General features: G+C 60.6%; 53 protein-coding genes and 3 pseudogenes. 34 read left to right on the top strand and 22 right to left on the bottom strand.

The features are described from left to right. Both NKI64_RS31205 and ligD (NKI64_RS31200) read left to right on the top strand, forming a co-directional pair. On the top strand, nucleotides 1-245 hold a 245-nt coding region (locus NKI64_RS31205; RefSeq protein WP_352671941.1), incomplete at its 5' end, for a DUF4112 domain-containing protein. 96 nt (nucleotides 246-341) lie between these two features. Beyond that, nucleotides 342-2,111, top strand: a complete 1,770-nt coding sequence (gene ligD / locus NKI64_RS31200) for a DNA ligase D (protein ID WP_352671939.1) — start codon at nucleotides 342-344, stop codon at nucleotides 2,109-2,111. 81 nt (nucleotides 2,112-2,192) lie between these two features. Here ligD (NKI64_RS31200) and NKI64_RS31195 read toward each other — a convergent pair whose 3' ends face one another. The 5 genes from NKI64_RS31195 to NKI64_RS31175 all read right to left on the bottom strand — a co-directional run bounded on the left by NKI64_RS31195 (nucleotide 2,193) and on the right by NKI64_RS31175 (nucleotide 6,833). After that, nucleotides 2,193-2,315 carry a DUF3606 domain-containing protein gene (locus NKI64_RS31195; RefSeq protein ID WP_348529184.1) on the bottom strand — a complete coding sequence of 41 codons (123 nt, stop codon included), beginning with the start codon at nucleotides 2,313-2,315 and terminating at the stop codon, nucleotides 2,193-2,195. 577 nt (nucleotides 2,316-2,892) lie between these two features. Beyond that, on the bottom strand, nucleotides 2,893-3,930 hold the full coding sequence (locus tag NKI64_RS31190; RefSeq protein WP_031199112.1) for a sensor histidine kinase: 1,038 nt from the start codon (nucleotides 3,928-3,930) through the stop codon (nucleotides 2,893-2,895). Further along, nucleotides 3,930-5,417 carry an ATPase domain-containing protein gene (locus NKI64_RS31185; protein WP_352671936.1) on the bottom strand — a complete coding sequence of 496 codons (1,488 nt, stop codon included), beginning with the start codon at nucleotides 5,415-5,417 and terminating at the stop codon, nucleotides 3,930-3,932. The genes NKI64_RS31190 and NKI64_RS31185 overlap by 1 nt, the downstream gene beginning before the upstream one ends. Nucleotides 5,418-5,591: 174 nt before the next feature. Continuing rightward, nucleotides 5,592-5,795: a CsbD family protein gene (locus NKI64_RS31180; RefSeq protein ID WP_023669466.1), complete on the bottom strand. Its 204-nt coding sequence runs from the start codon at nucleotides 5,793-5,795 to the stop codon at nucleotides 5,592-5,594. A gap of 273 nt (nucleotides 5,796-6,068) precedes the next feature. Continuing rightward, complete coding sequence (locus NKI64_RS31175; RefSeq protein WP_155929636.1) at nucleotides 6,069-6,833, bottom strand: CGNR zinc finger domain-containing protein; 765 nt, start codon at nucleotides 6,831-6,833, stop codon at nucleotides 6,069-6,071. Here NKI64_RS31175 and NKI64_RS31170 point away from each other — a divergent pair. After that, complete coding sequence (locus tag NKI64_RS31170; RefSeq protein ID WP_352671934.1) at nucleotides 6,820-7,791, top strand: DMT family transporter; 972 nt, start codon at nucleotides 6,820-6,822, stop codon at nucleotides 7,789-7,791. The genes NKI64_RS31175 and NKI64_RS31170 overlap by 14 nt on opposite strands. Nucleotides 7,792-8,067: 276 nt before the next feature. Here the strand turns inward: NKI64_RS31170 and NKI64_RS31165 are convergent, their stop codons facing one another. The 3 genes from NKI64_RS31165 to NKI64_RS31155 form a co-directional block, all read right to left on the bottom strand. Next, nucleotides 8,068-8,328: a hypothetical protein gene (locus tag NKI64_RS31165; RefSeq protein WP_245260004.1), complete on the bottom strand. Its 261-nt coding sequence runs from the start codon at nucleotides 8,326-8,328 to the stop codon at nucleotides 8,068-8,070. A 1,032-nt stretch (nucleotides 8,329-9,360) separates the two neighbouring features. Next, complete coding sequence (locus NKI64_RS31160; RefSeq protein WP_352671932.1) at nucleotides 9,361-10,251, bottom strand: adenylate/guanylate cyclase domain-containing protein; 891 nt, start codon at nucleotides 10,249-10,251, stop codon at nucleotides 9,361-9,363. Between the two features lie 416 nt (nucleotides 10,252-10,667). Then, nucleotides 10,668-11,696 carry a LacI family DNA-binding transcriptional regulator gene (locus NKI64_RS31155; protein WP_352671930.1) on the bottom strand — a complete coding sequence of 343 codons (1,029 nt, stop codon included), beginning with the start codon at nucleotides 11,694-11,696 and terminating at the stop codon, nucleotides 10,668-10,670. Nucleotides 11,697-12,051: 355 nt separating this feature from the next. On the opposite strand from NKI64_RS31155, the gene NKI64_RS31150 reads away from it, so the two are divergent. The 14 genes and pseudogenes from NKI64_RS31150 to NKI64_RS31085 all read left to right on the top strand — a co-directional run bounded on the left by NKI64_RS31150 (nucleotide 12,052) and on the right by NKI64_RS31085 (nucleotide 26,111). Continuing rightward, the gene (locus tag NKI64_RS31150; RefSeq protein ID WP_352671928.1) at nucleotides 12,052-13,665 is read left to right on the top strand and encodes an extracellular solute-binding protein; all 1,614 of its coding nucleotides are present in this window, start codon (nucleotides 12,052-12,054) and stop codon (nucleotides 13,663-13,665) included. A gap of 81 nt (nucleotides 13,666-13,746) precedes the next feature. Next, the gene (locus NKI64_RS31145) at nucleotides 13,747-14,607 is read left to right on the top strand and encodes a carbohydrate ABC transporter permease (RefSeq protein WP_023669474.1); all 861 of its coding nucleotides are present in this window, start codon (nucleotides 13,747-13,749) and stop codon (nucleotides 14,605-14,607) included. After that, the gene (locus NKI64_RS31140; protein ID WP_023815631.1) at nucleotides 14,604-15,560 is read left to right on the top strand and encodes a carbohydrate ABC transporter permease; all 957 of its coding nucleotides are present in this window, start codon (nucleotides 14,604-14,606) and stop codon (nucleotides 15,558-15,560) included. Before NKI64_RS31145 ends, NKI64_RS31140 begins: the two co-directional genes overlap by 4 nt. Further along, the gene (locus tag NKI64_RS31135; protein ID WP_023669476.1) at nucleotides 15,557-16,648 is read left to right on the top strand and encodes an ABC transporter ATP-binding protein; all 1,092 of its coding nucleotides are present in this window, start codon (nucleotides 15,557-15,559) and stop codon (nucleotides 16,646-16,648) included. Before NKI64_RS31140 ends, NKI64_RS31135 begins: the two co-directional genes overlap by 4 nt. Nucleotide 16,649: 1 nt before the next feature. After that, nucleotides 16,650-17,711 carry an ABC transporter ATP-binding protein gene (locus NKI64_RS31130; RefSeq protein WP_352671926.1) on the top strand — a complete coding sequence of 354 codons (1,062 nt, stop codon included), beginning with the start codon at nucleotides 16,650-16,652 and terminating at the stop codon, nucleotides 17,709-17,711. Between the two features lie 35 nt (nucleotides 17,712-17,746). After that, nucleotides 17,747-18,844 (top strand): Gfo/Idh/MocA family protein, encoded by a 1,098-nt coding sequence (locus NKI64_RS31125; protein WP_352671924.1) that lies wholly within the window; start codon nucleotides 17,747-17,749, stop codon nucleotides 18,842-18,844. Between the two features lie 26 nt (nucleotides 18,845-18,870). After that, nucleotides 18,871-19,785, top strand: a complete 915-nt coding sequence (locus NKI64_RS31120) for a sugar phosphate isomerase/epimerase family protein (RefSeq protein WP_023673174.1) — start codon at nucleotides 18,871-18,873, stop codon at nucleotides 19,783-19,785. Nucleotides 19,786-19,840: 55 nt separating this feature from the next. Continuing rightward, complete coding sequence (locus tag NKI64_RS31115) at nucleotides 19,841-20,782, top strand: sugar ABC transporter substrate-binding protein (protein WP_023673173.1); 942 nt, start codon at nucleotides 19,841-19,843, stop codon at nucleotides 20,780-20,782. Between the two features lie 61 nt (nucleotides 20,783-20,843). Continuing rightward, the gene (locus NKI64_RS31110; protein ID WP_050586906.1) at nucleotides 20,844-21,848 is read left to right on the top strand and encodes an ABC transporter permease; all 1,005 of its coding nucleotides are present in this window, start codon (nucleotides 20,844-20,846) and stop codon (nucleotides 21,846-21,848) included. After that, nucleotides 21,845-22,642, top strand: a complete 798-nt coding sequence (locus tag NKI64_RS31105) for an ATP-binding cassette domain-containing protein (RefSeq protein ID WP_023689425.1) — start codon at nucleotides 21,845-21,847, stop codon at nucleotides 22,640-22,642. Before NKI64_RS31110 ends, NKI64_RS31105 begins: the two co-directional genes overlap by 4 nt. After that, complete coding sequence (locus NKI64_RS31100) at nucleotides 22,636-23,811, top strand: aldose 1-epimerase family protein (RefSeq protein WP_023673170.1); 1,176 nt, start codon at nucleotides 22,636-22,638, stop codon at nucleotides 23,809-23,811. The genes NKI64_RS31105 and NKI64_RS31100 overlap by 7 nt, the downstream gene beginning before the upstream one ends. A gap of 118 nt (nucleotides 23,812-23,929) precedes the next feature. Next, entirely contained in the window at nucleotides 23,930-25,024 is a 1,095-nt protein-coding gene (locus tag NKI64_RS31095; RefSeq protein ID WP_023685252.1) for a fatty acid desaturase family protein, read from the top strand. 27 nt (nucleotides 25,025-25,051) lie between these two features. After that, nucleotides 25,052-25,344: pseudogene (locus NKI64_RS31090) on the top strand (Rieske 2Fe-2S domain-containing protein). Nucleotides 25,345-25,943: 599 nt separating this feature from the next. Further along, entirely contained in the window at nucleotides 25,944-26,111 is a 168-nt protein-coding gene (locus tag NKI64_RS31085) for a hypothetical protein (RefSeq protein WP_155927361.1), read from the top strand. Nucleotides 26,112-26,364: 253 nt separating this feature from the next. On the opposite strand, the gene NKI64_RS31080 is transcribed toward NKI64_RS31085, so the two are convergent. From NKI64_RS31080 to NKI64_RS31045, 8 genes are all read right to left on the bottom strand, one after another. After that, nucleotides 26,365-26,538: a DUF3606 domain-containing protein gene (locus tag NKI64_RS31080; RefSeq protein ID WP_023700486.1), complete on the bottom strand. Its 174-nt coding sequence runs from the start codon at nucleotides 26,536-26,538 to the stop codon at nucleotides 26,365-26,367. Between the two features lie 316 nt (nucleotides 26,539-26,854). Beyond that, the gene (locus NKI64_RS31075) at nucleotides 26,855-27,061 is read right to left on the bottom strand and encodes a hypothetical protein (protein ID WP_023673164.1); all 207 of its coding nucleotides are present in this window, start codon (nucleotides 27,059-27,061) and stop codon (nucleotides 26,855-26,857) included. Nucleotides 27,062-27,264: 203 nt separating this feature from the next. Then, nucleotides 27,265-27,657 (bottom strand): hypothetical protein, encoded by a 393-nt coding sequence (locus NKI64_RS31070; RefSeq protein WP_352671921.1) that lies wholly within the window; start codon nucleotides 27,655-27,657, stop codon nucleotides 27,265-27,267. An 87-nt stretch (nucleotides 27,658-27,744) separates the two neighbouring features. Next, on the bottom strand, nucleotides 27,745-28,101 hold the full coding sequence (locus tag NKI64_RS31065; RefSeq protein ID WP_023685250.1) for a hypothetical protein: 357 nt from the start codon (nucleotides 28,099-28,101) through the stop codon (nucleotides 27,745-27,747). Between the two features lie 333 nt (nucleotides 28,102-28,434). Continuing rightward, nucleotides 28,435-28,809 carry a DUF4142 domain-containing protein gene (locus NKI64_RS31060; protein ID WP_352671919.1) on the bottom strand — a complete coding sequence of 125 codons (375 nt, stop codon included), beginning with the start codon at nucleotides 28,807-28,809 and terminating at the stop codon, nucleotides 28,435-28,437. Nucleotides 28,810-29,268: 459 nt separating this feature from the next. Then, on the bottom strand, nucleotides 29,269-29,496 hold the full coding sequence (locus NKI64_RS31055) for a KTSC domain-containing protein (RefSeq protein ID WP_023673160.1): 228 nt from the start codon (nucleotides 29,494-29,496) through the stop codon (nucleotides 29,269-29,271). A gap of 41 nt (nucleotides 29,497-29,537) precedes the next feature. Continuing rightward, on the bottom strand, nucleotides 29,538-29,732 hold the full coding sequence (locus NKI64_RS31050; protein ID WP_023673158.1) for a hypothetical protein: 195 nt from the start codon (nucleotides 29,730-29,732) through the stop codon (nucleotides 29,538-29,540). A gap of 193 nt (nucleotides 29,733-29,925) precedes the next feature. Continuing rightward, entirely contained in the window at nucleotides 29,926-30,111 is a 186-nt protein-coding gene (locus NKI64_RS31045; protein ID WP_023700484.1) for a DUF3606 domain-containing protein, read from the bottom strand. A 126-nt stretch (nucleotides 30,112-30,237) separates the two neighbouring features. Between NKI64_RS31045 and NKI64_RS31040 the strand changes: the two genes are divergently transcribed. The 4 genes from NKI64_RS31040 (at nucleotide 30,238) to NKI64_RS31025 (ending at nucleotide 32,679) form a co-directional block, all read left to right on the top strand. Then, complete coding sequence (locus NKI64_RS31040; RefSeq protein ID WP_352462975.1) at nucleotides 30,238-31,116, top strand: ATP-dependent DNA ligase; 879 nt, start codon at nucleotides 30,238-30,240, stop codon at nucleotides 31,114-31,116. A 71-nt stretch (nucleotides 31,117-31,187) separates the two neighbouring features. Further along, entirely contained in the window at nucleotides 31,188-31,337 is a 150-nt protein-coding gene (locus NKI64_RS31035; protein ID WP_023673151.1) for a hypothetical protein, read from the top strand. A gap of 239 nt (nucleotides 31,338-31,576) precedes the next feature. Then, the gene (locus tag NKI64_RS31030; protein WP_023673149.1) at nucleotides 31,577-31,807 is read left to right on the top strand and encodes a DUF768 domain-containing protein; all 231 of its coding nucleotides are present in this window, start codon (nucleotides 31,577-31,579) and stop codon (nucleotides 31,805-31,807) included. A 209-nt stretch (nucleotides 31,808-32,016) separates the two neighbouring features. Further along, nucleotides 32,017-32,679 carry an outer membrane protein gene (locus tag NKI64_RS31025; protein WP_023673148.1) on the top strand — a complete coding sequence of 221 codons (663 nt, stop codon included), beginning with the start codon at nucleotides 32,017-32,019 and terminating at the stop codon, nucleotides 32,677-32,679. 575 nt (nucleotides 32,680-33,254) lie between these two features. Here NKI64_RS31025 and NKI64_RS31020 read toward each other — a convergent pair. Both NKI64_RS31020 and NKI64_RS31015 read right to left on the bottom strand, forming a co-directional pair. Beyond that, on the bottom strand, nucleotides 33,255-33,446 hold the full coding sequence (locus NKI64_RS31020; protein ID WP_023673145.1) for a hypothetical protein: 192 nt from the start codon (nucleotides 33,444-33,446) through the stop codon (nucleotides 33,255-33,257). 220 nt (nucleotides 33,447-33,666) lie between these two features. Beyond that, the gene (locus tag NKI64_RS31015) at nucleotides 33,667-34,128 is read right to left on the bottom strand and encodes a Ros/MucR family transcriptional regulator (protein ID WP_352671917.1); all 462 of its coding nucleotides are present in this window, start codon (nucleotides 34,126-34,128) and stop codon (nucleotides 33,667-33,669) included. Between the two features lie 269 nt (nucleotides 34,129-34,397). Between NKI64_RS31015 and NKI64_RS31010 the strand changes: the two genes are divergently transcribed. The 6 genes and pseudogenes from NKI64_RS31010 to NKI64_RS30985 all read left to right on the top strand — a co-directional run. Next, entirely contained in the window at nucleotides 34,398-35,147 is a 750-nt protein-coding gene (locus NKI64_RS31010; protein WP_023686036.1) for a Crp/Fnr family transcriptional regulator, read from the top strand. 1,145 nt (nucleotides 35,148-36,292) lie between these two features. Continuing rightward, nucleotides 36,293-36,709, top strand: coding sequence for a non-homologous end-joining DNA ligase LigD (gene ligD / locus NKI64_RS31005; RefSeq protein WP_155927363.1), 417 nt, complete (start codon nucleotides 36,293-36,295; stop codon nucleotides 36,707-36,709). Continuing rightward, nucleotides 36,685-37,328: pseudogene (ligD, locus tag NKI64_RS31000) on the top strand (non-homologous end-joining DNA ligase LigD). Before ligD (NKI64_RS31005) ends, ligD (NKI64_RS31000) begins: the two are co-directional and overlap by 25 nt. A gap of 145 nt (nucleotides 37,329-37,473) precedes the next feature. After that, the gene (locus tag NKI64_RS30995) at nucleotides 37,474-38,442 is read left to right on the top strand and encodes an ArdC family protein (RefSeq protein WP_023829564.1); all 969 of its coding nucleotides are present in this window, start codon (nucleotides 37,474-37,476) and stop codon (nucleotides 38,440-38,442) included. A 69-nt stretch (nucleotides 38,443-38,511) separates the two neighbouring features. Further along, entirely contained in the window at nucleotides 38,512-38,832 is a 321-nt protein-coding gene (locus NKI64_RS32255; protein WP_460221719.1) for a DUF2958 domain-containing protein, read from the top strand. A 75-nt stretch (nucleotides 38,833-38,907) separates the two neighbouring features. Beyond that, nucleotides 38,908-39,579: pseudogene (locus tag NKI64_RS30985) on the top strand (ParB/RepB/Spo0J family partition protein); the annotation flags it as partial. Nucleotides 39,580-40,228: 649 nt separating this feature from the next. On the opposite strand, the gene NKI64_RS30980 reads toward NKI64_RS30985, so the two are convergent. The 3 genes from NKI64_RS30980 to NKI64_RS30970 all read right to left on the bottom strand — a co-directional run bounded on the left by NKI64_RS30980 (nucleotide 40,229) and on the right by NKI64_RS30970 (nucleotide 41,684). After that, nucleotides 40,229-40,417, bottom strand: coding sequence for a hypothetical protein (locus NKI64_RS30980; RefSeq protein ID WP_245261925.1), 189 nt, complete (start codon nucleotides 40,415-40,417; stop codon nucleotides 40,229-40,231). Beyond that, nucleotides 40,407-40,631 (bottom strand): hypothetical protein, encoded by a 225-nt coding sequence (locus NKI64_RS30975; protein WP_023690459.1) that lies wholly within the window; start codon nucleotides 40,629-40,631, stop codon nucleotides 40,407-40,409. Before NKI64_RS30975 ends, NKI64_RS30980 begins: the two co-directional genes overlap by 11 nt. A 585-nt stretch (nucleotides 40,632-41,216) precedes the next feature. Continuing rightward, nucleotides 41,217-41,684 carry a class I SAM-dependent methyltransferase gene (locus NKI64_RS30970; RefSeq protein WP_352671943.1) on the bottom strand — a complete coding sequence of 156 codons (468 nt, stop codon included), beginning with the start codon at nucleotides 41,682-41,684 and terminating at the stop codon, nucleotides 41,217-41,219. On the opposite strand from NKI64_RS30970, the gene NKI64_RS30965 reads away from it, so the two are divergent. The 5 genes from NKI64_RS30965 to NKI64_RS30945 all read left to right on the top strand — a co-directional run bounded on the left by NKI64_RS30965 (nucleotide 41,683) and on the right by NKI64_RS30945 (nucleotide 45,608). Further along, nucleotides 41,683-42,021, top strand: a complete 339-nt coding sequence (locus NKI64_RS30965) for a hypothetical protein (RefSeq protein ID WP_352671913.1) — start codon at nucleotides 41,683-41,685, stop codon at nucleotides 42,019-42,021. The two genes, NKI64_RS30970 and NKI64_RS30965, sit on opposite strands and share 2 nt — an antisense overlap. Nucleotides 42,022-42,025: 4 nt before the next feature. After that, nucleotides 42,026-42,466, top strand: a complete 441-nt coding sequence (locus tag NKI64_RS30960; RefSeq protein WP_031204579.1) for a TadE/TadG family type IV pilus assembly protein — start codon at nucleotides 42,026-42,028, stop codon at nucleotides 42,464-42,466. Beyond that, nucleotides 42,456-42,866: a TadE/TadG family type IV pilus assembly protein gene (locus tag NKI64_RS30955; protein ID WP_352671911.1), complete on the top strand. Its 411-nt coding sequence runs from the start codon at nucleotides 42,456-42,458 to the stop codon at nucleotides 42,864-42,866. Before NKI64_RS30960 ends, NKI64_RS30955 begins: the two co-directional genes overlap by 11 nt. 1,424 nt (nucleotides 42,867-44,290) lie before the next feature. Beyond that, nucleotides 44,291-44,536, top strand: a complete 246-nt coding sequence (locus NKI64_RS30950; RefSeq protein ID WP_023816434.1) for a hypothetical protein — start codon at nucleotides 44,291-44,293, stop codon at nucleotides 44,534-44,536. A 703-nt stretch (nucleotides 44,537-45,239) separates the two neighbouring features. Next, nucleotides 45,240-45,608 carry a VanZ family protein gene (locus NKI64_RS30945; protein WP_245261975.1) on the top strand — a complete coding sequence of 123 codons (369 nt, stop codon included), beginning with the start codon at nucleotides 45,240-45,242 and terminating at the stop codon, nucleotides 45,606-45,608. A 647-nt stretch (nucleotides 45,609-46,255) separates the two neighbouring features. On the opposite strand, the gene NKI64_RS30940 is transcribed toward NKI64_RS30945, so the two are convergent. Beyond that, nucleotides 46,256-46,528, bottom strand: a complete 273-nt coding sequence (locus tag NKI64_RS30940) for a hypothetical protein (RefSeq protein ID WP_023673958.1) — start codon at nucleotides 46,526-46,528, stop codon at nucleotides 46,256-46,258. 320 nt (nucleotides 46,529-46,848) lie between these two features. Between NKI64_RS30940 and NKI64_RS30935 the strand changes: the two genes are divergently transcribed. Beyond that, nucleotides 46,849-47,019, top strand: coding sequence for a DUF1515 family protein (locus tag NKI64_RS30935; protein ID WP_023673960.1), 171 nt, complete (start codon nucleotides 46,849-46,851; stop codon nucleotides 47,017-47,019). Nucleotides 47,020-47,485: 466 nt separating this feature from the next. After that, the coding region (locus tag NKI64_RS30930; RefSeq protein WP_352671908.1) for a Crp/Fnr family transcriptional regulator at nucleotides 47,486-48,107 on the top strand (622 nt) is incomplete at its 3' end.

Below are 48,107 nucleotides of genomic sequence, written 5' to 3'. Positions count from 1 at the left end.
GACTGGATGCGCTCGTAGGTCTGGTCCCCGTACTCGGAGATGCGGCGACGGGCATTGTCTCGGCCTACATCGTCTTGCGAGCTCGAAACGTCGGTGCCGGAAACGGCTTGGTCGCCCGCATGCTAGGCAACGTGCTGCTGGATACGCTCGTAGGAAGTGTTCCAATTCTCGGCTCGATCTTCGACGTCTATTTTAAGGCGAACAATCGCAACATCAGACTGCTGCGCCGTCACATCAACAAGTGAGGCGGATAACCAATCGTCGCGATGCAATTCTTCTAAAAGGCTCGGAACCGACAGGGGCGCTGGGGCTTGAGTCGCGATTCCTGGAGTCGCGAGCATATGACCAGTGCCATTGACCGGCTTTCGTTCATCGAGTTCCAATCGCCCACACTGGTCGAGAAAGCTCCCGAAGGCGGAGATTGGCTTCACGAGATCAAATATGACGGCTACAGGACGCAGCTGGTCGTTGAAGGCGGAAAGGCGCGAGCATTCACGCGTCGCGGCTACGATTGGTCCCACCGTTACAAGAGGATTGTTCAGGCCGCGGCAAGCCTGCCGGTCAAATCCGCTATCATCGATGGTGAAGCTGTCGTTTTGGGCGACACCGGCCTGCCGGACTATCAAGCCCTGGAACGGGAGCTGGGCAACCCAAGTTCGCTGCAGATGACTCTCTACGCTTTCGACCTCCTGTACCTCGATGGCCGTGATCTACGGGAACAACCGTTAGTGAAGCGCAAGGCTGCGCTGAAGAAGCTGCTGACCGAAACCGAGCCAACCCTGACTTATGCCGAGCATCTGGAGGTGAACGGCAAGGATATGTTCGACCATGCCTGCCGGATGGGCATAGAGGGAATCGTGTCGAAGCGAGCGGATGCTCACTACCGCTCGGGCGTCCAGACCAGTTGGGTCAAGGTCAAATGTGTCAAGAGCGACACTTTTCCAATCGTGGCTTTCGTCGAGAAACTTGGCGCGCAGCCACGCCGCATCGCATCGTTGTACATCGGCAGGCGAGAGGGCGACCGGCTGCTTTATGCCGGGAAGGCCCAGACCGGCTATACGCTGGACGCAGCCCGGCGCGTTAGGGAACGGCTTAATCCGCTCGTAGTCGCCAAGTCACCGCTGTCGGAGCCGATCAAAAAGCCCAAGGCAACATGGGTCAAACCAGACGTTCTCGCCGAGGTGCAATTCAGTGGCGTGTCGGACCGGGGCATCTTGCGTGAGGCGGTCTTCAAGGGACTCCGCGAGGACCTTCAGGCAATCCCGCCCAAGCCTCCATCACCGTCCAAGCGGAGGTCGGAAGGCCAACACGGCGTCCCGCGCGAGAACATTCTCCAGCTGCTACCCGATGCGGTTGCACCTTCCAAGCAAGAGCTGGCAGACTATTGGCGGCGGGTCGCTGATCAAGCTCTAGTTCATCTGGTTCGGCGACCGCTGAAGCTGGTCCGCCACGCCTCCGGCGCAACCTTCTATCACAAGGGACCGCTACCTCGGATACCGGCGTCCGTGCACCAACTCCGCGTTCAAAAGCGCGAAGGCGGCGAAGGCATTCGGGTATGGATAGATGACATGGATGGTCTGCTTGGCTTGGTCGAGATGGATGCCGTTGAGCTTCATCCTTGGAACGCGACGATTGACGACATCGAACATGCGGACCGGCTCGTCCTCGACCTCGATCCCGGAGAAGGCGTCCCATGGGACGCTGTGATCGAGGCCACGCTGGCGCTACGGGGCATCTTGGAAGCGGCAGGCTTGGAGAGCTGGCCAAAGGTCACTGGCGGCAAAGGCATCCACTTGATGGCACCGCTCGTTGCGAAGATGACCCATGACAGCGCCCGGAAACTGGCCAAGTCGCTCGCCCACCGTCTGGTTGATACCGATCCTGACCGATACCTGTTGTCAGCTGACCCCGCAGCCCGAGGAGGCCGGATCTTTCTCGACTATCTGCGCAACGGACGGGGCAATACCGCAATAGGCGCTTTTTCCCCGCGAGCGCGGCCCGGCTTCCCAATTGCCCACCCGGTCACATGGAAGCAAGTCGAGGCGGGCATCCGGCCAGACGTTTTCACGCTCGCGCAGCCTTTCAGACCCGCTCGTCGAAAAGCCGCGTGATGCGTCGCGACCATCAGCCGGTATCAGCGAGTTTCCTTGCCTCGCGTCCGAGCCTCTTCCGGTCGTTGCCGTGTTCTCTGATTAGCTCGCGCGTTCTGGCGTGATACGATGCTGTTTGGCGAAATAGCCAACCTCATAATCTTCATCGACTGATACACGGTTGCGATCTCGAAAATCACGCTTGCTCTTATCGTCTGCCATCATCTTTCCTCCTGATCAGAGAAACAACGACCGACGTTGTATGTTCCCGGCGCCTCACTTCGGCCGCCAGAGGCGCGGGCTGTCCGACCGTACTGGGGCCGCAGCCATTGCGAAGGTGATCTGGCGAAAGTTGGTTGGCCAAAGGCAAGGGTGATTTCGTTTGCTGTTCGGGATAGCTGACCGTCGATTGAGCCTGTCTGCGGGCCTCTTGGTTTTTTACGACGCCAGTCGGAACCCAGACGGGTCGCAGATGATTCAGATGCGCATCCGGGCTATCAACGAGGATCGTGAGCAAAATGGCGGGGGGTGACCACGAAGGCGACAAAACTGCGCTCCGGGAGCCCAAGGTTTCGTCTAGGACGCATGACCCGGGTCACGGCGCCGCGGCACGAGTTCGACTTCATCACCAAGGTCGGCCGCATAGACCACGCCGGAGCTCTCGCAATGTTGCAGAGGCATATGGGAGATATAGAGGCGGTCTTTTTCGGAACTGATGTTTTGGCTAAAGCGCTAGACCAGCCTGCCGAGTGACGCTCAGTTAATCCCTATCGCGGCGCCCAGCCAGCCTTTCCGTTGCCGCTCAGTAAGCCGGCACAAGGCGCGTGTTTCGCAACGGCAAGGCCATGGTGAACTGCAAGCCGTCACGATGGTAGTTCAATTCGATCTTGGCGTTGCATTGCACGGTCACGACTTTTTCCAGAAGTGTCGTGCCAAACCCCCGGCGACTGGGCTGCTCGACTTTCGGCCCATCTCGTTCCCGCCAGTCAAGATTGACGATCTGTGTATCGCCGGACCCGCCTAACGACCAGCGGACATCAAGGCGGCCTCCCGTTTGCGAAAGCGCGCCAAACTTCGACGAATTGGAGGCCAATTCGTGGAAAGCCATCCCGACAGGGACCGCAATGTCGGCGACTAGCGCTACGTTCGGGCCTTCCAGAACGATACGCGGCCTGTCGCGCGTCTCATAGTGGTCAAGCTCGCTTTCGAGCAGCTTGTGCAGGGAGGCAGTCTGCCAATAATCGTCGGTAAGCATCGAATGGGTCTGGGCCAGGGAAACGAGCCTGGCTGAAAAATCGCGTACGAAATCATCGACGTTGCCGCTCGACTTGGCCGTCGCGCCCATCATGGCGCGAACGTTGGCTAGCGTGTTCTTGACGCGGTGATGCAGCTCGCGGATGAGCAATTTCTGCCGATCGGCGACCTCCCGCTTCTGTTCGATGTAGGACTGGACCTCACGCTGGCGGGCGCGGGCACGCAAGGCGGAGCGCACCGAGTTGGCGAGGCTCGAAGCCAGAAATGGCCGTTCAAGCACGATCAGATAGCGGTCCAGAAATGCCATCCGCGTGTCGACTTCGTTCCCCCGCATCGTCAGAAGCACGATCGGAAAATCCGACCATGCGGGTTGGGCTTCAAGCCAGGCCGCAAACTGCGTTCGATCGGAACTGAGCAGGGCCTCCTCGGCCACGACAAGGCACTGAGCCTCGTCGAGAAGCGGCACTGCCTCTTCCAAGCTGCCGCACACACGCGAGGCAATCTGGTTTGTAGCCAGGATGGAGGCCGCGATCCTCGCGTCACGGCCAAGCGGCGCCAGCACGAGAACGGCGGGGCTGGACGACATCACAGCGCCTTATCCCTCAGAAGGTCTGTCGGCTTGCCTTCAAATTCCGGAGATCCCATCAGGATGCCGCGGAATTGTTCCAGTGGCTCACCTACGGCCACGCCGTTACCGCCGATTTTAAACTCACGAATCGTCTCTTCGTGGGGGCCGACACGTTTCTTGACAACGGAAATCGCGCGTCTCAACTGACCTGCGTTCTCGAAGAAGCGCAGAAGCATGATGGAATCGCAGAGATAGGTCATGTCGACCGGCGCTGCCGTTTGCCCAAACAGCCCGTGATTGGCCAACAGCAGGATCGTCGCCACTGCCTTCTGATTGAGATAGGTGAGGATCTCGTGCATCTGAAGCACCAGATGTTGTTCTTCGGACATGGCATTGAGATAGCCAGTTAGGCTGTCGATCACGACGATCCGCACATTGGATTCTTCGACGGCCGCTTGGATGCGCGAAGACAATTCGCCTGGTGAAAGCTCAGCCGGATTGACAGATTCAAGCATCAGCGTGCCGTCCTCGGCAAACGGCTCCAGGTCCATGCCGAGCCCGGCGGCGCGCGCCAAGAAGATGCGCTTTGTCTCGTCAAACAACAGCACCAGCACACGCTCGCCACGCTCGAGTGCGGCATAGCAATAGGTGCAGGCAATGGTAGACTTGCCAACGCCAGACGGCCCCATCAGCATCGTGCTGGTACCACGGGCCAGCCCGCCGCCAAGCAGGGTGTCGATCCGGTTGTTGCTCATGGCCGGCGTATCATGCTCGGCCACCTCATGCTCGGCTGCAACGAGCCGCGGATAGGCGATAACGCCGCCTGGGCGAATGACGAAATCGTGAAAGCCGCCCCGGATCTGCACGCCGCGCATTTTGATCACGCGTAGCCGCCGACGCTCTCCACCATAGACGGGCGACAGCTGCTCCATCCGAATGACGCCGTGACTGATCGAATGCAAATTGAGGTCATCCTGCTCAGCGGTCAGGTCGTCGAGCATAAGCACCGTCACATTGTTGAGCATGAAGAAGCTCTTCAATGCCAACACCTGGCGCCGATACCGCAGTGACCCTTGCGATAAAAGTCGAATTTCAGAGAGCGAATCGAACACCACGCGATCGGGTCTGACGCGTCCGATCTCGGCCATGGCAGACTGCACGGTTTCGCCGAGTTCCAATTCCGAGGAATGGATCAATGTCTGTAGCTGCGCAGGATCGAAACTGAGCTCCGGCGGCACAAGTTCAAGAATTTGCACCCCCTTCAGATCCCAGCCGTGACGGCCAGCAACCGAGAGCAGTTCGCGCTGGCTTTCTGACAAAGTGATGTAAAGGCATGTCTCGCCATTCTTGGCGCCCTCGATCAAAAACTGGAGGCCAAGAGTGGTTTTTCCAGAACCTGGTTTCCCTTCGATGAGATGGGAGCGGTTCCTGGCGTAGCCGCCACGAAGAATGTAGTCGAGGCCGCTAACTCCAGTTGTGATCGCCGAGGCGTCGTCTCTGTCCAACTAATCCCCCAATGTAATTTCGAGAACCAGATAACGACGGGCACCTTTCGCGGTTCCACGTCTCTCGGTGAGCGCCCTTGTCGTGAGACTCACGAAAAGGCGACAAGAGACGCGGCAAAAAAGGGCGCCGTACCTCTCGGAGCCCTTTTTCAAGTTCAGTTTGGAACCGGCGACCTACCAGCCTTGCCGGCCATACCAGTCATCGATGTCGCGCCGAGCGCGGTCCTTCTCAATGCCGTAGCGCTCCTGAATCTTGCCTTCCAACTGATCGCGGTTACCGGCAATACGGTCCAGATCATCGTCTGTGAGTTTGCCCCACTGTTCCTTGACCTTGCCCTTTACCTGCTTCCAATTGCCTTCGACACGGTTCCAGTCCATGGCACCTATCCTTGTTTGTTTCGGACTGAGAAAAACGCCGTAACGCTACCGGAGTTCCCGTCAAGTTTGAGCAGATCGACCGATCGAAGCGTGGCGAGGTAGGCGGCCCCGAAGCAACCCGCTCTGGAACGCGATGATGGCTTGCCGCGCCGGCTGTGTTCTCCACACTCTTGGCCACAGTCGCTCGCGAGACCAGCTTCGTTGGACAAACAGCGACAGGGATAGCGTGAAGCCAACTATGCTGCGTTGGTCATCCAAGCCTGGCGTCAGATACTAATTCTTGCTGTCGGGAGCCATGTTCCCTGCGGCTTTTGCCCTGAAGCGCCTTACCCGGCTGCGTGTGCCGCAGCTCTCATCCGAGCACCACCGTCTGCGCCCGCCACGCGAGGTGTCGATGAAAAGCCAACCGCAGTTCGGCCCGGTGCACTCGCGCACGCGGCGGCGGTCATTCCTGGACACCAAAAACTCGGCTGTCTCAAAGGCCACGCGGTGGCCGATCGTGTTCAGACTGGCTGCGTCGGTCCACTGCCAAGCGAGGCGGTCGCCGGACGGGAAAAGCGAGCGCTTCGGTAGGGCTAGGGCGACTGCATCGCGCACGATTTGCAAGGCATCGTCCGGCACCCGGGCGCCTGCCGCCTCGGCCTGGAGAGCCGCGTAAACGGCCTCGCGCAAAATCTTGGCCTTTTCCAATGCCGCCTCCGCAAGGAGCGGGCGGGCGGGAGCCTCCGCGAGCAGTGCTCGCGCCTCATCGACGTCGATCAAATCGGCACGTCCAGCCCAGACGACCAGGTCGGCATAGGTCTGCAAGAGGTCTGGCCCCCACACATCGCGTCGCGCGTCGACCGTGTTGACGAAGTCCAAGCAGGGGTGACCGCCAACCATGCGCATGTCGACGATAGTCTTCGCACCATCCATCCCGGAAACATCGGTTGGCGGAACCGTATTGGCAAGAGGCCGTTGTAACGAAATAAACGTCTTTTGGCCGTTACGACGAACCAACAACGCCCAGCGAAGGCTGCTTCCGATGAACCGCAACACAGCGACATTTCTGGTTTTATGTGTGATCTGGGGCACCACGTGGATCGGTATCAAGGCAGGGATCGCCACCGTGCCGCCTCTGATGTTCGCAGGCACGCGTTTTACAGTAGCCGGCTTGCTGATCCTCAGCGCGACGCGCCTAAGGGGCGCTGCTCTACCACGGGTGGCGAAAAGGAGTTGGCCGCGTCTTTTCGTTGTTACGTTGTTCATGATTCCGCTTTGCTATGGCCCACTCTTTTGGGGCATGCTCTACGTCGATACGGGCACCGCGGCTGTTCTTGAGCTTTCGCTGACCCCCGTCACGCTGCTTGGGTTTGCGTTGCTTCTGGGGGACGAACGCTATGACGGCCGCAGGCTCTTTGCGATTTTGCTCGGTGCGGCCGGTCTGTGCGTCCTGTTCGGGCCCGAAGCCTATGCTAGTTGGACACACGCAGACCAGCAGGGCAGGGGGCTCCGGCTGCTGGCGATGACAGCGGTGGCGTCGGCAGCTTTAATCTATGCATGGGGTTCGGTGCTCGCGCGGCCGCTTCTTGAGGTATATTCATCGGACTTCATCGCCGGCTTCACCACCCTTTTCGGGGGCGCATTCCTAATTCTCATCTCACTCGTTGTGGAGCCAGGCGCGACCGCGGCTCTAAAAGGCAATTGGGGCTGGCCGGCCTGGGTCGGGTGGCTGTTCCTCGTGCTGTTTGGTTCGTTCATAGGCTACACTCTATTTATCCGGCTCCTGCACGAAATCGGCGCCTCGCGCGCCGGAGCATTTGCCTTCGTCTCACCCGTCATTGCCGTCGTGCTTGGCATCATCACCTACGGCGAGGAGGTTAGCCTGATCGACATCATCGGCATGGCTATCATGCTCTTCGCAGCGTTTCTTGTGCTACGCGAGCGCAAACAGGAAACATCATCCGCTTCCCCGCCGTTGATTCCACGCTCCGCGCGGGCTGATGGCAGAATATGAAAGACGGCGCGCGCATCCAGCCGCCAATCAGCCTTGAGACGGAAAAGCACAAGGTTCGCGTCTATGCGAAAAGAGGGCTGTCCCGGCAGCGTATCCCGCCTACCACCGGCGGCGAGGAAAGCTCCAGCTCATATGACAACACTAGTCGGCGAGGGATTTTGCCGAGTTGCTGTCAAGATTGCAGGCGGGATTTGATGGAAAAATCGCGAGGCTGCAATCAGCGACCTATTCGTTCCGATCGCGATGCAGGCTATCCGCCAACGCGTCGACAAAGTGTCAGCCGCATCGCTTCAGTTCCGCCACCTGAACGCCGAGACGGAATGCCTGACCATCGGCATAAGAACGTGCATAGCTTTCTGCTTCGAACGGAAACGTCAGGGTGCTGCCGTAGGCGGTGATGCGGACCGTCCACTTCTTGTCGCGAACGAGTTCGACCGAATTGTCGGGCGACGTCATGATTTCCTCCGGCACCAGCAAGGCGAAGGCACGGATAACGTCGCAAAGGTCGTTTGAATGCAAACAATCCGACACGCTCATGTCGCTTGTTCTATACGCCCAGACTTTCTCTCGATTAGAGCAGCGCCCGGCTGCAATGTCGGTGGCGTTAAGTCCCCTAGCTGCCAAGACCTTTCCCATTGGGTCGGTCCCCTTGCGGCCTCACGCAGCGACCTTTCTGAACCCAATCGCCGAGATCGTCAGCCCGCAGTGTCTTCGAGAGAATAGCCGGCAAGCCGCAGGGTGCGAATGGCAACTCTGCGACGACTGCTTCAACAACTTTCGCGACTGGCTCATGTGAACGTCGACCACCTGGGCGCTCACACTGGCTTTCTGCGACCAGCCAGCTGCGATGAATTCATCACGGCTGATCACCTTTCAGGATTCTCGAGCCATGTGGCGCAGCAACTTGAACTCGATCGGCCCAAGAGGAATTTTCCCCGGTGCTGCAAAGACGGTGGTATCGAGCTCCATCTCGACGCCGCGATATGTCAGTGGTCTGCGCTTCTGGGCCAATTTTCGTGACGGTAGCCCAATCGCGAGCCTTCGCAGGTGTTCGAGGAGCTATTGCGGCGCAAATGGTCTGATGAAGCGTTCGTCGACCCCGGGCTGCAACAGCCGGTGCTGACCTTCAGCACCTGGGGATATCAAGGCGACACAGGGCAGGGAATTGGTCCGGGCATCCCGCTTCAGCCGGCCGCTCCCGTCGCCAGCTCATTGTCTGGCCGACAGTCCAGCACAATTCCCACGCACCGGCCTTTTCGCGGCAAGACCTAGCGCGTCATCGATCGAGCGGGCCAGCTTGCTGCCGAAGCCATCCACCTGCCGAATGTGGCTTAGGAGCAGATAGAACTCCGCATGCTGCAAGGGAGATGCACCGGCCCGCGGCTCCGTCGAACTCAGCGAGGGAAACGGAGGTCAGCTCTTCGCAGTCCAACTTCGAGAGCAGACGTTCCTGGATTGGCCTTGGCACATTTGTGAACGGTCGATTCCAATGGCTGTCAAAGAGTACGGCGCGACATTGAGGGCGCAGCGAACCACCTCGAAACCGGTCGAGCTAGTAGCCGGGCCGGGTCAATCCGAGACAATTTCGTAGTGAAGAAGCTGGGCTTCGTCGAGTGCCGACTTCACTCCAGGCGAGATGACGCCGCAGCCGAAGAGGATAATATCTTCACGGCGTACGAATACTTCATGGCCCAGTCCCATGGACACAAATGTGCCCGAAGAGCTTCGTTCGAGAAGCCGAGCTCTGCCATTCAATATGGTGAAGGCGGCGTGGCGCCTCGATACCCAGGGCCGCTCGAGGATGATATCGCATTCCGCCGATCTGCCGACTGTCACGGATTCGCCGTTTCGACAGGATCGCAGCTGATCTCTGTAGCGGATGACCAGATGAATCTGCCGCGGCAGGACCGAGCGTCTATCTGTAGTGGCGCCATGGCTGGTGATCTGCGTACCGGGGCCCCCATCGTCGCTCCACAGGGTATAGACATCGAAGAACTCTTGCTTCCCCTTCAAGGCCATTTTGTCGAGGAGCCGCAGGCCCTTGCGGCTTCTCGGGGAAAGGGCTTCGCAGAAGCTCTGGCTGATCAGCACCTCTCCGGGGTTCGCCGTGGTGGACAACCTTGCGGTGACATTGACAACGTCACCGAATATCGCGCCCCGCGCGCGAATGACCGCCCCGAAATGCAATCCGATACGGGCGCTTAACGGACCTTTAGTCAGTTGGTGGCTGATTTGGCAGACGGCCGTCAGCGCCATTTCCGGGCTCTCGAAGAGGCTGAGTATGTCATCGCCCTTCGAGTAAATGAAATCACCACCGTGTTTGGCGACGATCTCGCGCATCGTGTCCAGGCAATCCGAGACCTGCTGTAGAGCGGCATCGTCTCCGATCCGCTCATAGAGTGGCGTGCTGCCCACGACATCAGCTAAGAGGACTGCGGCAAGAAGCGTTTCCTGGTCCATCGATCTCGTGTCCGACCCAAAAAGTCAGCGTGCGTGTATAACACACGAGGTTGCCTGCGACATATCTGCTCGTGCGCCTGGGGCCGGGGCGATGCCTCAGGTGATCGTCGCGGACGGACGGGCGTATGCCATTCGTCGGCTTCGTGCCGACATCCAGAACCCTCTTCGCCCCAATCGTTCGCGACTTCGGTGCTATGAGTGGACTTGGTCTTTTTAGGTTCGGAAAGGCTGACCGAGTTGCAACGGGCGACGGCCTTCTCATGCACCATCAACCACGACCCGATCTCGGCCCTCCGACTTCGCACGGAATAGTGCCAGATCGGCGGCTTTGACGAGATCATTCGGGCTCTCGTTCGTATTTGGGACCGGTGGCGACGCCAACGCTGTGCTTTGCGATACGATCACGGATCCATTGATCAGATTTCAGGTATATTCTCTTTGAAGATCACCTGAAGTCGTGGTTGATGCGGTTCATAGTTCAGGTGCCTGACAGAGTGGCTTAAAATGTTGAGCGCTTCCCGCGCCTCGACGCGCGGATTTTGATCTATGACCGCATCGAGCGTCCCATCCAACAAAAGTTCCTTGGTGCCGTCTGTCACCTCGTGGCCGAGAAAGAGAATGTCTTTGGCGCGTCCACGCTCCTTGAGCGCCCGAGCGATGCCGGTGTTGCCGGCGCCGACATTGTAGATCGCGGCAAGATCGGGGTGCCGGTCCAGAAGCGCTGATGCTTCCGAATAAGCCTTCTCTCGGTCATCCAGCATTTCGCGCATCTCGACGATCTTGAGGTTGGGCGACTCCTCGGTCAAGATGTGCCGGAATCCCATCTCGCGTTCCTCATGGCCGCGGTAGGACAGCGAACCGGCGAACAGCGCCACCTTGCTTGGGCGTTCGGATCCCATGAAGCGGTTGAGCAGATAGCCGGCCAGCCGCCCCGCGGCGCGGTTGTCGATGCCGATATAGGCCACTCTCGGAACATGCAGGATGTCGGAGGCGATGGTCACCACCTTGACGTCATTGGCTGACAGCGAGCGGATCGCCTCGCGCACCGTTGGATGATCGAGCGCGATCACGCCGACGCCTTGTGTCTGTCCACGCAATTCTTGCAGCAGGCGGGCGAGCCGGTCGGGGTTGAAGCCCTCTATGGTGGCGATGTGGACGTCAAGATCGGGGCGCGCTAGGGCCTGCGCCTCGATGTGTCGATGCAGCATCTTGATGAAGGAATTGGTGCCGGCCGGCAGGGCGAAGTCGAGACGGATGACCTCTCCAGGTGAGGGCCTGGGCGGCGCTCCGTTCGGGCCTTCCCCGATGTAGCCGAGGCGCTGCGCCATTTCGAGCACGATCTCACGCGTGCGCGCCCGCACACCGGGCCTGTTGTTCAGCACGCGGTCGACGGTGGCGGCGGAAACGCCGGCTTCCCGGGCTATGTCAGTCAAGGTGGAACGCACCGTCTTCATCTCCTCAATGCATCAGATCGCACAATGCCGCTAGCCCGTCCGACGGCCACAGCTGCCAGCCATCAGCGATTCTGATGGGAAATGATGTATCGAGCCTTAGCCGATGCGCAAGGAGGTTGGGCTAAATCGCGTCGCCCGGCGTGATAGTCGCGTGCCAGAAAGGCAGATTTCCCATCAAATCGAGGCATTGAGCCCGTGTGTCGACCTTTGCATGACGTATTTTCTCCGCAGTTGCGGTGTTACGATGTATTTTGAGTATTTATGATGTTGACAGCCTTCCGGTGCTGCCGTCAATATCCCTCAACGGGCTCGTGGAGGAAACATCGGCCCTGAGGGAGGAATTCCAATGTCTGATTTGATCCGCATATCGCGACGCGGCTTGTTGGCGTCCGGAGGGAAGGCGGCGGCGTTCGTGGCTGCGGCCGGTATCGCACCGCAATTCATCCGTCCCGGCCGTGCCGTTGCGGCCGACGCGCTGGCGCCAGGCATGGTAGGCGGTCCCACCGGTTTCGAGGGCGCCGAGCGCTATCAATATGGCGCCGACACGCCGGAAGCCCGTGCCGTTGAGGCGGCCAAGGCCTTGAAGGGAGCTGGCAAGGCACCGGCCAAGATCGTGCTTGGCCTGTCGGATGGCTCGATTGGCCAACTCACACAGCCTTTCCCTGCGGGTGCGCCGTCGATCAAGGAGCTGTGGGAAAAGGAAACCGGCATCCAGATCGAGATCGTCGGCCTGCCGAACGGCCAGGAATTCACCAAGACGATGCAGGACATCTCCACCAAGGGTGGGGCCTATGACATCTACTCGACGGAATGGAACCGCCTCGGCGACCTTGCCGAGACCGGCGGCATCGCCAAGCTCGACGACTTCGTCGCCCAGTACAAGCCCGAATGGGACGATCCCAAGACCGGCTATGTCGACGGCGCCAAGGGCGTGTCGCTGCTCAACAAATATCGCGGGTCCAACTATGGCGTGTCGCTGGACGGCGACTTCCAGACCTGGGTCTACCGCACCGACCTGTTCGGCGACGCTGCCGAGCAGAAGGCGTTCAAGGACAAATTCGGCTACGATCTGGCGCCGCCGAAGACCTGGAAGCAGCACAGTGACATCGCGGGCTTCTTCCAGCGGCCCGACAAGGGCCTGTTCGGCTCCACCGACCTGCGCAACCAGGGCTGGGGCTACACCAACTGGTATCAGCGCTATGTCTCGATGGCATCGCCCAACCAGTTCCTGTTCGGCGACGACGGCAAGCCGTTGATCAATTCCGAGCACGGCATTGCCGCCACCAACGAATATGTCGGCTCGCTGGTTCATCACTCGCCGGACGCGATCTCCTGGGGCTGGCCGGAGCAGTATGGAAATTTCGCCAAGGGCGGCGCGGCGATGACCTGCGCCTTCTCGAACCTGCCGAAATTCCTCGACAATGCCGGCAACAAGGATTCAGCCGTCACCGGCAAGATCGGCTCGATGCTGCCGCCCGGCCGCGAAGTCGGCGGCAAGCTGATCAGCCGTTCCGTGCTGTGGTTCTCGCTGACCGGCATGGTCTCGTCTCAGTCGAAAAACCAGGAGGTCGCCTACCTTTTGCTGCAGTGGCTGGGCTCCGCCCGCATCTATGCCTGGATGAGCGCCAATCCGGGCGGCTATCTCGATCCGTTCCGGCTCTCGGATTTCTCCGATCCGCTGGTGCGCCAGACCTACCACGCCTACCACATCGACGTGGTGCGCGAGACCGTCGCCCGCACGGTGCCGACGATCAACTATCCCGGCGCCACCGCCTTCCACAACGCATTGGACGAAAATCTGATGGCGTCGCTGACCAAGGCCAAGACAGCGGAACAGGCGATGGCCGACACGGAAGCGGAGTGGAAGAAGATCGCCCGCCGCATCGGCGAGGACAAATTGCTCGAAGCCATCAGGACGAACAAGGAGGCCCGGCCGACGGTTCTCGACCCGATCAGCTGATCCGTCTCCCTGGATCAGCGCTGGAGGGGAGGAGCATCTGTTCCTCCCCGCCGCAGTCAACGCCACCAGCAAAGCAGCCAGATGAAGCGTTCCGTCCCCTTCGAGATATTCCGCTACGCCGCGATTTTCGCGGCGATGGCGGTGACGCTGGTACCGATCCTGTGGATGGTGTCGATGGCCTTCAAGCCGATCGCCGAATGGTCGGCGACCGGCGCCGACCTGACATGGTGGCCGAAGAACCCGACGCTCGGCAATTTCCAGTTCGTCTTCGGCGAGTCCAACAACAATCTGATCGTGGCGCTCGACCGCACCGCGCTGAAGCCGATCCTGTCGTCGCTGCTGTCTTCGGTGTTCGGCACGGCGATCGCAATGTCGGCGGGCACGGCTGCGGCCTACGGGCTGTCGCGTTTCGGCTCCGGCCAGAACCTGCCGCTGGCGCTGATCCAGCTCAGGCTGTTTCCGCCAATGGCGGTGATGATCCCGGTCATGATCATGTGGGCCTTCCTGAACTTCACCGACAGCTGGTTTGGCCTGGCCCTGATCTACGGCATCGTCACCCTGCCGTTCGCTTTCTGGCTCATGAAGACCTTCTTCGACGACATGCCGCGCGAGATCGAGGAAGCGGCGCTTGTCGAAGGTTGTTCGCGGCTGCGCGTCTTCACGCGCATCACGCTGCCGATGATGCGCGCACCGCTGGCCAGCGCCGCCCTCTTCGTCTTCATCCTCAACTGGTCGGACTATCTGATCGCGCTGCTGCTGACGACGCGTGAATGGGTGACGATCCCGGTCTACATGGCCTCGCTGTCCTCCTCGATGACCGGGCAGCTCTATGGCGCCAAGGCCGCGCTCGGTCTTATCGCCGCGGTGCCGCCGGTCATCATGGGCATCGCCATCCAGCGCCATCTGGTGCGCGGACTGACGTTCGGCGCGCTCAAGCAATGAGCGCGGTGACCGTGACTGTCTCAAAGGACGCAAAGGCCGCGCTTGGCAAGCCCGCGCTGCGGGACGAGGGAGCGCGGCTGGGATTCCGGCTGACGCTGCCGGCGCAGGTTTTGGTGCTCTTCATCTCCGTCTTCCCGCTGCTGATGCAGCTCTACATCAGCGTCACCGACTGGTCGCCGCTCTCCGGCCTCGGCTGGTGGAACGCATGGGAGATGTGGAACAGCTTCGCCAACTACACCGACCTTGCCGCCGATGCGCGCTTCTGGAGCGCGCTGAGGCGCACGGCCATCGTCATGGTCGTGTGCGTGCCCGTCGAATTCCTGCTTGGCCTGGCATTGGCGACGCTGTTCGCGGACGATTTTCCGGGCAAGCGGGTCTTCTATTCGATCCTGCTGATGCCGATGATGGTGGTTCCGGCGGTGGCCGGCTACATGTTCTTCATGCTGTTCCAGTCGGGCGGGCCGCTGAACGACATCCTGTCGGCACTCAGCGGTTCCCGCGTCACCATCGCCTGGCTGTCTGACCCCACACTGGCGCTGATCGCGGTGATCATCGCCGATATCTGGCAGTGGACGCCGCTGATGTTCCTGATCCTGCTTGCCGGCCTGGTCGGCGTGCCGCAGGACCAGATCAAGGCGGCGACCCTGCTCGGCGCCAACCCGTGGCAGCGCTTCGTCACCATCGTGCTGCCGAAGATGAAGACGATCGTCATCATCGCGCTGGCGATCCGCGTCATCGAGAACTTCAAGATCTTCGAAACGCTCTACATCATGACCGGCGGCGGCCCCGGCGTCGCCACGGAGACGATCTCCGTCTACATCTACAAGGTCACGACGCAGGACCTGATCTGGGGCTATGTGGCGGCGATCGCGCTGGCCATCCTGGTCGTGCTTTCGATCGTTGCCGTATTCGCCATGAAGCGCATGGCGCGCGCAAGGCTGGTGCCGGCATGAGCGCGATCCAGCTGCGCAACCTGGTCAAGACCTTTGGCGAGTTCACGGCGCTGAAGACCATGGACCTCGACATCGCCGATGGCGAGTTCATGGCGCTGCTCGGGCCTTCGGGCTGCGGCAAGTCGACGACGATGAACATGATCGCCGGCATGGAAGAGCCGACCAGCGGCAAGATCCTGTTTGGCGAGCGCGACATGGCCGGCGTGCCCATGGGCCGCCGCGGCGTCGGCTTCGTTTTCCAGAACTACGCCATCTTCACCCACATGACGGTGCGCCAGAACCTTGCCTACGGGCCGCGGATGCGCGGTGCGGCGACAGCCGAGATCGACCGCCGCGTCGGCGCCGTCGCCGAGCTGCTGCAGTTGACGCCGCTGCTCGACCGCAAGGCCGACCGGCTCTCGGTCAACATCCTGCAGCGGGTGGCAATCGGACGCTCGGCGATCATGGAGCCGGCGATCTTCCTGCTCGACGAGCCGCTGTCCAATGTAGACGCCGCCTTCCGGGCGGTAATGCGGACCGAGCTCAAGCAGCTGCAGCGCCAGTTCAGGCAGACGATGGTCTACGTCACCCATGACCAGCTCGAGGCCATGACCATGGCCGACCGCATTGCCGTCATGGATCACGGCGTGCTGCAGCAGGTGGGAACGCCCCTGGAAGTCTACAACAATCCAGCCAATGTCTTCGTCGCCCGCTTCATCGGCGCTCCGGGCATGAACCTGCTGAAGGGAAGGCCGGCGGAGAGCGACCGGGGCCTGGTGGTCGATCTCGGGCCACTGGGGGTCACGCCGACGCTGCCGGATGCGCTGGCCGCCACCTTGCGCGGATCGCGCTCTGAGGTGCTTTACGGCTTCCGGCCCGAACAGGTGTCGCTGGTGCAGAGCGGGCAGGGCCTCGCCATGCCGGTGAGCTTCGTCGAGCGGATCGGCGCGAGGACCATCGTCCATCTCGGCGATGGCGAGACCGCCGTGAAGGCGGTGTTCGACAATGCTGTCGGACTGTCGATCGGCGAGCTTGCCGTCGTCGCCCCCGTGGCATCGTCCGTGCGTGTCTTCGATGCCCGCAGCGGCATTGCGATGAAGGCAGGTTGACATGGCCGATATCGTCTTTCGCAATGTCAGCAAGCGTTACGGCACGACGCTCGCCGTCGACGACGCCTCGTTCACCGTCAATGACAACGAATTCTTCTGCTTGTTCGGGCCGCCGCTGGCGGGCAAATCGACAATCCTGCGCCTGGTGCTCGGGCTGGAGACGCCTGACGCCGGAGAGATCCTGATCGGCGGCAAACCGGTCAACACCGTCTCGCCGGCCGAGCGCAATGTCGCCATGGTGTTCCAGAACCTGGCGCTGTTCCCGCATATGAGCGCGCGCGAAAATGTGCGTTTCCCGCTGGTCGAGCGCAAGGTCGCCGAGGCCCAGATCGAAACGCGTGTCGCCGATGTGGCCGCCAAGCTCCACATCGGCCATATTCTGCACAAGCCGCCGGCGCAGCTTTCCGGTGGCGAGCGGCAACGCGTGGCGATAGCCCGCGCCCTGGTGCGCGACCCGAACGCCTATCTGATGGACGACCCGATCTCTGCGCTCGATGCGCGGCTGCGCGAGGAAACGCGCGTCGAGCTCAAGCGCATCCAGCGCGAACTCGGCAAGACGCTGATCTACGTCACCCATGACCAGGAAGAGGCGATGTCGATCGCCGACCGCATCGCGATTCTGGAGAATGGCAGGATCCGACAGATCGGCGCCCCGTCCGAGATCTACGACCGCCCGGCGAACACCTATGTGGCGCGACTGCTTGGTTCGCCGATGATGAACATCCTCAAATCCGTTCGCGGCGAAGATGGCCTCGAGGCCGCCGAAGGCACGGTCAGCATCGACGATCGCGCTGCTCCGGCCGACGCGATCGAAATCGGGCTGAGGCCGGAGGACATCAAGGTCGGGCCCTGGGTCGAAGGGGGCGCTGGCCGCCCGGCGCGCGTATTCGAGGTCGAGCCCCTTGGCGGCTACACGGTGGTAACGCTCGCCGCCGGAGAGGCGCGGCTGAAGGCGCTGCTGCGCGGCCAGCCCGACATCAGGCCGGATGCGGTGGTAGCGATATCCTGCGAGCCGGCCCGGGTGCATTATTTCGGGCAGGACGGAGGCGCGTTGGCGAGATGATCGCGGCTGCGAAAACAGAATTGCGGGAGGAAGACATGGCGAGCGAAGGCTTCGAGCCGGACGTGAAGGTCCGCACGAAAGAATACCGTATCGGCTGCATCGGCGCCGGCATGATCATGGCCGAATGCCATCTTGCCGCCTATGCGCAGGCCGGTTTCCCAGTCGTCGCCATCGCTTCGCGCACCAAGGCCAGTGCCGAGAAGGTAGCTGCACGCTGGAGCATTCCGACCGTCCACGACACACCGGAACAGCTGATCGAGGATTCCGAGGTCGAGATCGTCGACCTGGCGTTTCCGCCCGACCAGCAGCCGGCATTGATCCGCCATGCGCTGAAGCAGCCTCACATCAAGGCGATCCTGGCGCAGAAGCCGCTGGCGCTGTCGGTCGATGAAGCCGTGAAACTGCGCGACGAAGCCGCAAAGTCCGGCAAGATCCTCTCGGTCAACCAGAACATGCGCTACGACCAGTCGATGCGCGTGCTGAAGCAGATCATCGACAGCGGCGCGCTGGGCGACATCGTCTTTGCGCAGATCGACATGCATGCGATCCCGCACTGGCAGACCTTCCTTCAAGACTACGACCGGCTGACGCTGGCCAATATGAGCGTGCACCATCTCGACGTGCTGCGCTTCCTGTTCGGCGATCCCTCGGAAATCACCACCCTGACACGCAAGGACCCGCGCACGACATTCGAGCATAGCGACGGCATCACCGTCTCGACGCTGCGCTTTCCCTCCGGCGTGCTCGCCGTGTCGCTGGAGGATGTCTGGTCCGGACCGCGCCAGGAGGGCTATCTGGACGACCAGCACATCAACTGGCGCGTCGACGGCACCAAGGGTGTCGCCAAAGGCACGATCGGCTGGCCGAAAGGCGTGGCCTCGACGCTGACCTATGCCTCGACCGAGACGACCGGCGGCGAATGGGTCAGCCCGAGCTGGGACACGATGTGGTTCCCGCATGCCTTCATCGGCGTGATGGAGCAATTGCAGCATGCGGTGAAGACAGGCGCGCCGCCGGCATTATCGGTGGCCGACAACGTCAAGACGATGGCGCTGGTCGAAGCCGGCTATCGCTCGATCGACGAGGGCCGCACCGTCAAGCTTTCCGAAATCTCGATAAAATCAGCCAACTGAATCGCTTACAGGGAGGAGTTCACATCATGATGCAGGCAGGTATTTTCACGGGCTATTTCCCGTACGGGCTCGAAGAGACGGCAAAGAAGATCCGCGGGCTCGGTTTCAACACGGTGCAGCTCGACCTGCATTTCAGGGATATCGATCTGTCGGCCGGGCAGATCACTGAGGAAAAGGCCAAGCAGGTGCGCGACGTCTTCCGCGACAACAACCTGCCGATCTGCTGCGTGTCGGGCTACACCAACATTATCCACCCCGATAAAGTCGAGCGCGACAAGCGCGTCGGCTATCTCAAGGAAATCATCCGCAATGCGCGCGCCTTCGGCTCGCCCTACGTGATCTCGGAGACCGGCACCTACAACACCGAATCCGACTGGGTGCATCACCCCAAGAACAAGACCGAGGAAGGATTCGAGGAATGCCGCAAGGTGATCTCGGAGCTTGCCCAGACGGCTTACGACCATGGGGCGGTGTTCCTGCTCGAAACCTATGTCAACAATGTCGTCGGTTCGGTCGAGGAGACGGTGAAGATGTTCGCCCAGGTCGACCATCCGGGCCTCGGCCTGCTGATGGATCCGACCAACTATTTCGAAACCCACAACATCGACCGGATGGACCAGATCCTGAACCAGGTGTTCGATACGCTGACCGACAAGATCAAGATCGCGCATGCCAAGGACGTCAAGCGTTCGGGCAGCGACAAGTCGGAAAAGCATGCCGACATCGGCGACGAGGATGCGATGGAGAGCCACACGTTCCGCGGCGTCGGCGAGATCGAGCTGCCGGCGCCCGGGCTGGGCTCGCTGAATTACGATCTCTATCTCCAGCGGCTGGCGGAAAAGCACCCAAACATCCCGGTCATCATCGAGCATCTCTCGGAAGACGACGTGCCGCGCGCGAAGAAATTCCTCGACGGGAAGTTCCGCGCCAACGGGCTGTGAGCGCCGGTTGCGCCGCCGGCGCATGGCGGCGCAACTCCAACCAAGGGAGGAATGAATGTTGAAATTCGCATTGAAAGTGGCTGCCGCGGCAACGCTGGTAGCCGGGGTCTCCTTGAGCCTGCCGGCATTCGCGCAGGACGGCCAGAAGACCTTCTATCTGCTGTCGCATGGTGGCCCTTCGGACGCGTTCTGGATCGACTGGAATGCCGGCGCGACCAAGGCCTGCGACCAGCTCAAGGTGACCTGCAAGATCTCGTTCAGCGGCGGCGACATGGCGGCGCAGAAGGAGGCTTTCAACTCGGCGCTCGCCGCCAAGCCGGACGGCATCGCTACCACCTCGGCTCAGCCCGGCCTGTGGACGGAGGAGGTGAAGGCCGCCAAGGCCGCCGGCATACCGATCGTGTTCTTCAACACCGATGATCCGGCGACCGGGCGGCAGGCCTATGTCGGGGCCGACCTCAGGGAAGCGGGCGTCATCTGGGCCAAGTATCTCGTCGACCACAAGATGGTGAAGCAGGGTGACAAGGTGTTCCTGCCGGTCGAAGTGCCGGGCGCCAGCTACCAGCAGCTCGAGACCGAGGGCATCGCCAGCGTCTTCGATCCGCTCGGCATCAAGTACGACGTGGTCGATTGCGGCACCGACCCGGCCGGCATCATCGCCAAGATGACCGACTACATGGTCGCCAACAATCCGCCGGCAATCATTGCACTGGGCGATTCCGTGGCAGCAAGCATCAAACGCGTCTTCGACGGGGCCGGTGTGTCGGCCGGCAAGGTCCCGGTCGTCGGCTGGGGCAACTCAAAGGAGACGGCCGAGGCGGTCAAGTCCGGCTTCGTCAATGCTGCGGCCTGGCAGTACCCGTCGGCGCAGGGCTTCATGCCGGTGGCGCTGCTCGGGCTTGCGGCCTCTGGCGAGCCGGTCGGCTACGACATTCACACATTCAGCCTCTACGACGCCTCGAGCGTCGAGCCGATCCTGAAACTCTACAACAAGTGACGACAATCGGCGCCCGCACCGAAATGGCGGGCGCCGGACGAAACGCATGGTCCTGACAGATATGGCAATCACAGCAGACGACGACACGCAGCGAGCGAAGGGCAGGTCTGCGCTGCTGCGTTCGCCGCAATTCTCCTCGCTCATCATCCTCATCGTGCTGCTCGTGGTTTTCGCCATCGCCGACGGCAACTTCCTGTCGCCGCTCAACATATCCAACATGATGGCGTTCCTGCCCGAGCTCGGCATCATCGCTCTCGGCATGACGCTGCTGCTGACGGCGGGCGAGTTCGATCTGTCGGTCGGCGCCGTGTTCGGCCTTGCGCCCGTCGTGGTGATGCTGCTGGTGCAGAATGGCGGTATCGACATCGGCGTCGCCCTCCTGGCCGGGCTTGTGCTGTGCATCGCGATCGGCGCCATCAACGGGCTGATCGTCACCAAGATCGGCATTTCCTCGTTCCTGGTCACGCTGTCGATGCTGCTCGTCGTGCGCGGCGCGGCGCTCTACATCACGCAGGGATTCCCCCTGAAGTCGTGGGACCAGCCCGGCTTCTTCGTCACGCTGCTTGCCGGCAGCTTCAATGTAGGCTCGTTCCGGTTCTACACCTCGCTCTGGTGGTTCATCGGCCTGTCGCTGCTGGCGATTTACATCCTGCGCTACGCCAAGCTCGGCAACTGGATCAGCGCCATCGGCAGCAACCGCAACGCAGCGGTGGCGCGCGGCGTGCCGGCCGACGCGGTCAAGATCTGGCTGTTCATCCTGACCTCGGTGGTGGCCGGGCTGGCCGGCATGATCAGCGCGTTCCGGATTTCGGCCGCCTCGCCGGTGGCCGGCACCGGCTACGAACTCGAAGTGATCGCCATGGTGGTGGTCGGCGGCACGGCGCTCACCGGCGGGCGCGGCACCATCCTCGGCACCATCGTCGGCGCGCTGATGCTGCGCGCCATCCGCAACGGCATCGTGCTGATCGGCGTGCCGGGCTTGGCATACAACATCTTCGTCGGCGTCATCATCCTCGCCATGCTCATCCTGCACGCTTTGCTGCAGAAGAACGCCGCAAGGAGCTGACGATGGAAGTGCTGCGTCTGCAAGACCTGCAAAAGTCCTTCGGCAACGTGCGTGCGCTGAAGAACGCCTCGTTCACCCTCAACGAAGGCGAGGTGGTTGCCCTGCTCGGCGACAATGGCGCCGGCAAGTCAACGCTGATCAAAGCGATCTCCGGCGTCTTCCCGGCCGACCACGGCGACATCTTCGTGCGCGGCGAGAAGGCATCGATCCGCTCGACGCGCGACGCGATGGACCTCGGCATCGAGACCATCCATCAGGACACATCGCTCGCGCCGGACCTCAGCATCGCGCGCAATCTTTTCCTGGGCCGGGAGCCGGTCAATTTCGGCTGGCTCGGCGTGTTCGCGCCGCTCGATCTCGCCAAGCTTCGCAACGCCGCCTCGGCGCTGCTGAAGCGGGTCGGCATTTCGAAAAAGCTCGATGCCGATGCACTGGTGAGCACGCTCTCGGGCGGTGAGCGGCAATCGATCGCGATCTCGCGCGCCATGCAGTTCGCCGCCAAGGTGATCATACTCGACGAGCCGACCAACAATCTTGGCGTCGAGGAAACCCACGGCGTGCTGCGCTTCGTCAAGGAGGTGCGCGACGCCGGCCACTCGGTGCTGCTCATCACCCACAACATCCACCACGTGTTCCAGGTCGCCGACCGCATCATCGTCATGCGCCGCGGCGAAATCGTCGCGGAACAGACGGTCGCCGACACCGACCTGTTGACGGTGGAAAGCATCATCACCGGCGCCGACATGTCGGCCTTGCTCAAGGAGGCGGGCAAAGTGAAGGACGTCGCATGGTAGAGCTTTACGGCAAGACGCTGTCGCGAAGGCAGGTGGCCGAGCGGTCCGGCATGCTGTCGCAGTTTGCCGGTGTGCGGCTTATGACGCTCGGCGACGGCGTGGAGCGCGGCATCCGGATGCTCGAGTTCCGCACCGGCTCCGGCCTGCGCTTCACGGCGCTGGTCGACCGGGCGCTTGATATCGCCGATTGCGACTTCCGGGGCCAGGCGATCGGCTGGCATTCGCCGAGCGGCTTTCGCCACCCCGGACTGCACGAGCATGAAGGGGAGGACGGTTTCGCCTTTGGCCGGTCGTTCTCGGGGCTGCTCGTCACCTGCGGCCTCGATCATATACTGGGCCGGCAAGACGTGCCGGCCGAAAGCTACAATTATCCCGGGCGCAAGCGGGTATTGCACTCGCTGCATGGCCGCATCGGCACCGTGCCGGCGCGGCTGACCGGCTACGGCGAGGCCTGGGACGGCGACCGCTGCGTGCTGTGGGCGGAAGGCATCGTCCAGCAGGCAACCGTGTTCGGCGAGGATCTCCATTTGCTGCGCCGCATCGAGGCCGATGTCGGCGGCAGCGAGATCCGCCTGTCGGACCGCGTCGTCAATCACGGTTTCAGCCGCACGCCGCATATGTATTTCTATCACGTCAATGTCAGCCATCCCTTGCTCGACGAGGGTTCGCGCTACCTGGCGCCGATCCGGGATGTCGTCTGGGCGGCGCACGCCGGCGAACGCTACGAGGCGCAGAAAGTCGGCTACCGAACCGTGCCGGCGCCGCAGCTGGGGTTCAGCGAGCAGGTCTGGGAGCACGAGCTTGGCTCCGATGCGGCGGGCGAGGTGCCGGTGGCCGTCGTCAATGACCACCTGGGCCTCGGCTTCGAGGTCGTTACCCGCAAGGATCAGCTGCCCTGCACCTATCAGTGGCAGAACTTCCAGGCCGGCCTATATGCGTTGGGAATCGAACCTTCGACGCATCATGTTCTGGGCAATCTCGCCGCGCGCGAACGGGGCGAGATGATCTGGCTGGACCATGGCGAAAGCCGCTCCTATGACGCCGTGTTCCGGGTGCTCGACGGTGCCGGCCAGATCGCCCAAGCGGAAGCGAGGATAGGGTCGATCGCCCGGCAGCCGCAACAGGATTACCCTGCGCCGTCGGGCGCTTTTGCGAGACTGCAGGCGTGACCGGCTTGAAACGCACGATCGGTTGCCGCGGCGGGCGGGAAGTGCGCCGGAATACGGAAGCAGGCGCGGCCCGGCCGGCCCCAGGCGGCCCTTGCGGAGCGCAGGCGGGAAAGCGGAGATGACGATGACGGCAAGCAGGAAGCGCGACTACAGCCTGGTCGGTGAAAGCACCAAGCGCGCCATTGAGACCGGATTGGCTTCGGCCGAGTGGTATCACACCGATGTCCCGCGCAAGGCGATCAAGGAGTTGATGCAACGCTCCGACGGGCCGGCGATCCGCGACACGATCATCTGGGTCGCCGCGATCCTGGTGTCGGCCGCCGGCATCGTATGGTTCTGGGCCACGTGGTGGGTGGTGCCGTTCCTGTTCGTCTATGGCGTGCTTTACGGCTCGTCCAGCGACTCGCGCTGGCACGAATGCGGCCACGGTACCGCGTTCCGGACGCGCTGGATGAACGATGTCGTCTACCAGATCTCAAGCTTCATGCTGATGCGCAACCCCGTGCAATGGCGCTGGAGCCATGCCCGCCATCACACCGATACCATCATCGTCGGCCGCGATGCCGAAATCGCCGTCATGCGCCCCCCAGATCTGCTGCGGGCGGCGCTCGCCTTCACCGGTATTCTCGATTTCCGCTATTCGCTGCCGGCGCTGGTGCGCCAGGCGTTCGGCAAGCTGTCCGATGAAGAGAAGAGCTATATCCCCGAGATGGAGCAGCACAAGGCGGTGATCGCTGCGCGCTGGCATGTCGCCATCTATGCGGCGACAGTCGGGCTGGCGCTGTTCACGTGGTCGCTGCTGCCGCTGGTGCTGATCGGCCTGCCGCGCCTCTATGGCAGCTGGCACATGGTGCTGACAGGGTTGCTGCAGCATATCGGCCTGGCCGACAACGTGGTCGACCATCGGCTGAACACCCGCACCGTCTACATGAACCCGGTCAGCCGCTTCATCTACTGGAACATGAATTATCACGTCGAACACCACATGTTCCCGATGGTGCCCTATCATGCGCTGCCGAGGCTGCACGAGCTGATCAAGCACGACCTGCCGGTAGCGAACCCGTCGATGTGGCATGCCTATCGCGAGGTCTGGCCGGTGCTGCTGAAGCAGCTGCGGTACGAGGATTTTTATCTCAAGCGCGAATTGCCGCCGACAGCCAGACCCTATCGCGGCGAATTTCACCAGGTGGATATGTCGGCGGCGGCTGAATAGCCATAGCGGATGGTGCGGGAGCCGGAGATGGCCGACTGGATTGAAGCGTGCGCGGTCGATGACATCGAGGAAGAGGATGTCATCTGCTTCGATCCTCGCGGTTTGCCGCTCGCCCGATGACGAGCTCTTCGCCACCGACGGATATTGGACCCATGAGAAGGCGCATCTAGCCGAAGGGCTGGTGATCGACGACGTCATCGAATGCCTTGAAGCACATTGGCCGCTCTGCGACCGGCCAGGTCAAGGGCGCGCCGGTCTGCGTCAAGCTCGCGATCTATCCGATGAGAATCGAGGCCGGCAAGGTGATGATCCAGATCTGACGCGTGGTAACCGGTCCAGCACCGCGTTTAGCAAACTCAGAGTGACGTTTTCCTGAGCCGAAAGAGACAGACCGTCGCCGACGGGCGCGCCATGGAGGGTAAGCGCCAGCTGACCATGCTGCGCGTGCTGGTCATGGACGTGGCCGAGGGCCGCCGACCGGGCTGAGGTCGATCGTCTCGATGCCGCCGGAGTTGTGCTGAACCCTAGATCGCGATGCGGCCCCCAGCCTGTTCACCGTGCCGGGCTAGAATTTCTTCGAGATCGGCACCGCCGACTGTTTTCTAAGTTGGGCTTTCCGGCTCCACAAGACGGGCACCGACGCCGTCATTGCAGCGCCGGCTATGCCACGGTCACCGTGCCCAGACATATGTGCTTGGCCCTTTGACCCTGATCGACGAGGTCCTGATTCACTGCTGCTTCTGCGAGGTCCTGATTCACTGCTGCTTCTGCTGATCAGCTTTGAGGTGCTGATTGTGCGGTTTGATCTGGCAGCGTTGATACTGGGCGCTACCGCGATCGAAGCGGAAGGACAGCGCCTACCGCAGCGGCAAAACGACCGCCTGAACAAGATCAGTGTGAGGGAAGGAGATGGAATTTATTGGTGCGCAGCGAGCGCGGCAAAGCTGCGCAGGTGATCGTGGCTGGAAAGCGTCGCTACAAAGGCTGTGCGTTGTCAGTTTGGAAGCCGACACGCGTCCGGCAGACGACGGTGATCTCGCTGGCTGACTGCGGCGCGGGATTATTATTGAACGACGGCAGGAAGTAGGCTCGGTGCCACGCCGTGCGTCCAGGACTCGGGTTGGAGTGGATTATGGTTCGGGGTGACCATAGCCGATCTGCGCAGCCTCGAACCTCCAGCGCTTGCCGCATGTTGGGCAGGGGTACAATTTTCACTTTCACGCTCGACCTGCTCCGCGTGTGCGTCAGGATGATGCTACACTCAAATTCTCACCACGGCTCAAGGTTCTCCTCGGCAGCGAGGCTTCATGCCGTAAGCGAGCCGCCCCGGGAAACTGATTTCAATTCCTTCGCAGCCGCAACGAGGCGCGGTCATTCCCGGCGGCTTTGATGAGCTCCATCACCTGCTCAGGCGTGATGCCGTTCTGCTGGGCAAAATGGAAGAGTTCGTTGCGTTCGTTGGACGAGACCCGGTTCCTGTCGCGAAAATCACGCTCGGTTTTGTTGTCCGTCATCATCTTCTCCTTTCAACCTCAATTCGCCGGCCCGAACCGCCCGCTGGAGCAAAACCCGAGACCGCCCAACGCGGAGGCTGATCGAGCCTCGCTAGGGCTGCTGCGAGTAGACGAAAGCTCCAACTGGCGAAAGCTGGGGGAGCTTGTCCAACGCCGGGGTGGGCTCGGTGCACGCCGTGGCATCGCTTCGGCGACTTTAACCACCCGCCCAGAACACGGATGGGAGCAGCCTCGGAAAGATCCGCCCACCAGGCAATGAAGCTACGCGAACACCGAGTTCCTCGTCCTGTAGCATCAGCAGACGCTCGTGGATGTCTTACCCGGCATTCTCGCCGGAATGATCGAAGTGGATGGCGAGGCCAAAGGCGAGCGCTCGCTCGGCGATCATATTGACAAGATGGCTTTCGCCGATCGACAGCGCCGGAACGGCCTCTTTCAACGCCTCGAGAGCGTGCCGTATCGACAAAAGACCCCGCCGCTTGCGGCTGCTCACATATTGATCGATCAGGGATTCCAGTGGCATCTGCCTGCCTCCGCTTCGGACAGGATCTCGTAGCGTGGCTGCGGAGCAACAGCATTCACATTGGTTAAGAGATGGCGGCGAACGCCATCATGCATGCCGCCAAAAACAGACGGCGGTGGGGCTGGCTGATTTACCCCGGGTTGGAGCGCTACCCTCGGGTAAGCATGGCACGACCGTCGCGCCGGGTTCGGACATTTTCGGTGCTACTGCTCCGGTACCGCGGAGGTTTGTGGATGGTTGCGTGCCGCCTCGGCGATTTCCGGAATGAATTTCGTCGCGGTGCAGCTTCGGTTTACATTGGCGCGGGCGGTAAATACCTCTTGCCCGCAGACTTGCGAAGCGAGCGCGATCGGCACGTGCACCGCCAGTGGCAACTCGGTCTCAGCCACTCCCAGATGTCTTGCAACCTGTTGCTTCACCTCCGGCCGGCCGAGCGAGACGTCAACGCCGACATCATCCTTGGCGGTCGGCGACGATCCTTGCGCCGGCAGTCGACCCTGCTTGGCTGTTTGCGACGAGTCGCCGGATTGCTGCGCGGCCTGACTTGTCTGCGCAGATGCCTCGACGCCCAAAGTCAGCGAGGCCGCCAGTCCCAAAAAAGCCCGGAGCCCCAAAGACGCAACCCGAAGTCCGAATGTGCTCATTGTCATGTTCCTCACCGTGCGGGGTTCAACCTGGCGCGCTCAGAGTTCGGTGTTGCTTCGGCCTCTTTCGAAGACAGGGATGTCTTCCTCCTCCTCATCATTGTCACCGGTTGGTATGTCCTCGGCGTAGCTGCGGGTCAGTTCCTCGGTTTCGCTTAAGCCGTCGATCGTCTCATTGGCGCCTGCCCCTTCATCATGACGACCGGTAATTTCGCTGCGGGGCCTTGCGCCGATCGGCTGGTCGACATCGTCGGCTCCCCCGAAACCTGGCTCCGCGCCGTGCCTGTCTTCGTGGCCCACGGGGCTGTCCAACACGGCGGCATCCTCCGGGCGAATGGGTTCATCATTGGCGAAGTCACTTCGTCTCGAATGCGAGGTCTCGTTTTGCTTTGGCATGTCAGGTCTCCTGTTCGTTTGGCAAATTCGACGACGCTGGTGCTTGCACGCCGGACTACCTGAGCGACGCACCCTTTAGAGCCTGCATCGACGACCGCTTGAAGGTTGCAGCGTCCCTGGGGGCGGAGGCAGTGCCAGAGGGTTGGCACAGACTCCACAGCAACGCGAAGAACCAACGTCGTGGCCAGATCCACTCAGCCCTGAGAACCGCTCTTGCTCAGTTGCTGGGCATGTTTGAAATGCTGCCGGATGAGCCGGCGCGGTCTTTTTCGCATGGGCCGCCAAATGATTTTCCTGACCGTTTTCCGCATAGGAGGTCATCAGCGTCAGGGCTTACTGGTGCGCTGCAACCTGGGCGTCGACGTAGGCGTTATCGAACGCCCCGCTGCTGTCGTTGCTCAATGCTTCCAATTGGGCAGCATGCTTGCTTGTCATCTCCGGTGCCACTGCGACGTCGTCCTTCTTTGCCGCCGCAATGAGCCGCTTGGAAGAATTCGTGTGGTCCTTGATCATCATGCGAGCGAATTCCTTCACTCGTGATGTCTTCGATTTCCGCAGCGCCAACTCACTCGACTGGATCTCGAACATGTCTGAACTCGCAGCTGCTTTGACAAATTCCTGCGGGGACGTCGTCGCGGTCTGAGCCATTGCCCCCGGGCTGATGAGACCGATGGCGATCGCAGCCAAAAGCACTTTGACGAAATACATGTTGTGCTCCCAACACGGCCGAGCTGCCGTTGTTCCCCTTTTTGTGACAATAAATACCGGGCGGCAGGCGTAGACCCCGAATGGCTCCTGCTCAGCGCTTTGATCATAGATCCGGCCGTATTGCAGGACCGGTGACTGCGCGGAGCTCAGCGCGGTTCTCCGACAAGGCACTATGATCGCAGAGCAGCCGACCGACTTCGTAAGCCCAGTGGATGCGCAGGAGTGCGCTGTTTGCCGACCCGTCGCCGTGGGTCACGCGTCGTGGCAGACCTGTCCGACAGGTCCATGAAAACTTCTGCAAAACTGCGATGATGATGGGCAAATAGGCCCAGCACCTAGCTTAGTATAATACGCGCCCGCTGGCCCGGCCGGCCGGCTTTTCGTTTGCCCTCGGAACCTGGTCAATTCGCACAGTTGCTCCCCTGCGATGGCGCGGGCCGCCTCGAATCTGAAATTCTGTCAATCGCCCGATGCGGCTGCTGCCCTCCCTGCCGCGAGCCGGAATGCATAACGATTGCGGATGTGGCTGTTAAAATAGACGCCCTTGGCAAAGGCAGCTTTGAACGCGGCAACGGCCTCAGCAGGTACGTCCAAAAACTCGTAATGCTTCCCGCTCGCTACAAACCAAACCGAGAGAACCCTGGTGTTCGGGTCATAGTCGAACTTGCGTATCGAAGTCGACGGCATGGTATGCCATCCAAACTCAGCTAGCCGGGTTGGATCGCCAGCTACAGGCTGAAACAGTATTCGAAGACGTGCCCGCGCTTCTCGTCGGCAACCCTGATCCAAATGGGTTCGCTGGTGCGCAGGGTGACGTCGCGCTCCGTCGCTTCCCGCGCCGCCCTGATCGGCGTTGTCGCGTGCACGATGTGGGTAGCCGTCACGGTATCGCCATCCATTTCCTCAACGTGGTATTTCGGCACTTGTGTTCCTAAGCGTCTAGTTCGAGAGGCTGATCGTGATCCGGATCGGCATGATAAGCGACCTGGCGAAAATCGCGCATATCGATCTGTTGCCCGCAAACAGGGCAAGGGAGGAAATGCGCGAGTTCGCTCGCGGGCGGGCCTTCATGTCGGTGCCCAGTTATTGGTCTGCCGAGATCCGATAGCCTGGTCATTATTTCCGCAGAGCCTTCGCTTCGCGCTCCAGCGTTTCGCGTTGGTTGCCGTGCTTCGCGATCAATTCCTTGACCTGCTGCGGGGTGATCCCGGCCTTGGCTGCGAAATACTCGACTTCATAATCCTCATCGGCCGAGACCCGGTCCCGATCGCGAAAGTCCCGCTTGCTCTTGTCGTCGGCCATATCGATTCCTCCTTCGCTCATCCCGCAACGCCGAGTTGACGTGTTTGTTGCACCCAAGAGGCTGATTTCCGGTTTCGGAACTATTTTAGCTCAAATTTATTGAATCGCCGGAGGGCGGATCAGTGCATGCGTTTGAAGTTCATCGAGCCGTTGATGCCGACCCTTGTGGAGAACCCTCCCGAGGGTGAAGGCTGGACCCACGAGGTCAAGTTCGACGGCTACCGATCGCAGATGATCATCGATGAAGACGGCACACGCATTTATACGCGCAACGGCCACGACTGGACTGCGAAATATCGCGACCTGGTGGGGGAGGCAAAGAGTCTTGGTGCCGAAAGCGCGATTGTCGACGGTGAGATCATCGTCTTGAACGAAGCTGGCCTTTCGGACTTCGGCGATCTGCGCAAAGCGATCACCCGCCGACAGCAAGACCTCTATTTCGTCGCCTTCGATCTATTGCACCTCAATGGGCACGATCTGCGCGACATGGCGCTTGAGGTGCGGCGCGAGATCCTGGCCAGCATGATCAAGCCCGGGCGGCGTATTCAGTTCAGCGAGCCTCTGCCCGGCGAAGCCAAGGCGATCCTTCACTTGCTCGACCAAGCCGGACTTGAAGGCATGGTGTCGAAGCGGAAGGACAGCAAATACCGCAGCGGTCCGTCAGCCAACTGGCTGAAGGCCAAGTGCTATGCGATCGACGAGTTCGATCTGCTCGGCGTCGAGCGTGAAGCGGGCAAGCCGGCTTTCGCTCTCATGGCCGAGCGGGGCACAGGGCGCTATGTCGGCAGCGCGTTCGTCACCTTGAACCGGGAAATGCGCGAGAGGCTATGGAAACGCGTCCAAGAGCACCCAGGCACGGCGCCCAAGGGCGTCATGAAGCGGCCTGCGACGCAATGGGTCAAGCCGGGGCTGATCGGCCGCGTAAAGCACCTGCGCGGCGAGGATGACCTGCGCCACGCCTCACTGCAGGACTTCCGAGAGGATGACACAGATGGCCGTGGCTAGGAAAGATCAGGAGCGCGCCACCTACGCCTGGATGTACGCCCAAGCGAGCAAGGATGGCAAGGAGACGTGCGGTGCCAGCCTACTGGGGAGAGCATGCCGACGCGTGGCTGCAGGGCTTTGACGGTGAGCCGGTGGCCGCCTTCGGCAAGACCAAGACTGTCAACGACGAAATGGAAGCCGAGGTCGACGAAGCTGCCGTCGAGCGCCCTGCTGGAACCTAAGCGCTGGATCGAGCTTAGGCTTCATGAGCACACGCGGCGTCAAGTCTCGATCGCTGGATCGGCAACAATTTCCCCGAAACGGCTAAAACCGACGCCGTTTCGGTAAGTGAGTACATACACAAATTGTATGCCGACGCTAAAGCCTTGACGATCGAGCGCGAAGAGATCGACGAAGAGGTTGATAGCCTATATCGGACGCTGGTCGATGCCGTCGTGCACTTTGCCCCAGGTGTTTCCGAATGAGCAAGCCGGCCGTCCTATTTTTGAACCAATGGATAAAAAAACACGATCTATCCGACGCCGGTGCGCCGAAAGAGCGAGCGGAGATCGAGCAGCTCGCAAAGCGCCTAATCGCCGACGCAGAGGCTGAGGGGATTGCGGAAAGCGAGCTGACCGAGGCGTTCGACGACAAGGAGGTCGACAGCCTTTATCGTACCCTCCTCGATGTTAATTCTGGGATACCGGAATGAGTGTTCCCGGCCTGAAGGTTCCGGACAGTTTGGGTGGCCGAGCAGTTGCCCACTGTGGCGAGGGGCGATCCGATCGCCACCAGCGAGTTGGCATAAGGTTCTCATGTAAGTGCGGGCGGCCGATTTGAATTCGGCCAACTGTGGCAGAAAAACAACTGCATCAATCGGCGCGCTCTGCTACCAAAAAGGTTAGTTACAGGAGATCACCTATGAAGAAGCTGCTTCTTGGTCTGTCGTTGTCTCTGCTGGCTTCGTCGGCGTATGCTGCCGATGCCATCGTTGCAGAAGCCGCGCCGGTCTTTAGCTGGACGGGTGGGTATGTCGGCCTACAGGCAGGCTATGCTTGGGGGAATGGCAACATAGACGAAATCGGTGGGCCGGGCTTTGTCGACACAGATCCCGACGGGTTCCTTGGTGGCGTCTACGCCGGTTACAACTATCAGATGTCCAATAACATTGTGATTGGCGCGGAGCTGGACGTCGTATATGCGAATGTTGATGGCAGCGGCCAAGTCTTCAGCGCTCCTGGTATCCCGATCCCGGGCGGCATCGCCACCGAAGAACTCAACTGGAGTGCGGCGGCAAGACTGCGCCTAGGATATGCCGTTGATCGCTTTCTTCCTTATATTGCGGGTGGCGTTGCGTTTGGCGATGTCGACATAAGTAATAATGGAGGCGGACCTTCGTTCGGAGATACATTCACAGGATGGACGATAGGCGTGGGCTTGGATTATGCCATGACCGACAATCTGCTGCTGCGAGGCGAGTATCGCTATACCGACTTCGGTACAGAATCCTTTGGTGGTCTGGTCAATGCCGACGTTGATCTGAAGACCAACGAGGTTCGCTTCGGCATCGCCTACAAGTTCTAATCCCTGATGTCATAATAGCCTGTCGCTCACCGCGACGGGCTTTTTTGTGCAAGAACCGTTTGCGGCGATCCCCTCAACGGAGTTCGCTACCATGGTCAAGACGAAAACCCCTCACAACACGTTTCGCAGGAACAGCTCGCCCGCTTCAAGATCGAGGCGGAACGGCTGCACAAGGCAATCGTCGGCCCGATTGTCGCCGATCTGCGACAATCACCAGGCCGTGCAGGATCCGCATGAAGTGCTGCTCAAGAACGTGAACAATCACCGACAGGGATGCGCTATCCGATGGCCTCTTACAGGTCCGGCGTCGCTGCCTAGTGCTGGATAGGTGGAGTCCCGAGACCGGGGAAGGGCAGCACGTTGCCGCCCGTCCCCCGCCGGCGGCGCAGTTCAACCTCTCGATAGACGAGGATGCCCATCACCATTTCCGCGCTGGCGATTTCCGATCTCGATGGCAACGACTTGAGCTATTGGTGCAGTTGTCGCGTTTCCATGGTCGCAATGTGGCCGGCGATGGCTTCGATGCTATCGCCCAAATTCGCCAGTAACCCTGCGGACCTCTGCATAGGCTTGCTCTACAGCCGCGAAAACGTGTTGAGATGCAGACGCGACCTTTGGCCTTCTGCAAAGGCCACGGCATAGGATTCGAGCTTGAATGATCGGGTGAGTTCCTGGTCTTCCTCGATCACGCGGACAAACCACTCGCCACAGGGTTTGCCAACTTCGACACAAGGGCGTGCTTTGCGAATTGGAATTATGTCAGCCATGGCGTTGCCTCCCAGCAAATCAGGCCAAGCGGAGATTAACGTCGTAAGCGGCCTACAACAAGAAAAGATTGGGCAGCAATACGAAGCTGAGGTGTGGGCCACAAATGGCCGGCGCCATGGGTTGGGGAACCTGGGTGGGCACCGGCCAAGAGCGGACAGGTCCGCCGCGATGCATACATCGCCGATTGGTGCCGCGGTGGTAATGGTGTGATCGCGGAAGCTACGCTTTAGCCTTAGCCGTCGGCCTTGCCTTGCCCGTTGCAGTTGCCGTGGGCTGCGGTGCCTTCCTACCCAGACCGATCGACTTCGCCATGGCAGACCGTGAGGCCGCATAGTTGGGAGCGACCATCGGATAAGTGGATGGCAAGTTCCACTTCGTTCGATACGCGTCAGGAGTGAGACCGAAATCCACGCGCAGATGTCGCCGAAGGGTTTTGAACCGCTTACCATCTTCAAGACAGATGATGTAATCGGGAAATACTGACCTTTTTGGATTTACCGCAGGCACTGGTTCTTCGGTCGCGGCAGCCACGCGATGGCCAATCCCAGACAGCGACCCGTGCACTGAGGCTATCAGGTCCGCCAAGCCCGCGACCGGCACGGGATTGTTGCTGACGTACGCGGATACCACATCCGCCGTGAGGTCTACCAGTTCAGCGGCGTGGTCGGGGGCGTCGGTCATGGTGTGAGTCCTCGAATTTGAGAACGATCTATTATAGCTGCTGCCGCAGCTGCGCAACTCGAGGCCCGATGATGGGCCGCTTCCCTCGTAAGCACCAATCCTGTTGAGCCTGTGTTTGCCGATGGGGAAAGGACCATCGGAAGCAGTGCCAGACTTATCACAGGTTAAGTCGGTCCGGTGTTTATGATATAAGGTCGGGCATCATTCGCGTTCTGCTGGCCGCGGGTGACTGAGAGACCATAGCGCTCCCGCCCAAACGGAGAGCCGACATGCTTTATCAAAGCCCCTTAACCGCCAAGTTCCATCGTGCCTTCACCCTCACGTCAGGTGAGCGTCAAGCTCTCGACGCGGTAAGAATAAGGATCGTTGCGATTGGCGCAAACCAGAACTTGGTCCGGGAAGGCGACCAGCCGTCCCGGTGCATAATGGTCCTGGCTGGCTTAGCCAGCACCTCGAAGGTAACAGGAGACGGGAAGCGTCAGGTCACTGCTTATCATGTGCCTGGCGACATGCCCGATCTGTTGAGCCTGCACCTCGATCTGTTGGATAGCGACGTTCGAACGGTGAGCGCTTGCAGTGTTGGCTTCATAGATCACTCGGCTATCCGGCTGCTCTGCGAACGCCACCCCAGGCTGGCGGCAAATCTTTGGCGAACGACACTGGTTGATGCATCGATTTTTCGCGAATGGGTGGTCAATGTCGGGAAGCGCCAAGCGCTTGGCCGAGTGGCCCACCTTCTCTGTGAAATCATGCTACGTATGGAAGATGCCGGACTTGCGTCCGATCAAACCTGCGCTTTTGGTGTGACTCAAGCTGACCTTGGCGAGGCGACAGGGCTGTCGGCAGTCCACATCAACCGCACGCTCAAGTCTCTTCGGGAGAAGCACCTTACATCACTTGTGAATGGCCAATTGACCATCCATGATTGGGAAGGACTGGCCTTTCTTGCTGAGTTCCGGCACGATTACCTGCACTCAGCAAGGAACAATAAAACGGCCGAGTTCATGTCAATGCACTGATTGCTCCAGGGAAAAATCGCCAGAAATGCGGATTGGCTCCAAGGGTAGCCGGACCACTTGTTGGCCTTCGCTGGCCATCAGCGGTGCGATCGCCCCCCAACATGGTCAATGCTTTGATGGCGCGTCGAAGCGTTAGCGCAAGGGGTTCACTTGCGCGCAGAGTGCATTCGGATGCTTACCGGCCCACATGGGCGTTGACTGTCCGTATGGCCGTCTGCGTAGCACCATCCATCCCCTCAACGTGATACTTCGGCACTACAGGGTTTCCACCTCTCTTCATGGCTTTCGATTGGCCGCGCGATCGAAATTTGTGGGCTCAGCCGCATCAATTCGAGCCCCGCTATTGGCTAGCGACTGTGGAAGAGGTTCCTGGGGCACACCATGCCGGCGCCCAAGGGAATAAATCTCGGCGACGCAATGGGTCAAGCCCGGGGCTCATGCGTCGCTGCAGATTTCGGGAGGACGGCGGATATTCGCTTTTCTCCGACCGAAAGCGTGCCAAGGGACGTCGCCAGCTAAACAGCAACCGGCGTTGACGCTTGAGAGCGCCTGGCAGCGTTCACGGTGGCCTGTATGGGCGCTCGACATTTCGCGAGTGGCATGTGTTGCGAGCTTGTTGCAGATCATGTTCGCACCATGCAACGGCAAAACGCCTCATCGAGCGCAATGGAAAAGCCGCATTGTCAGTTCCGGCGAGCGAGCGCTTTTCTGCACGAGTTGTGACAGGGGAGGGCCTGTCAGGCTTGGAATTCACAAGCTGCAACGCAATTGAGGAAGAAGCCGAAAGGGTGCAAGACCAGATCGATTTCTTGCAGCCAAACTCGGCTCTGGTGTGGTTCAATCCTGTTTGCATCATCGCGGATCAGCGGTCGGACTGTCGAGAACTGAACTGCGCGATCTCAGCCGGTGGGCTTCGAACCAAAACATGCGGACCACCGCGGACGGGGACAGTCGGTCCCGCGTCCCGTCCTGCGGCCGGCGCTATGCTGACGCTCCTACGGCTGTCCTGTTCACCGCCCGCGGCGTGGGGCGAATTTCCTCCGTCCTGCGCGTGACAATTGTCCGCTGTTGCGGCCGCGCGCAGGACTGCGGCTTATGCGCCGTTCTTCCTTGAGCGCCGACGGTCGCCGGCGCGGTGCTTGGGCATGGAACCGAATCCCAGGCAGCGTATTGACATGTATCCGAGTTCCTCATGTCCGAGTAGACGGCACTCTCAACAAAAGGCGCAAACGGCCCAGAGACTCGGCCAATCTCGATCCGGCAACGAGATCGCCGCTGCTGTCGGCGTCAAGCTGACGCATCCGGACAAGGTCATGTATCCAGGCACCAAGGTGACCAAATCCACGCTCGCCGCCTACTACGCAGTGGTCGCCGAGAAGATGCTGCCGCACATTCAGGATCGGCCGCTGTCGCTGGTGCGCGATACTCACGGCGACCTGCAGCAGACCTTCTTTCAGAAGCACAACCTGCCAGGCGTGCCCAGGGCCATCCATGATGGCCACTTGGAGAAGGTGTCCGGTAAGGAAAGCCGCATCTCGTGGTCGATGACTTGGCTGGGCTGATCGCGGGCGTCCAGACGAACGTGCTCGAATTCCACATCTGGGGAAGCCGTCGCCAGCAGCCGGATCTGCCGCACCGCATGATCTTCGACATCGACCCCGACAGGGCTTGGGCTTTGCTGCCGTCAAGCAGGCAGCCCTCGACATTCGGAGCATTCTGGAAGCGCTTGGAATGCAGTCGTGGCCGTTGCTGTCCGGCGGCAAGGGCGTTCATGTGGTCGTCCTGCTCCTCCCGGAGGCAGACTGGGACGAGGTCAAGAGCTTCTGCCAGGACTTCGCCGAACTGCTGGCCCGTACAGATCCGTCGCGCTTCGTCGCCAATATGAGCAAGGCGAAGCGCAAGGGCCGAATGTTTCTCGATTACCTGCGCAACGGCCAGGGCTCCACTGCAATCTGCCCCTGGTCGACTCGGGCACGCGCGGGGGCGTCGTGCGCGGTGCCTGTCAGCTGGGATGAGTTGCCCACCTGCGAAAAACGCCAACGGCTTCGATGTCTTCGCCGCCGCCGCGCGGGCTCAGTTGCGCGAAGCCTGGGAAGGTTATTTCGACGTCGCACAAACGCTTACCGACCGCATTCGGCACGCAGTCCGGCAGCAATAACCATAGGTCAGCGACACTACTGATTGGCGCGGACCGCCTTTGCCCCAAGTCCGGGAGCGTCCCCCTTCGAGGCCTGGGCTAGCCTCTAGAGCGAGAGTACGGACCGGTTTGCCGTGACGGGTTGAGAGCTGGAGGAGAGGCCTCCGGCGCCCGTCGCGGAGAAACCCGATGTCCAGACATTACGCTCGCGCCGGCGCCGACCGGGCAAGCCTCTATGATGACATCACCAACAAGATCATCGCCGAGCTGGAGGCTGGGCGCTTTCCCTGGGTGCCCTGGGGCACGGCGGCGGCGCAAGCACCCCTCGCCATGCCGGCCAATGCCGCCTCTGGCCGTGCCTATTCGGGGATCAACGTGCTGATCCTGTGGGGTGCGGTCGTCGAGCATGGCTTTCCCGTCCAGGGCTGGCTGACTTTCCGCCAGGCGCTATCGCTGGGCGGCCATGTCCGCAAGGGCGAACACGGGACCACCGTCGTCTATTCTGACCGCTTCATCCCTGACGACGAGAAGAAACGCGCGCGGGAGACCGGCGAGGCAGCACGGGCCATACAGTTTCTGAAGCGCTTCACCGTCTTCAACGTCGCGCAATGCGAAAATCTGCCCGACGATCTGGCGGTGTTTCCGCCCGCACCAGAGCCCGGACTGATCGAACCGGCCGTCGAGGCACTGATCAAGGCGACAGGGATCGATTTCCGCATCGGCGGCAATAGCGCCTATTATGTGCCGGCGCACGACTACGTGCAGGTGCCGCCTCCGCAGGCGTATTTCGAGACCATTGACTGGCACCGCACCGCCCTGCACGAGCTTGGCCATGCGACCGGCCATCCCTCCCGCGTCGGCCGTGACCTCGGCGGCGCCTTCGGCACAAAGCGATATGCTTTCGAGGAACTGGTCGCCGAAATGAACGCAGCCTTCTGCTGCGCCTCGCGAGGTATTGCGCCGACCGTGCGCCACGCCGATTACCTGGCCTCCTGGCTCGACGTCCTGCGCGAAGACAACCGAGCCATCGTGCGTGCCGCCTCCCAAGCCAGCAAGGCAGCCGACTGGTTGCTCGCCTTCCTTCCGCAACCCGACAACGGAACCAGGGCAGGGCCCGCCAGCGTCGATGAGGTCGAAATCGAGAAGAGGGCGGCATGATCGCTCTCACCGAGGAACTGCGCGTGCCTGCTCGCCAATAGCCGCGATCGCGACGCCGAACACGTACGGGTGGTGAAGCTCTTCAAATCAACTCGGCGAAGGAATTGGCTCGCAACCGCGCTCGAGATGACGTCGATCCGGCTGCCTTTCGGCATCGGCATCGAGCGGGACATGCTCTTTGGCACCGACCTGCCGATTTCCGTCTGGGCAGAGGCGGTCCGCCGGGGCGGAAACCTTCGCGACGCCGAACGCAACTCGACCATGCCGGCCAATCTGGCCGAGACGGCGAGTGAGATCTCAGCTTGTAATCCGCAAGCCGCAGATGCGCAGTCGTGTCTGCGGCCCTGTCCCCACCTCTGGATCTTCGGTGCGGCTCAGTCCTCAGAGTGAGAGGGCTGCGCCCGTCTTTTTTGACGGGTTTGGAGGACGAGAGAGTTTCGGCCGCCCGTCGCGGAGATAGTCCACATGGCTACGCCCAAGCAGAAGATCACCCTCAACGCTTCACGTGACATCCCCTTCAACAAGCTGATGCTGAGCCAGTCCAATGTCCGGCGCATCAAGCGCGGGGAAACCATAGAGGACCTCGCCGCGTCGATCGCTCGGCGCGGCCTGCTCCAGAGCCTCAACGTCCGGCCAGTGTTGGACGGCGAGGGCAACGAGACCGGCATGTTTGAGGTGCCGGCTGGCGGGCGCCGCTATCGCGCGCTGGAACTGCTGGTCAAGCAGAAGCGCATGAGCAAGACCGAGCCAGTTCCCTGCGTCATAAGCGACGCCCACAGCGCGGTCCCGATCGAGGAGGACTCGCTGGCCGAGAATTTTCAGCGCGAAGATTTACATCCGCTCGACATGTTTCGCGCCTTCCAGACACTTCATGACCAGGGCGCGAGCCATGAGGAGATTGCCGCACGCTTCTTCGTCTCCGCAACATTCGTGCAGCAGCGCCTCAGGCTGGCCAGGGTTTCGGCCAAGCTGCAGGAGATTTACGAGCAGGATGGCATGAAGCTCGAGCAGCTCATGGCGTTCACCGTGACCGACGATCACGCCCGTCAGGAGCAGGTCTGGGAGGCGCTCGAAAACTCCTGGTCGAAGGAGCCGCAGCAGATCCGGCGCCTGCTGACGGTGAGGGCGCTCGTGGCGATAGGATTGGGCATCAGCTTTCTTCCAGGCTATCTCGCCCATCAGCTCGATCTGGTGCGGGTACTCCCCGAACTGCGTTCACCGTTTACCGGCCTATTCTTTGCTTATCCGGCACAGAAGTGGGCGCAACGACACCGGTCGCACCTGGTGCAGATGTTCGACAGCTCCGTGGTGCGCGGTCATGTCTCGGCGGTAGGGGCAAAAGGGCCTAGGCGATAAGATAGGTATTGCCCTGCGGAATCGGGTGGGATTCTAACTGCGATCACACACGAATTGCTTGCAGACGACGGTTGGGCCGAGACGATTGAGCTTCTCGGCGGCGAAGATTTGCTTACGCGGAGCGCCCGCGAGACGAAGGCGTTCCTGCGTCCGCAGGGCGTTCAATCGGCGCCCGATTTGTTGCGCCTGACGCGCGGCGGCTTCTCGACCAAAATCCATCTGAAGACACCTAACGCGTTCATTGGACAGCGACCCATTACTTGGCCCGCCGGCTCATGTTGGCGGGCTTTTTTGCGTCAGTCGGGAACAACCTCGCTCTGAGGCTGTTCGGTCACACCCGGCTCGTTCTTCAGCGATTCCTGCCGGTGACCAAGATGTCCTCTCCACTCGTCATGGTCGGCCCGCGCAGCCTCGGAAGCAGGCGCGGGCCTCATTCGCCGTCATTGCTGTGTGCTCGGTGCGCAACCGCTTCTTTGAATGCGCGTGCTGCTGCATCGCAAGCGACACGTGAGGAGCCGTTCACGGACAGGATGATTTCGGCTGCCTTCACGGTCAAACCGTGTTTTTCGGCGAACTCTGCGGCTGTGTATGCGAGTTTTGTTTTTTCGCTACTCCGCATTTCTGACTCCATAGATCTCTTGCGCCTCGTGCAAGCTCTGTCGGGCCTGTTGCAGTGATCGATGCAAGTTCGCCAGCAATTCGTCGGCGTCGGCCGTCGGACTGCCTTCGTGATCCAGTAAGCCGACGATAATATCCTGCTTGGAAACGATGCTCTCGTTGTGAACGAGTTGGCCCATAAAATATATGAGCCGGCTCTGTGCCGGTGTGGGCATGGGCCTTCTCCCTGGTCGGGCGAAAGCCTGATGATCGCTCCCAAGCGCCTCGTGCCTGTTTGTTTTTGATTTTTCGAGGCGACCGCAGCAGTGTGCGCTCGTTAGCAGGCCATGGCAACCGGCCAGGCAATTGCAGCATCCACGCTGCGCACGCCGCCCTGACCGCGCGTGCCGGCCCCTGGCGTCGCTCGGCCGCTACTTCAGTGTTTCCGGTTGACAATCGTGGTCGGCGCACCGCATTTTCGCATTGAGGGACAAACGTGGGGAACCCTGCATGAAGAAGCCTTATCAGAAGCCGGAACTAAAGAAGCGCGAGAAGCTCTCGGCCGTAACGGCTGTGTGCACGCCATCAACCTGCACCGATGAGTGAGAACCTTTAGGCCCAAGGCGCTTTGCCGAAATTCGCTAGAGAGGGACTGCAGTGAAGAAAGAATACAGCAAGCCAGTACTGACCAAACGTGGGCGTCTCAGCGCAGTGACGGCGCAATTGGCACCCAGTGTTGAACCCAGAGGAGCCTAGGCAAACCCCTGCAACAAAGCCAGTTGGCTTCGGCGGCGGGCTTTTCCGCTTCCAGGCGCCGAAACTTATCTTCGCGTGCCTGTCACAACGAGCCATGCGGTTTCCGTGCTCGGTCTCCGCACTTCAGGATCGCTGAACCCTGCGTCTCGCAAGGCAGCAATCACCTCATCCGGCTCGCGAGCTGTGAAAATGTCGGCCGGCATGTTCATCCGGTCCATATGCGCCTTCGGGAGGAAGCCAAGCACGACGCGACCGCCTGGTTTAAGGACGCGAGCGAGCTCTGCGGATCCAGCTCTAAGGCTTTGCCAGAAGTACACTGTGTGGACGCTGAGAGCCTTGTCGAATGTGCTATCCGGCAAGGGCAAGTCCTCGACTAGCCCGACTCGGAACTCGGCTCGTCCGGCGCGCACTGCATCGGCGAACCGGTGGGAGGCAGCGTTCACGACATCCTGCGAGCGATCAACACCGCAAACGAATGCTGCCCCGCGCAGAAGTTGCGGCAGTAAAACTGCGCCGCCGAAACCGACCTCCATGGCAGGCAGCAACACTGTCAGCATGAACGGCAACGCCAAGGTGACGCTGAGCGCGCCTACCTCCGGAGCCTATTCCGGCGTGCTGTTCTACGGCGACAGGACCGGGACTGCGGCGCAGAGCACCTTCAATGGCACAGCGGACTCGCTTTTGACCGGCGCCATCTATTTTCCCAGGCAGCAGGTCAACTATCTTGGCAACTTCTCGGGGAACGGTGGCTGCACTCAGGTCGTCGCCGACACCATCCAGTGGTCAGGCAGTACGACGATCAAGCAGAACTGCACCAGTCTAGGGATGGAAGACATTCCGGCGACGCAGTCCGTTCAGCTCGTCGAGTAGCCGGATGGGTGGGCGGACCTTGCGCATTGTCCGGGACAAATCCGGGATAGCTGCCGTGGAGTTTTCCATGTTGCTGCCGGTCTTGTGCCTCGTTTGCCTCGGCATCGCCGACGGCTGGTCCTACGTGACGAGTTACCTGCAGATGCGCGCGGGCGTTAAAACCGCGGCCAATCTCGTAATGGCCGGCGCGTCCAATGACACGGGAACGCAGGCGGTCGCGCTTTCGAGCTGGAACGACAAGCCCGAGGACGCCGCCGTCGTGCTGATCCGCTCCTATTTGTGCGGCGCCACGGTCGTGGATGAGACCACCATCTGCGGCGGAACAAAGCTGCCGACTGTCTTCGTCCAGATAACGGCCACGGGCACCTGGGTGCCCCCGTTCAACTTCGGTGTTTTCCCGGACCCGCGCGCGATCAGCCATCAGGAGGTGATCCGTGTCCGCTGAAAGGATCGGATCCAGGTGGCGCCGTGACTGCTCCGGCGCAGCCGGGCTGGAATTCGCCTTGATCGCGCCTTTCCTGGTGATGCTTTTGTTCGGAATCTTCGCCTTCGGCTGGGCCATGAATGCCGTGTCGACCGTCCGCTATACACTGGAAACCTCTTCTCGGGCGCTGCAGCTGAACAACACGCTTTCGCAGAGCGACATCCAGGCCATCGCCACGCAGAAATTGGTGAACCTGGGTCTGCAGAACGTCATTGTGACGATCGCGATCGACCCTGCCAGCGGCGGCTTCAAGATGGCGCATCTGACCGCGAGCTATGCCTTCGTCATCGCTTTCCCGTATTTCGACCAGCATCCGATAAATTACGCCACGACCGTCACGGTGCCTCTGGTTGCTAGCTAGGCGTACGACCGGCTTTCGTTGAGTTGGCGGCCCTGTATTCAGCTTCCCAAGGCAATGCGTCGAAGTCGGGCTTGTGCCCCGCTTCACGGTAGGCGGCCTGAGTGAGGAAACCTGCTTTGTCCCGCTCCACAACGCAAACAAATGGCGGAGTGCCCGGGCACCTATAAACGCCTACAGCTTTTTCCATGCAACAGGTGTGCTACGGGTGCTCGGAGATGTCGTCCTTCATTACGATGACAGAACAAGAGCGAGGACAGCAGCGGCCCGGCATCACTGAAAGGGTGCGGGTTGGTAAAATTCGTACAACTCTTTTCATTGCGGAGAGAGTTTCGGCGAGCTTATTAATGTGTCGTTTGCCATTGCCTTTTCTGGGAGGCTGCGATGGTTGCAACGCCCATAGATATCGCTCGAGCGGCCACTACGGCCACCTTGCTGATGCGCCAGAAGTCCATGGCGGAACCCGCCACATTTCGCCGGGACATGGATCGATCGCGCAGGGCCATCCGAGCCTCACGCGAGCTTCTGAAGCGCCTTGGTCAACGTCGTCGCGACGTGGCGCTAGGCTGGGAAGATGCCGACCCGTCTACTGTTGCCGTCTCCGCCTTTCAAGCCGACGTTCTCCGATGTGCATTCCGAGCCCTAGTAGGGGAAACGGGTACGCCTGAGTGTCAATGGCGCGATTTAGCCAAGGCCCTGGTGCGCGATTTCACTGGGTGCGAGCTGATCGAAACTGGCTTGGTGGATTGGATCGTCAGCAAGTAGCCGCTGCCCGCCAGCGGCCCAGCAGCGGTCTGCGGGGACTTTGCAGCGGACGCGCTGGGCCTGACCGGTGGGGCGGTGTGGTATCCGCCGGCTGGCGAACATATGCGCCTCCTGCCAACGCCAGCGAAACATCCAAACGAACGAGGCGATCTAACCGCGATCTCGCCATCCAAGGCCAACACATAGGCCGATAGCAAAGGCCTATAATCGCTGAGAGAACGAAAATGGCCGACGCCATGGTTGGGGAACCCGGGTGGGTAGGCGCCGGCCACAAGCGGAACAAGCCCGCCGCGCCACACACATGGCTGATTTGTCATCACGTGGTTATGGTGTTCGCGCAGGGCTGCACCAGCGGAACTTAGTAAACGCCGCTTGGTAAGCGATCCTCGACGCGATCGTTCATCGCCACGACGACTTGGGAAACTTGACGGCTGCAGCCTTCTGCCATGTCAAGCTCAAGTCGTTAACAGCGGCCGCCCGGTCATGAGCAGGCATGCGCCCATCCTAGCATATCGCGCTGCCGGTATCGCAAGGCGCCGGCAGCAAGGGGAGGCGACCAGAGCCGATGTGAAGGGACTAGGCAGCTAATATTCGCTTGCGCTAATTTAAAAGTGCCGTAACGTCATGCTCAGCCTTTTGCGGAGGCGCAACGGTGGGGAAGTATGATGAGAGTTGCTGCGTTTTGTGCGGCGATCGTGATCGCTGGGACTGGTGTCGCTGTTGCCAAGGAGAAGAAGGTGGTGGTGAATGACGCCACGGACCTTTGCTCTACGAAGCAGTCGGCCAAGAAGCAGGTGTTCGAGCTGGACTGCAGGCCGACCGGAACCGCCAAATTGCCGGCCGATGGAACGCCGGAAAAGCCGCGCCTCGGATACGACACCGATCCGTGGCTGGTTAAAGGCCTTTAGAGACTAGCCGCTGGCAATACAGCGCGGCTAAGGGGAATGTGCGCTGGCGGTGAAGCCTTCTTTGTTCTCTCATCGGTGGAACATTGTCGCCTGGAAACGCTTCGGACGGTGCACTGCCCCATCAGTGCAACGTTCCCTTCCTTGTTTGCACTGGCCGGCTGCCGAAAGGTGGCCGGCTTTTTTGTATATAACCGCGACCTGATGTTTGGGATTGTTGATGGACAGCCGCGAGTGGCCGCTGCTGGCCTAGCGTCTAGGATTGGAATATGTAGAGGCGAGATCACCAAGGCAGGGATGACCAGACTAAACAGCGGTTTCGTCTTTTAGCCGCGACGCCGGCGATAATTGAATTCAGAAGGGCGTCGGCCCGGCTGCACAGCTGGGCCAAGGCTGGAAAGAGTTCCGCTCCCGCCCAGCACGATACGCATCGCACCTGGGCGCAAGCGTTACCAATGGCTCGCCTATTCCGCCGCGCCTTTTCGGCAGGAAACCCTCGGCCTCATCACAATGGAGGGCGACATTCGCAGCGCCCTATGGAACCATCCAGAGTGACATAGGCTGTTTCATGGAACTTCCTGATAACATCAGGAGGCCTGTTAAGCATGCCAGTTGTTCGCGCTCGTAGCTCAGATGCAGGTTGGAGCTCTGCCTAGTGCGCCAGTATCGGAAGCGAGAACTAGGAACCGGGAGTGCTGCGGATAGATTGCCGCAGTCGAGCTTTTATCAGAGCATGGCAAGGGCTGCCTTTCTCTCCACGTTGGCGGTCGTCCTGTTGCTCGCGCTATTGCCAGACCACTTGCTGCACGCGTTGGCCTTTACGTCTCATCACGACAAGCTCAACCACGCCGCCGCGTTCGCCACCTTGTCGGCTTTGGGTAGCCTCGGCTGGCCCCAACAGGTGGTCCGGCTGGCGGTTCTACTTGCTTTTACGGGCGCAGCGATCGAAATCCTTCAAAGCGTCACAGGGCGTGACATGAGTGTCTTCGACTGGTTTGCCGACTGCGCCGGAATGGCATACGGGCTGAGAACCATGAGCTGGGTGAACGAGATTCTGGGCGAACCGGTTATTTGATCGCCACAGCTCCGCCTTACCGCCGCCGTCTTGGCCCACTTGCCAGCCTCACGCCCGCGGCCGCCTTCGAACCCTCGCTATTTTTAATTTCCGACGCAAAGGCCGATGGGTTTCAGGGCCGCTCACCATTTAGACTTAGGTCCGATTCTTTCCCGCAAATGGCCGAATCCGGAAACATTTCTCCTTCTACTTTGTTGCAGTGGCCGTGCCGCTGAGGAGAACATGCACAGTGCCTCTATCAAATGAACTGCGCGACGTACCTTTAGAATTCCAATGCCCCTCCTGTTCACGCCCTATGGTGAGAAGGGGATCCTGGCTGAAAACGATTGCCGGTTTCAAATGCGATAGTTGCAGGTCCAGAGTGCGGATCGGCTACGAAGAGAAGCTGGCCATATTCGACCGGCACCTTAAGCGAGGCGCGCCGGATCTGGGCCGACGACCAATGGAGTGCGATCCCGGCAACGGTTCCTGAGAGTGTGTCGGCAATTCAAGCTCCAACTGCTTGCGGTCTGCCGCAAGTCCAAGCTTTCATCTGGTCGCAGGGTCAGGCGGCTCTTTCGTCCGTACGGAACCGATGATCGCGAGAGGTTTCGATGCGATCGGAGCACCGAGCAGGTCTACACGTTTTTCGTAGCGACCACCAATCTCTAGCTGACCACTTCAACGCTTTGACGAGGTGCGAGCAACTTGATTTTCAATAGTCTTTTTCGGGCCAAGATGCGCGCCGCCTCTGCGATGCGGCCTCCGTAAGCATCGGCGACGAATGATAGCGTCGACAGGTCAATAATGAGGTCGTCGATCGCGCCCGCCAAGACACTGGACCCGCGCCCAAATTGATGCACCAGCGCCCGCACTTCCTTAAGTGCCGTCGAGGCTTCACCCGCATCCAGCAGCGCCTCGATGTCATCGAAAATCTGCATCCCGACCCTCCCGCTTGAAAACGATGGCAATTTCGCGCGAAAAGAAAGCGCCTGCCAAGGTGCTCGCGCACGAAGGCGGCTATTCAGACAACAAGAAAGCCCTGGTGGACCCACGATGAAGGGCGTCCATGGAGGGCGTTCAGCGAGACGCAACCGAGATCCGGCGCGACATTAAACGACAGCGATGCTTGAGCCGCGCTCTCTTACGAGCAATCCGAGCAGCGCCCAGCCGCCAGCCGATCGAAGATGTACGCCAAGACCGACAAGCTGGTGCAGCGTTTTGCCAAGGCTGAAGACGCGGTGAATCGCTCAGCGAAGACATGACCGGGGTGAAGGCGGCCACTGCCGAGGTGACCCGGTGGAAGTTGATGGGCCTCGGCGCATTCGGCTCACTGCATCGCAGCGGCGGCGCTCGCGTCGCTAGTTACGCCCTATTGGTCCTATCTGGCGCGTGCTGCGTGGCGGATCACGAGTTCTATCCGTGCTGCTAAGTCAGCAGAATTCCACACCACCTCCGGATAGGCCGTCTAGATCCGGTAACCGCACATTCTTGAGCACATTGTACGATTGTTACGCAAAGCAGCGGCCGCATCGACTCTCATCATCTTGGAACTACATTGCCACAATGGCACAGCTCTTTGAATCCGCCCCAGTGAGCGCTTCATTTCAGATGATCGTGGAAACCACTATGAGACAGCGGTTTCACTCCAGGAGCGCATTGTGACTCGCGCTCGACAAGTCGGCTTGTCAACGAAAAGCGATGACGAATTCCTGGAGTATCTGAATGCCGTCTTAGCGCGGGCGCGCTAAAGCTTGGCTCGCGCTGATCAACGCAGTTGTTAATAAATGGGACATCCGCGGTCCGCAGGCATACAGTGTGCTATCGACGGCAACTCTAAGGGCGTCCGTCGGCTGTGAGCGATCAACATGCTTCCGCCCCAATAGGGAGAGGGAGCTATGACAGACTCCAGTTCACGAACTCACACTGCCGCGCAATGCGACACCCGCCAAAATTCCATCTATCGCAATTCGCTGCTGCTTCGAATGTGCTCGGCAGATTTGGCCTTGCTGCAACCTCATTTGGAAAGCGTCTCCCTTGGACTGAAGACGCATCTCGAAGTGGCGGGGTCTCCAATCAGAACCGTGTACTTCTTCGAGAGCGGTCTCGGGTCAGTGGTGGGCGAACTGCGGCCTGGTATTGAAGCTGAGATCGGAATCATAGGTTGTGAGGGTATGACCGGCTCAGCGCTTATCATGGGCGATGACCGGTCAACGCACGATTGTTACGTCCAATTAGAGGCCCGAGCCTTTGTTATCGACGCGGGCCTCTTCACCAAGGCGCTTTTGACAAGCCCAACCCTGCGAAGTTTTCTGCTCCGCTACGTTCACTACTTTCACCTCCAGGCAAGCTTCACCGCGCTCAGCAATGCCCGGATGAACATCGTCGACAGGCTCTCAAGATGGCTGGTGATGTGCGATGATCGCGTCGACGGGAACAGCTTTGCGATTACGCACGAGTTCTTGTCAGTTATGCTCGGTGTCAGGCGGCCCGGCGTCACCATAGCGCTGCAAACCTTGG

It is taken from the genome of Mesorhizobium sp. M0478 (assembly GCF_040321305.1).
In the GTDB taxonomy this organism is placed as follows: domain Bacteria; phylum Pseudomonadota; class Alphaproteobacteria; order Rhizobiales; family Rhizobiaceae; genus Mesorhizobium.
The sequence above is the reverse complement of the archived record's forward strand: the minus strand, read 5'-3'. Positions and strand labels throughout refer to the sequence as shown.

Excerpts from the sequence above, each read along its gene's own strand:
- NKI64_RS30965 (WP_352671913.1), top strand. The coding sequence starts at position 41,683 with ATGGCAGGCAGCAACACTGTCAGCATGAACGGCAACGCCAAGGTGACG.
- NKI64_RS31130 (WP_352671926.1), top strand. The coding sequence starts at position 16,650 with ATGGCCGATATCGTCTTTCGCAATGTCAGCAAGCGTTACGGCACGACG.
- NKI64_RS30950 (WP_023816434.1), top strand. The coding sequence starts at position 44,291 with ATGATGAGAGTTGCTGCGTTTTGTGCGGCGATCGTGATCGCTGGGACT.
- NKI64_RS30970 (WP_352671943.1), bottom strand. The coding sequence starts at position 41,684 with ATGGAGGTCGGTTTCGGCGGCGCAGTTTTACTGCCGCAACTTCTGCGC.
- NKI64_RS31120 (WP_023673174.1), top strand. The coding sequence starts at position 18,871 with ATGATGCAGGCAGGTATTTTCACGGGCTATTTCCCGTACGGGCTCGAA.
- NKI64_RS31075 (WP_023673164.1), bottom strand. The coding sequence starts at position 27,061 with ATGCCACTGGAATCCCTGATCGATCAATATGTGAGCAGCCGCAAGCGG.
- NKI64_RS31165 (WP_245260004.1), bottom strand. The coding sequence starts at position 8,328 with ATGAGCGTGTCGGATTGTTTGCATTCAAACGACCTTTGCGACGTTATC.
- ligD (WP_155927363.1), top strand. The coding sequence starts at position 36,293 with ATGGAACCGAATCCCAGGCAGCGTATTGACATGTATCCGAGTTCCTCA.
- NKI64_RS31040 (WP_352462975.1), top strand. The coding sequence starts at position 30,238 with ATGCGTTTGAAGTTCATCGAGCCGTTGATGCCGACCCTTGTGGAGAAC.
- NKI64_RS31160 (WP_352671932.1), bottom strand. The coding sequence starts at position 10,251 with ATGGACCAGGAAACGCTTCTTGCCGCAGTCCTCTTAGCTGATGTCGTG.
- NKI64_RS31135 (WP_023669476.1), top strand. The coding sequence starts at position 15,557 with ATGAGCGCGATCCAGCTGCGCAACCTGGTCAAGACCTTTGGCGAGTTC.
- NKI64_RS31080 (WP_023700486.1), bottom strand. The coding sequence starts at position 26,538 with ATGACGGACAACAAAACCGAGCGTGATTTTCGCGACAGGAACCGGGTC.
- NKI64_RS31060 (WP_352671919.1), bottom strand. The coding sequence starts at position 28,809 with ATGTATTTCGTCAAAGTGCTTTTGGCTGCGATCGCCATCGGTCTCATC.
- NKI64_RS30975 (WP_023690459.1), bottom strand. The coding sequence starts at position 40,631 with ATGCCCACACCGGCACAGAGCCGGCTCATATATTTTATGGGCCAACTC.
- NKI64_RS31195 (WP_348529184.1), bottom strand. The coding sequence starts at position 2,315 with ATGATGGCAGACGATAAGAGCAAGCGTGATTTTCGAGATCGCAACCGT.
- NKI64_RS31180 (WP_023669466.1), bottom strand. The coding sequence starts at position 5,795 with ATGGACTGGAACCGTGTCGAAGGCAATTGGAAGCAGGTAAAGGGCAAG.
- NKI64_RS31100 (WP_023673170.1), top strand. The coding sequence starts at position 22,636 with ATGGTAGAGCTTTACGGCAAGACGCTGTCGCGAAGGCAGGTGGCCGAG.
- NKI64_RS31055 (WP_023673160.1), bottom strand. The coding sequence starts at position 29,496 with ATGCCGTCGACTTCGATACGCAAGTTCGACTATGACCCGAACACCAGG.
- NKI64_RS31150 (WP_352671928.1), top strand. The coding sequence starts at position 12,052 with ATGTCTGATTTGATCCGCATATCGCGACGCGGCTTGTTGGCGTCCGGA.
- NKI64_RS30960 (WP_031204579.1), top strand. The coding sequence starts at position 42,026 with ATGGGTGGGCGGACCTTGCGCATTGTCCGGGACAAATCCGGGATAGCT.
- NKI64_RS31020 (WP_023673145.1), bottom strand. The coding sequence starts at position 33,446 with ATGGCTGACATAATTCCAATTCGCAAAGCACGCCCTTGTGTCGAAGTT.
- NKI64_RS31030 (WP_023673149.1), top strand. The coding sequence starts at position 31,577 with ATGAGCAAGCCGGCCGTCCTATTTTTGAACCAATGGATAAAAAAACAC.
- NKI64_RS31095 (WP_023685252.1), top strand. The coding sequence starts at position 23,930 with ATGACGATGACGGCAAGCAGGAAGCGCGACTACAGCCTGGTCGGTGAA.
- NKI64_RS31010 (WP_023686036.1), top strand. The coding sequence starts at position 34,398 with ATGCTTTATCAAAGCCCCTTAACCGCCAAGTTCCATCGTGCCTTCACC.
- NKI64_RS31110 (WP_050586906.1), top strand. The coding sequence starts at position 20,844 with ATGGCAATCACAGCAGACGACGACACGCAGCGAGCGAAGGGCAGGTCT.
- NKI64_RS31115 (WP_023673173.1), top strand. The coding sequence starts at position 19,841 with ATGTTGAAATTCGCATTGAAAGTGGCTGCCGCGGCAACGCTGGTAGCC.
- NKI64_RS31190 (WP_031199112.1), bottom strand. The coding sequence starts at position 3,930 with ATGTCGTCCAGCCCCGCCGTTCTCGTGCTGGCGCCGCTTGGCCGTGAC.
- NKI64_RS30940 (WP_023673958.1), bottom strand. The coding sequence starts at position 46,528 with ATGCAGATTTTCGATGACATCGAGGCGCTGCTGGATGCGGGTGAAGCC.
- NKI64_RS31015 (WP_352671917.1), bottom strand. The coding sequence starts at position 34,128 with ATGACCGACGCCCCCGACCACGCCGCTGAACTGGTAGACCTCACGGCG.
- NKI64_RS31145 (WP_023669474.1), top strand. The coding sequence starts at position 13,747 with ATGAAGCGTTCCGTCCCCTTCGAGATATTCCGCTACGCCGCGATTTTC.
- NKI64_RS31065 (WP_023685250.1), bottom strand. The coding sequence starts at position 28,101 with ATGCCAAAGCAAAACGAGACCTCGCATTCGAGACGAAGTGACTTCGCC.
- NKI64_RS31140 (WP_023815631.1), top strand. The coding sequence starts at position 14,604 with ATGAGCGCGGTGACCGTGACTGTCTCAAAGGACGCAAAGGCCGCGCTT.
- NKI64_RS30935 (WP_023673960.1), top strand. The coding sequence starts at position 46,849 with ATGACCGGGGTGAAGGCGGCCACTGCCGAGGTGACCCGGTGGAAGTTG.
- NKI64_RS31170 (WP_352671934.1), top strand. The coding sequence starts at position 6,820 with ATGAACCGCAACACAGCGACATTTCTGGTTTTATGTGTGATCTGGGGC.
- NKI64_RS31045 (WP_023700484.1), bottom strand. The coding sequence starts at position 30,111 with ATGGCCGACGACAAGAGCAAGCGGGACTTTCGCGATCGGGACCGGGTC.
- NKI64_RS30995 (WP_023829564.1), top strand. The coding sequence starts at position 37,474 with ATGTCCAGACATTACGCTCGCGCCGGCGCCGACCGGGCAAGCCTCTAT.
- ligD (WP_352671939.1), top strand. The coding sequence starts at position 342 with ATGACCAGTGCCATTGACCGGCTTTCGTTCATCGAGTTCCAATCGCCC.
- NKI64_RS30980 (WP_245261925.1), bottom strand. The coding sequence starts at position 40,417 with ATGCGGAGTAGCGAAAAAACAAAACTCGCATACACAGCCGCAGAGTTC.
- NKI64_RS31125 (WP_352671924.1), top strand. The coding sequence starts at position 17,747 with ATGGCGAGCGAAGGCTTCGAGCCGGACGTGAAGGTCCGCACGAAAGAA.
- NKI64_RS31025 (WP_023673148.1), top strand. The coding sequence starts at position 32,017 with ATGAAGAAGCTGCTTCTTGGTCTGTCGTTGTCTCTGCTGGCTTCGTCG.